The sequence below is a fragment of the Bifidobacterium saimiriisciurei genome (assembly GCF_010667655.1).
GTDB classification, from domain to species: Bacteria; Actinomycetota; Actinomycetes; order Actinomycetales; family Bifidobacteriaceae; genus Galliscardovia; species Galliscardovia saimiriisciurei.
The window spans coordinates 1-57,671 of record NZ_WHZU01000005.1 but is presented as its reverse complement, the minus strand read 5'-3'; the positions used below and the strand labels follow the sequence as shown (position 1 = coordinate 57,671).

The window sequence follows — 57,671 nt, the reverse complement described above, 5'->3', positions numbered from 1 at the left end:
CGCAGCGCGGCGCTCGCCTCGGCAGTCGCCGTGGCGACGCTCGGCGCCGGACTCGTCGTGCCGGCCGCCTCCGCCGCCGACTCGACCGCGAAGACCACCGACGACGCCACCCTGACGTGGGGCCTCAACAAGGAGACGAACTGGCGCGCCTACAATCCCGGCACGTTCAACTTCCTGAGCGCCGGCGTCGTCGACAAGACCTCGGCCGACGACCTTGTCGAAGAGAACGAGTGGAAGCAGTCGGACGGCAACGTCTCCATCGAGAAGAAGCAGGCCGACGGCACGTATGCGGCCGCCACCTGGGCCGGACTCAAGACCACCCCTGACGGCAAGGACCTTCCCGCCGCCTATTCCGCCACCGGCGAGGGCAGCGGCAACCGCGTCAAGCTGACCAAGGGCACCGGCACCATCGACGCCGACAAGGACAACGCCGAGATCTCCTGGACCGGCTCCTTCACCGTCGCCTACTACTCCGGCCAGGTCCAGTGGTACGCCAAGGACCTCAAGCTGAACGTCACCGGCGGCAAGGGCACCGTCACCGCCACGCTCGGTGGTTGGGCCACCGACATGAACGACGCCACCGTGTTCAACAAGGTCGCCGAGGAGAAGAACGTGGAGATCGCCACGCTCTCCAACGTGGACGTGAAGGACGACGGCACGGTCGTCACCCCCGACTTCAACGAGATCGACGTGGACGGCCAGGGCACCAAGGCCAAGAGCTGGCCGAAGCCGTTCCTCGACTTCATCACCAAGACCGGTTCCGGCCCGTACTGGTACGCCTCCGGCGGCGCCGCGGACCAGCGCAAGGCCCCCACCGAGATCGCCGTCTCCTACACCGCCAAGGCGGCCGAGGATCCGACCAAGGTGGGCAACGTCGGCACGCTTTCCGCCGACCCGACCACCATCGACCCGACCAAGGACCAGCAGATCACCGTGACCGGCAAGGGCTACACCGGCTCCGGCGCCGCCTACGGCACCTACGTCGTGATCGCCGACAAGTCCGTGTGGGAGCCGGGCAAGGTCCCGACCGACCAGAACGCCTTCACCATCCAGAAGTGGGTGCGCCCGAACAACGATCCGAAGGACGGCTACGCCAACCTCGACAAGGACGGCAACTGGACCCAGGTGCTCGACATCCCCGCCAACACGCTTGACGCCTCCAAGCAGTACGTGGTCGGCACGTTCGCCGCGCACATGCTCTCCGTGACCAACCGCAACCTCGACCACGCCGTCGACCTGACGCTCAAGACCACCGAGCCGGAGACCACCGCGCCCGCCGCCCCGGCCCAGCCCACCGCGACCCTCGCCGGCACCAACGCCGACCCATACCAGGTGAAGGTTGATTGGAAGGCTCCGGCCAAGGATGGCGGTTCCGCAATCACCGGCTACACCGTCACGCTCACCCCGTCCAAGGGCGACGCCGTCACCCAGGACGTGGACGCGAACACCACCACCGCCACGTTCACCGGCCTCTCCGCCCAGGGCGTTTCCTACACCGCCACCGTCGTGGCCAAGAACGCCAAGGGCTCCTCGGTCGCATCCCCGGCCTCCGACGCCGTGACCCCGAACCCCGATCCGGCGGCCGACCTGGGCATCAAGGTCAGCCCGGCCACGAACATCGACCCGTCCGTCAAGAACACCTTCACCGTCAAGGGCACCGGCTTCACCGGCGGCGCCGCCGCGAACGGCACCTACCTGATCGTCGTCGACTCCTCCGTGTGGAAGCCCGGCCAGGCCTTCAGCATGGCCTACATGGGCAAGCTCGTCGGCACCGCATGGATCCAGCCCGGCCAGATCAAGGACGGCGCCTTCACCGGCACCGTCGACGTGGACGCCAACAAGCTCGAATACGGCAAGACCTACATCGTCGGTACCATCGCCGCGCACCAGCTGGCCATCACCGACCGTCGCCTCGACACCGCCCAGGCCATCACCCTCAAGGCCCAGATTCCGACCGCGCCGAGTGACGTGACCCTTGCCAAGTCCGGCGACGCCGACGCCACGGTGGGCTGGAAGGCCCCGGCCGCCGGCGCCTACGACTCCAAGGTCGCCAAGTACACGGTCGTCGTCTCCGACAAGGACGGCAAGCAGGTCGCCACCAAGACCGTCGAGGCCGTCGACGGCCAGAGCGCGTACACCGCCGACTTCGCCGGCATCGCCAAGCCCGGCACCACGCTCAAGGCCACCGTCGTCGCCATCGACGCCGAGGGCCAGCAGTCCGCGGCAGTCGCGGCCAAGAACCTTGAGATCGCGGCCGTCGCTCCTTCCGCCCCGCAGAACGTGACCGTGAAGCAGTCCGGCGCCCACGAGCTGCTCGTCAGCTGGTCCAAGCCCGCCTCCGACGGCGGCAGCGCCATCACCGGCTACACCGTCACGCTCACTCCGAAGACCAAGGCCCGCGCCGCCGCTCTGACCGCCGACGTGGACGCGAACACCTTCCAGCACGTCTTCACCGAGCTCGACCCGAACACCGAGTACACGGCATCCGTGACGGCCAGGAACGCCGTCGGCACCGCCGGCGCGTCGGCGGCCGAAGCCGCCAAGCCCGCCGCCATCGAGCCGAAGCTCGCCTTCGCCGACGCGGACAAGAAGGCCATCACCTCGCTCACGCTCAACGTGAACGACGAGAAGACCATCTACGCCTTCGCCCAGGGCGAGAACGTCGGCGGCGAAAAGGTGACCTGGGAGTCCTCCGACAAGTCGGTCATCGGCTTCCCGGCCGAATCCGACGACTCCGCGGCCGACACCCCGTCCACCGCCGCCGTCGGCTACGACGAGCAGAAGGTCGTCGCCGGCAAGGCCGGCTCCGCCACCATCACCATCACGGCGACCATCGACGGCAAGGACGTCAAGGCCACCCTGCCCGTCACCGTGAAGGACCCGACCGCCAACAACAACGGCAACCAGAACAACAACGGCAACAGCGGCCAGAACCAGAACAACGGTTCCGCCAACGGCAGCGCTTCCGGCTCCGCGACCGGCACCACGTCGTCCAACAAGACGAACGCCGCCGCCAAGGCCAACGGCACCGCCACGAAGCCCAACGCGCTGAGCAAGACCGGCTCCGCCATTATGGGCATCGTCGCCGCGGCCGCCGTCCTGGCCGCAGGCGCGGGCATCGTGCTCGCCGCCCGTCGTCGCGCCCTGCGCTAAGCCGTAGTCGACGAGACTAAGGCGTCGGTAATCAACTCCCCTCAGTCGGCTGTCGCCGACAGCTCCCCTCAATCATGAGGGGAGCCGAGCGTCACATCATCTGGCTCCCCTCATGAATGAGGGGAGCTGGCCGCCAAAGGCGGTCTGAGGGGAGTTGATTCCCGCCGAATATGTCATCCCCGCTCATCCGTCATCACACCCATTTCAAGGGAAACACCGCTTCATGAACATCGGACATCTGATCGTCGATGCGCGACGCCGCGCGAAAGCCCTGCTGGCGTCCCTCCTCGCGGTCGCGTGCCTGATGGGCATGGCCGGCTGCGCCAACATCGGCACCATCTCCGAGTCCAGCCTCGACTCGTGCGACGTGCCCGACGCATCCACCACCCCCAATCCGCCGAAACTGCCCGACGTCACACAATCAAAACTCCAGAACCCGCGCGAGATCACCGGCCCCACCACCGCCTACACGCGTTCCGACCAGATCATCCCCATCTCCAACGCGCCGTTCGAACAGCAGAAGCTGCCCGTGACCGTCACCAGCTCCGACGGCCCGAAGCAGACCGTCACGGACACCACGCGCATCCTCGCGCTCAACCAGAACGGCGGCCTCGCCGCAGCCGTCTACGCACTCGGATTCGGCTGCAATCTCGTCGGCCGCGACACCGCCACCGGCTCCTCCGGCATGGACAAGCTGCCCAAGGTCACCGTCAACGGCATGGACCTCAACGCCGAAGCCATCCTCGCGCTCGAACCCACGGTCATCATCACCGACACGAGCATCGGCCCCTACGACGTGCAGCTGCAGCTGCGGCAGTCCGGCGTGCCGGTCGTGTTCGTGCCGCTCACCAGCAACGACGGCGTCAGCGGCGTCGGCACGCAGATCCAGGCCGTGGCCGACGCGCTCGGCGTCAGCGACCTCGGCAAGCAGCTCGTCAAACGCACCAACAGCGAGATCAGCCAGACCATCCAGACCATCCAAAAAACCATGGCGCCGGCCGACGTGAACCGCAAGCCACGCATCGTGTTCCTCTACGTGCGTGGCAAATCCATCTACTACTGGTTCGGCGAAGGCTCGGGCGCCGACTCGCTCATCCAGTCCATCGGCGCGAACGACGTGGCCAAGGAGGTCGGATTCAAGGGCATGGCCGCCACCAACGCCGAAGCGCTCATCAAAGCCAAGCCCGACGTCATCTTCGCCATGACGCTGGGCGTGCAGTCGGCCGGCGGGCTCGACGGCATGCTCGAACTGCCCGGCATCAAGGAGACGCCCGCCGGACAGCATCGACGCGTCGTCGACATGAGCGACTACGAGATCATGAGCTTCGGCCCGCAGACGGCGCAGGTCCTCGCCGCGCTCGCCACGGCCGTCTACGTGCCCGAACAGGCCTATCAGCCCAAGACCAAGCCGGAAGTCGTCGAAAACCGGCTGAACGAGATGAAGCAGGAGAACACCAAGTGATGGATAAGACGGGCAACGTCCCCAACGCCTCGGCGTCGGTCTCGGCACCGCGTGCGTCCGACGGCGCCACCACTGCCGCCAACGCCGGGGAGACCAGCGACATCCGCGCGGCGGCGGCCCGCGTCGACCGGGCGCGCAACCGGCACATCGCCGCCAACGCCGCCGATCTCGGTCTCGCCGGCAAGCCGCGCATGGGCAAGACAGCGCTGACCTTCGTCATACTCATTGTCGGATTGCTCGTCATGACCGTCGTCTCCGCGTCGCTCGGCCAGCTCATCATCCCGTTCGACCAGGTCATCGGCTCCGTGCTCAACAAGGTCGGCATCCACTGGCTCGAGGGGCCGACCCGTGCGTTCGGCAACGAGGCATTGTGGAACGTGCGCTTCCCGCGCATCGTCATGGCCATCGTCGTCGGCGCTGCCCTCGGCGTCGCCGGCGCCGTCATGCAGGGTGTGTTCGGCAATCCGCTCGCCGAACCCGGCACCGTCGGCGTCTCCTCCGGCGCGGCCGTCGGCGCCAGCTGCTCCATCCTCATGGGATGGACGTTCCTCGGCGCGTTCACCACGCCGTTCCTCGCGTTCGCCTGCGGCCTGGCCACCACCATGTCGGTGTATCTGCTGGCCCGGCGCGGCGGCCGCACCGAAATCGTCACCTTGATTTTGACCGGCGTGGCCGTCAACGCCATCGCCGGCGCGCTCATCTCGTTCTTCACCTTCGCCGCGCCCACCAACGCGCGCGACCAGATCGTGTTCTGGCAGATGGGCTCGTTCAACGGCAGCCGCTGGCAGCAGGTGGCGCTTGTGGCGCCCATGTGCGTCATCGGCATCATCGCCGTGCAGTTCATGGCCCGCCGGCTCGATCTGCTCTCGCTCGGCGAGAAGCCGGCCCGTCACCTCGGCGTGAACGTGGAACGCCTGCGTTTCCTCTCCATGCTCGCCGTGGCGCTGCTCGTCTCGTCCGCGGTCGCGTTCGCCGGCATCATCTCGTTCGTGGGACTGGTCGTGCCGCATCTGCTGCGCATGATCATCGGCCCCGGCCATCGCACGCTGCTGCCGGCCTCCGCGCTCGGCGGCGCGCTGCTGCTCACCATCGCCGACTTCGCCGCCCGCACGACCATCCAGTTCGCCGACCTGCCCATCGGCATGCTGACCTCGCTCGTCGGCGGTCCGTTCTTCTTCTGGCTGCTTCGCCGCAGCCGATCCAAGTCAGGAGGTTGGGCATGAGCGTGGCTCTCCGCATGCCATGGAACACCGTCCATCGCACGCCGCAGATGCCGAATCCCGGCGACTGCGTGCTCGAGCTCAAGGACGTAAGCGTCGAAATAGGCGAGCGCCGCATTCTCTCCGGCATCGACCTGGACATCCGCGCCGGCGAGGTGCTGTCGCTGGTCGGTCCGAACGGCGCCGGCAAGTCGACGCTGCTGAACGCCATCACCGGCGACGTGCCGCTCGCCGATGGCGAGATCTCGCTGTTCGGATTGCCGGCCGCATCGTGGGATGCGACCGAACTGGCCATGCGCCGTTCGGTGCTGCTGCAGTCGGTCGACGTGACGTTCCCGTTCAGCGTGGACGACATCGTGCGCATGGGCCGTTCCCCGTGGGAGGGCACCGCCGAGGAGATGGACGACGACATGATCGTCGATTCCGCGATGTCGATGACCGAGGTGACGCCGCTCGCCGACCGCGTCTATACGTCGCTGTCGGGCGGCGAGCGCGGCCGTGCCGCCTTCTCTCGTGTGCTCGCGCAGGCTGCGCCGATCCTGCTGCTCGACGAGCCGACCGCCGCCATGGACATCAAGCATCAGGAGATGCTCATGCGCATCGGCCGCGACTATGCGGCGGCCGGCTGCGCGGTCGTCGTCATCGTGCATGCGCTCGACGCGGCGGCCGCATGGTCCGATCGTGTGGCGCTGCTGGAGCGTGGCCGGCTCCGTGCCGTGGGCACGCCCGAGGAGGTCTTCACCTCCGTCATGCTCACCGACGTGTACCAGTGCCCCATCGAGGTGCTGCCGCATCCCGCCGGCGGACTGGTGATCCTGCCGAAACGGCCGGCGGTCCGTCGCAACGTCTATGGCCGTCATCGCGGATTCCCCGGCGCGTCCGCCGCCGAGCTGGGGCAGCTGGCGCGTTCGCGCGGTCAGGAGGCGATGCGATGACGCGACATATGATTGCCGGATTCATGCCGTCGGCCCCTTCTCCGACGCGGAGGCGAACGACGACGGGGACATTGGCGAAGCGGCTGGTCGCGTTTGCGACCGCCGTCGTCATGCTCGCCGCGATGGCCGCCGTCGACGCCGTGCGCGGCGTTCCCGCCGCACAGGCGGCCGGCGCCCAGGTGAGCGCCACCGTCGAGGGCGGCTCGCTCAATCCGAACGGCAAGACGACCGTCGACCTGTCGGGCAGCGGATTCCAGTCCGTGCAGGGCGGCTTCGGCGGCATCTACGTGCTGTTCGGCTGGGTCAGCGACCCGAACGGCGACTCGTGGAAGCCGTCGAAGGGCGGCGTGACCGGCGAGGACTACCGATACGTGCCCGACGACGAGAACAACCCCGCCGGATACGACGTGTTCGTCGCGTTCCCCGGCGATTCGACGGCGTCGGCCGCGAACGGCGGCCAGATCGCCGCGAACGGCACATGGAACGCGAAGATCACCGTGCCCGGTGCGAAATTCACCAGCTACGACAGGTCGAACAATCCCACCGAGGTCGACTGCACGGCCGTGCAATGCGGCATCATCACCATCGGCGCCCACGGCGTCGTCAACTCCAGCAACGAAACGTTCACGCCGTTGAGCTTCGCCGCCCAATCATCGGAGCAGTCGTCCTCGGACTCCGGTTCCGATTCGTCCGATGACACGGCATCCACGGATTCGTCGGATGACGCCGCCGCGGCCAAGGCGGCCGAGGAAGCGAAGAAGAAGCAGGCCGCGGCGCAGGCGGCAGCGAAGAAGAAGGCCGAGGAAGAGGCCGCAAGGAAGGCCGCCGAGGCGGCGGCAGCATCGCAGACGACGGAAGGGAATGATATGAACGCGCAGATTCCGGTGTTGGGAGTCGCGGGATGGCTGATCGTCGCCGCGATCATCATCTTCGGCATCGCCATCATCGTGCTGGCGGCCGGCGTCGGCGGCTATCTCGCCATGAAGTCGGTGCTGCTCGGCGTCTCGCCGGCCGCGCTCGACAAGGAGATCGCCAAGCGCGAGCGCCACGCCGAGGACGTGCGGGCGCGCGAGGCCATGAAATCGGCCAGGCGCCGCCGCAGGCAGTACCAGCGCCTGCTCAAGGAACAGGGGCGCGCCGACCAGGTGCAGTCGCTGGTCGAGGACGCTCCGCTGCCCGCGCCGTTCGGCACGTCGGCGGCCACGCAGGCCATGCCTCCGGTGCCGGCCGGCGATGGCGCCGCCGCTGTCGATGGTGTCGGCATCGACGGTGCGGCCTCGACCGGCCGTGCGGTTCCGAACGCCGGCGACGCCGCGTCCGGCGGTGCATCCGTCGCGGCCGGGGTCCGCGGCTTCTTCGCCCGCCGTGCGGCGAACACCGGTAGCGATGTGACGGCTGATTCGGCAGGGAAGGAAGACGAACGATGAGCATCGGACGAACCATTCTCAAGACCATCTGCGCCGGAGCCTCCATCGTGGCCGTCTGCGCCGGATCGGTCGCCGCGATCGCGCCGGCCTTCGCCGCCGACGCGGCCACGACCAGCACGAACGCCTCGTCGTCCGCCGACGTCGCGAATACGACCGACGTGACCGGCGTCGTCTTCGAATGGGGAATCAACCCCGAAACCGGCGGCGGATCATACTTCGGCGGCTGCAACGCCCTGTCCGCCGGCACGGCCGGCGACGCGGGCGGCAGCGGCGTATGGACGGCGACCAAAACCGGCGCCGACGGCAAGACGCTGTATCGCACGGTCGACGAATCCGCCCACGCCGAAATACTCAAGCCCAAAGCCGACGGCACGATGGAACGCGTCGGCGGATTCGCCGAACGCTGCACCAACCGCAACGGCACATCCATCGCCGGCAAGACCGGCGGCATGACGATGAACGGCGAACCCACGTATTCCGAAAACATCGTCCGGCTCACCGACGGCACCGGCACCGTCGACGCCGCCACGAACTCCGCGCGCATCGAATGGAAGGGCGCCTCGTTCACCATCGTCTACTACGGCGGCATGACCTACTGGTCCATCGCCGACCCCGTGCTCGACATCAGCAACGGCAAGGGGACGCTCACCGGCACCGCATCCGGATACGCCGCCGACATGAACGACGCGAGCAAATGGGAGAAACTGCCGGCCACGACCATCCATCTGGCCGACTTCACCACCGGCTCGGCCAGCGGCGTCGGACAGCAGATAACGTTCGACGCCGACAAGGGCACGCTCACCGCCCAGCCCGACTACCTCGGCGTTACCGCCGACGCCGGAGCGGACGCCCATGCCGGACAGGCCGCGAAAACCGACGACAACGCCGCATGGTGGGGATCGTTCCCTGCCACATGGGTGCAGTTCAACAACGCCACCGGGCAGTCGTCCTACTGGTACACGACCAGCGGCGGCAAGAACACCATCCAGCCTCGCAAGGTCGCCTCGCCGATCACCGTCACATGGAAGTCTCAGCCGAGCGACGCCGAACCCAGCGTGACCGCCGACGTGAAATCGGTCGAACGAGGCAAGGCCATCACCTTCACCGGCAAGAACCTCGCCGAGGGCACGGCATACGCCGGCCGGATCATCAGTCCCGCCAACGAGACCGTGGCGAAGGGCCTGGCCCCGACCGCCGAGGATTCGACGAAATGGACATACACGATCCCCACAGACGCGCTCGCCGGCACCTACACATTCGAACTGTACGATGCGGCCGCCGGCGATGGCGCGGACGCCGTGGCGAGCACCACGTTCGTCGTCGGCAGACTGCCGGGCGCTCCGACGCTGACCAATCACGACGCCGAGGGCAGCGACCGCGTCGAACTGTTCTGGAAGGCGCCGGGCGAGAAGGGCGACCCGAAGTTCTCCGGATTCGTGGCCACCGCGAAACCCCGGTCCGGTGGCGACTCCGTCATCGCGTCCTTCGGCAGGAAGGAACGCAGCGGCATGATCACCGGACTCAAGGCCTCGACCACCTACGACGTGACCATCGCCGCCACCAACGCACTCGGCCCCGGCGCCGCGTCGAATGTCATGACCGTCACCACGGCGGCGGTCGGCTCGGGGTCGGGTTCGGGCTCAGGCGGCAATGGTTCCGGTTCGGGCGACACGACGAACGGCGGCTCCAACGGCGGCGGCTCCGGTGCGGACGGCGCGACGTACAAGAACGTCACCCTGCGCTGGGGCATCAACGACGAGACGAATTCCGCCGCCTACTATGGCGGCTGCAACTTCATCTCGGCGGGCAAGGCCGGCAACGCCGGTTCCTCGAAGACATGGGACGCGTCCTTCTACAAGGCCAAGGACGGCAACGTGACCATCGAGAAGCCGGATTCGTCCGGCAAGTGGGTCACGGCCTCATGGGACAGCAAGTGCCTCGCCCGCGATGGTTCGAGCGTGAAGATGGCCAAACGCGCCGACGGGCGCTCCATCAACACGGAATCGCAGGTGGTGCTCTCCAAGGGGGTCGGCACGGTGCAGGCCGACGGTTCGGTCGAGGTCTCGTGGACGGGTTCGTTCACCGTCGCCTACTACGGCGGCATGACCTACTGGAGCGTCACCGACCCGAAGCTCACGCTCGACGCCTCCGGCAACGGCGCGCTCACCGCCACCGCCTCCGGATACGGCGCCGACATGAGCGACTCCAGCAAATGGGTCACGCTTTCGGCGCGCACGATCCATCTCGCCGACTTCAAGGGCGTGGACGTGAAGAAGGCGGCCGGTGCGCACGGCTTCACCAAGACGCCCGAATATCTGGGCGTCGCCGTGAAGGCCAGCGGCGACCATGGCGCGCAGGCGTCGAAGGACTCCACGAACGCCGCCTACTGGGGCGCGTTCCCGCAGTCGTTCGTGGACTTCCAGGTGGAGACCGGCCAGTCGGCCTACTGGTACACGGCGAACAGCCAGCGTGACTTCGCCAAGCCCACGCTGCCGCTTTCCGTGCAGTACGACTCCTCGTTCAAGGTGAGCGCCGGCTCCGGCAGTCCCGCGGCGGCATCGGCCTCCGGCGGTTCGACGGGCTCGTCGTCGGGCCTTGGCAGCGGGGGAGCGCTGTCCTCCGCCGGTTTGGCGGCCGGCTCGTCCTCGGCGAAGAAGTCCGCCGCCAAGAAGTCGTCCTCGGCGAAATCCGATGCGGCCGCTGCGGATTCGGCATCCGACGCCGCCGATGACGGTTCGGCGGATTCCACGGCCTCCGACGCTTCCGCCGCACCGCTGATCGCTGACAACGCGAAGACCATCGCCATCGGATCCGGTGGCGTGGCGGCTGCGGCGGGCCTGCCCCTGGGCCTCGGCTGGTTCATCCGCCGCCGTCTCGGTCTCGACCCCTCCGCCGCCCTCGACTCCCGCCTCGGCCTGTAGCCGGGATACGACGAACAGGAACCGAACCGCGTCTATGGTTCCTGTTCGTCGCGGTGAAAGCAACAAACAGGAACCAACCCGGTCGCACGGTTCCCGTTCGTCGTTAAGCTCCCAACATATGGGAACCAAACGCCTCGCACGGTTCCCCTGCGTTGTAGGGCATCCAACGAACAGGAGCCGAGCTGAGCGTTCGATTCCTTTTTGTCACGGTAGACGCAACACAAGGGAATCAGCCGCCCCCTCGTGGTTCCCCTCTGTTGCGGTGAAAGCAACGGATGGGAACCGTACGCTGCCGTTCGTTCCTATCGGTTGCATACATCGCAACGTATGGGAATCATCGCACGGTCACGGTTCCCATTCGTTGCGTCACTCACGACGAACGGGACTCTGCGCTGGATCCCGGTTCCCGTCCGTTGCGGCGGCAGGCCGCGGCCGCCCTCATAGGCATCGCCGCATCGGAACCCCGGCCTCAAGCAGCTTCCTCCGCAGTCGTTCCGGATGTTGCGCATCCTCGTAATCCAGACGAACGATGCGGCGTACCTTTCCGTTCCGCAACGCCGTTTCCCGCTCCCGTTCGGCATATACCCGTTCCCGGATCCCCTGCCGCGTCCCATCCTCCAACACATATTTGCCCATGCCGTCGAATTCCGCCACGATGATTGTCCCGTCGGGAAGCTCCCAAGAAAAATCGGCACGGAACGGGGCGTCGGGATTCCGAGGATTATGAAACGGCCGTTGCAGGCGAGGAATCACGAATCCCAGTTGGATGATTACCGCCCTGACCCATGATTCGCCGCCGTTTTCGCTCAACGGATCGGCATATTCGCAAAGACTGACGATTCGGGCCGTGTCCATGCCGAGGCCACGGCAGTATTCAAGCACTTTCGACAACGTGGTTCCCTGCCGTGCCGCGGAGTCGAAGAACGGCAGCGCCTCGATGAAGGAATACGCCATTGCGCAATCCGTCAGCGTCCGGTTGATGTCGGTGACGGTAACCGACGAACGTCGTACGGAATCCATGGTCGTCATATATATCCGTCGTAGTTTTCTGTACTGGTGCTTCGTCGGCGGAAACGTACTGGCGATGGTGACCTTCTGGTCGTCATGCAGCGAATATCCGTGCTCAAGCCCATGTGCGCAAGCTGCGGTCAGCCCGGCGAAGACCCATGAAGGATGCTGCATTGCCAATGCCTTCGCGACGTGCATATGCCGTTCGATGGGGTTCAACGCGTTCCAATATGGAATCCGGGCATACAGATTTCTGTATGGCGAGACGAGAATTCCCGCCTTGCGTCTGCGCATGAGCGCTTTTCTTTGCAGTTCGTCATGCCCTATCGCGCAGCGATTGTCATGTTCCGCCTCGTCGAGGAGGCGCTCCGTCGGTGCATGTGTTCTCATATCACGGACGGTAGTGCGGATGGAGACGCGGTGGCAACGCTTCCCAAAAATGTTGACGGATGGACCACCCTTCGTGCGTTTTGTGGATAACCGAGCCCAATGTGGGTTCCCGTTTGTTGAGGAAGAGGCAACGGATGGGAACCGGAGTGGCTGTATGGTTCCTGTCGGTTGGTGCGATTCAACGGATGGGAACCGAAAACGTGCTTAGATTCCGGTTGGTTGTGGGTGCTGCGACAAATGGGAATAGGGAGCGCGACATGGTTCCTGTTGGTTGTGTTGTGATAACGAACGGGAACCATGCCACCTTTGTTCGTTCCCATCCGTTGCACTTGAACCAACGGATGGGAGCCAGAGGCAGGATACGGTTCCCATCCGTTGGGTTGAGACGACGGATGGGAACCGAAAACGCGGCTTGGTTCCTGTTTGTCGTACTACATGCGACGGATGGGAACGGGGCGGGCGCGTACAAATACGATGATGCCCGGTCCACGGGGCGCATCCCATGAACCGGGCATCATCCTTGGGTCAGGCGATTGCAACGCCTGGCGGGACTACTCGCTCAGGGCCTTGTCGACGACGACCTCGGCCTCGTCGAGCACCTTGTCGAGCGCCTCGGGGGAGACGAACGACTCGGCGTATACCTTGTAGATGTTCTCGGTGCCGGACGGGCGGGCGGCGAACCAGTTGTCCTTGGTCGTCACCTTCAGGCCGCCGATCTTGGCGCCGTTGCCGGGTGCCTCGGTCAGCTTTGCGGTGATGTCCTCGCCGGCGAGCTGCGTGGCGGTGACGTCCGCGCCGGTGAGCTTCGCGAACTTCTGCTTCTGCTCGAGCGTGGTGGGCGTGTCGACGCGCTTGTACCAGGACTCGCCGAAACGCGCCACCTGCTCCTGATGCAGCTGGGCCGGGTTCTTGCCGGTCTTGGCGGTGATCTCGGCGGCCAGCAGGTCGGGGATGAGGCCGTCCTTGTCGGTGGTCCACACGCGGCCGTCGCGGCGCAGGAAGCTCATGCCGGAGCTCTCCTCGCCGCCGAACGCCACTTCGCCCTTGAACAGCGGGTCGACGAACCACTTGAAGCCGACGGGCACCTCGACGAGCTTGGCGCCGATGGAGGCGGCCACGCGGTCGATGAGGGACGACGACACCAGCGTCTTGCCGATGCCCGCACCCTCCGGCCAGTCGGGACGGTTGCCGCCGAACAGGTACTCCACCACGACGGCGATGTAATGGTTCGGGTTCATCACGCCCCAGTTCGGGCAGACGATGCCGTGGCGGTCGGCGTCCGGATCGGTGCCGCCGACGAGGTCGTACTTCTCCCACGCGCCGGCGTTGAGCTCGTCGACCAGGCCCTGCATCGCGTACGTGGAGGAGGGGTCCATGCGGATCTTGCCGTCGTGGTCGATGGTCATGAAGCGCCAGGTCGGGTCGACCTCGGGGCGTACCACGTCGATCGACAGGCCGTACTTCTCGTTCATCAGCGGCCAGTAGTTCACCGACGCGCCGCCGAGCGGGTCGATGCCGAGGCGCACGCCCGAGGAGCGGATCACATCGAAGTCGATGACGTTCTCCAGGTCGGAGACGTAGTGGTCGCGGTAGTCGAAGCCTTCGACGAGGTCGGACTTGATGGCCTCCTCGTACGGCACGCGCTTGACGGACTTGTAGTCGTCAAGCAGTTCGTTCGCACGCGCGGCGATCGCGTTGGTGGTCTCGGCCGGGGCCGGGCCGCCGGTGACGGGATCGTACTTGAAGCCGCCGTCGGTGGGCGGGTTATGCGAGGGGGTGACCACGATGCCGTCGGCCAGGCCTTCTCCGGTGAAGCGCTGGGAGCCGTCGGCGGCGCGGTTGTGGGTCAGGATCGCCTGGGAGACGACCGGGGTGGGGACGTAGTCGCCGCGCGAATCGACGCGCACGTGCACGCCGTTGGCGACGAGCACCTCGATGGCGGTCTTCTCGGCCGGGCCGGAGAGAGCGTGCGTGTCGCGGCCGATGTACAGCGGGCCGGTGACGCCGGCCTTCTTGCGGTATTCGGCGATGGCCTGCGTGATGGCGACGATATGGGCCTCGTTGAACGAGGTCTTCAGGCTCGATCCGCGGTGGCCGGACGTGCCGAACGACACGCGCTGCTCGGGAATCGAGGAGTCGGGGACAAGGTCATAGTACTTGCCGATGACCTCATCGACGTTGATCAGATCTTCTGGGGTGGCGGGCTTGCCCGCATTGTTAGCAACCATGAATCCATTCTGCCACAGGCCGATTCAAATCCGCCGTGTTCGCTTCCCCGTGTTGCGGTTGTTCGGGCAATCATTAATGTTCGTTATTGTTCCGTTTACGTGGCCGGCATGGCGGCGACGCGGCGAGTTGGGTACAGTGTCAGGCAGACGCGAGGAGGCGGGATATGAGAACGGAAGACAGGCGGGCAGCGTGGGTCATCGTCGCCGCGCTCGGCGGCGCCGGCAATATCCGGGGGCTGACGCATTGCGCCACCCGACTGCGATTCGAACTGCGAGACGCCTCGCTTGTCGATTCCCGTGCGCTTGACGCCGATCCCGCGGTTCTCGGCGCCGTCGCCCAGTACGGCGAGCGCTATCAGGTGGTCATCGGCGGCGCTGTCGAGGATGTATACGACGCGATGATGGCCATGCCGGCCGTGCGCGACGCGATATCGTCGTCCGACGATGATCTCGATGCCGTGAATGACGGCGATGGGGACATCGATGCGTCCGTTCCGCACATGCCCGACGCCGCGCCCGTCGCGTCCTCCGTGCCTGATTCCCCCGGCCCCGCTTCCGACTCCGCCGTCGCGGACTCCGACGCCGACCATGCGTATTCCACCCCCGTCCCGCATGAGATGGACGCCGCCGTGTTCCCCTCGGCCGGCGTCTTCGCCATGTTTCACGGGAAACGGGGCGTCACGCGCCGCCTCGCCCGTTGGCTCAACTGGTTCTTCGAGTATCTGTCCGATTCGTTCCGCCCCATCATCGGCGTGCTGCTCGGCGCGTCCATCATCATCGCGCTGGTGAACATGTGCCTTGCCCTCGGCGTCATGCCCGACGACGAGGCGTCGGCCGGCTGGATGTTCGTCAAGGCGATGTGGAAGGGCGTGTTCGTCTTCCTGCCGATCATCGTGGCCTACAACGCCTCGAACAAGCTGCGTGTGGACCCCTGGCTCGGCGCGATGATCATGGGGGCACTTATGACCCCGCAGTTCACCGGCCTGATGAACGCCGCCGACGCGGACTGCGCCACGGACCCCACGCTCGGCGTGCGCTCCTGCACGGTGCATGTGTTCGGTCTGCCCATGCATCTCAACGACTACAGCGGCAACGTGTTCGTGCCGCTCATCATGGTGCTGGCGCTCGCCGCGCTGTATCGCGGCCTCAAACGCGTGCTGCCGCGCAGCATACGCATCGTGTTCCTGCCGTTCGTCAGCATGGCCGTCATCACGCCGCTGACCGCGTTCGTGCTCGGCCCCTTCGGCGCGTGGCTGAGCAACGGCATCGGCGTCTCGCTGGCCTGGCTGAGCATGCACGCGCCGTTCGCGTTCGCCGTGCTGTTGCCGCTCATCTATCCGTTCATCGTGCCCATCGGCCTGCACTGGCCACTCAACGCCCTCATGATCGTCAACGTGCAGACGCTTGGCTACGACTTCATCCAGGGGCCTATGGCCGTATGGAACTTCGCCTGCTTCGGATCGACCGCCGGCGTACTGCTGCTTGCCGTCCGCGAGCGTGACGACGCCATGCGCCGCACCGCCACGGGCGCGCTGTTGGCCGGATTGCTCGGCGGTCTGACCGAGCCGAGCCTGTACGGCATCCATCTGAGGCATCGTCTCGTCTACCGGCGCATGCTCGTCGGCTGCGCGGCCGGCGGCCTGACCGGTGCGCTGCTCGGCTGGTTCTTCCCGTCGGTCACGCCGTCGGGCGGCGTCATGCATGGCGTCATCGCGTGGTCGTTCGCGTTCACGTCACTGCTGACCATTCCGCTGTTCAGCCGCATGTGGGTGTATGTGGCGTCCATCGCCGTCGCGTTCGTCGTGCCGATGGTGCTTATCGCGATATTCGACTATCGTACGAAGGTCCCTGCGGAAAACGGCGATGATCCACAGCCGGCGGGGGAGAAGGGGATAACGCTGGGGATATCCGAAAACACGCCGGATGGCGGGGAGGCTACCGCCGTCCGTGACGTCGACGCCGATACCGCGGAGAACCGTGCCGACGACGCCTCGTCCGCCGACGTCACCTCCGTAATCGCGCCGGTCTCCGGCGCCGTACTGCCGCTCGACGACGTTTCCGACCCCGTCTTCGCCTCGCGTGCGCTCGGCGACGGCGTTGCCATCCGTCCCGACGCCGACATCGACGACGGTCCCCATGCGATAGTCGCCCCCGTCGCCGGCGTGTTGAAAACCGTCGCCGGTACCGGACACGCCTTCGGCATCCGCACCGACGACGGCGTCGAGGTACTTCTGCACGTCGGTGTTGATACAGTAAGACTGGAAGGTGAGGGTTTTACCATGACGGTGTCCAAAGGCGAACGCGTACGGGCCGGCGACGTGCTGGCCACGGTCGATTTCACGAAACTGCGCAGGGCCGGGGTCGACGCCACCACGATGATGACCATCACCAACACCGCAAAGATGACGTCGGTCACCCCCCTCACCGGATTCGACGCCGCCGTCGGAGACCCGGTGATCACGGTCGAGCGGTGAAGCGGCGAAAGGCAGCATCATGGAGATTCTTCGCGTATTCAACAACAACGTCGTCCTCGCGAAGGACGACGATGGCACCGAAATCGTGCTCACCGGCCGCGGCATCGGCTTCCAGGGCAAGCCCGGCAAGGCCGTCGACGAAACGAAGATCGTGCGCAGGTTCGTGCCCTCCGACGGCCGCGACCCCGACCACCTCGCCCAGATGCTCGCCGGCATCGAACCCGAAACCGTGCGGCTCGTCATCGATGCCCTCCACGACGCCGGCCTCGAGGGGCTTTCCGGCAACACCACCGTCATCGCCTCGTTGAGCGACCACGTCGACAACGCCCTGCGGCGCCTCGCCGACGACACCCATGTCACCTATCCGCTGCGCGCCGAGGTCAGCAACCTCTACCCGGACGAATTCGCCCAGGGTCAACGCCTCCTCGCCGCCATCAACACTCGGCTCGCTGCGGCCGGCCGGACGACGCTGCCCGACGGCGAGACCACCGCCCTCGCCATGCATCTCGTCAACGCCGGATTCGCCACCGGCGACCTCTCCTACACCTACACGATGACCGGCGTCATCCAACAGATGATGACCATCATCGAAGCGACCTTCAACATCGTCTTCGACCGGGACTCCGTCAACGTCAGCCGCTTCATCACCCACGTGCGCTACCTCTTCGTCCGCATCCGCCAGAACAACCAGCTCGCCGACGAGCCCGCGCCCATCATCCACGCCATCACCCAGTCCTACCCCCGCGCCATGCAATGCGCCCAACGCATCGCTGCGGTATTGGAGATGCGTCTCGACGCGAATCTGACTCAGGACGAGATTGCGTATTTGGCCCTCCACATCGCCCGCGTCAGCGGGATTTCCGAATAACGGAGCGTCATCGGCACATCAGCAGACTCGACGTACCTTCGTACGCCTTCGCCTGCCGTTGCCCCGATGCCGCACAACGTTATTCGAAAATCCCCTCGGCATATCGGTGTGCGTCCTTGGCTCCCGCCGGCGGGAGCTGGCCGCCGAAGGCGGACTGAGGGTGGTCGATGCGACCCGTCGTTTCCCGGCATCCAGGTGTCCGACCACCCTCAGTCACGCTGGCACGTGACGGCCCCCGCCGGCGGGAGCCGAGAACCCCATGGAGGAAGCACCCCTGCCGATATCAAACGTTCGACACGCCGAGTTGCCGAGATTGACCAATTAACGACGTTAATGTAATCTAAATTTCGCAAACACAAATCTGTAGGCAATGGAGGCTACGAATCATGAGCATTCGCGATCATCTGACCGGAATCGGCCACGTCGGCATTCCCACCAACGATCTCGAAGGCACCATCGCATACTACGAGAAGCTCGGCTTCGAGTGCGAGGGCATCTACCCGAACGGCGACGACCGCTGCACCTTCCTGCATCTGAACAACCTCGTTCTTGAGGTATGGACGATGGCGGAACCGGCCGGCGTCACCGGAGCGATCAACCACTTCGCCATCGACGTCACCGACATCGACGCCGCGTTCGCGGAGGCCGAGAAGCTCGGGCTGAACCTCGTCGAGGGCTCCGTCCAGCACATCCCCACGTTCCACGAGAACGGCATCCGCTATTTCAACGTCCTCGGACCGAACCACGAGACCATCGAATTCTGCCAGATCCTCTAAGGGCGACGTCCCCGAGAGATTCCACGGAATCCCGAGGAATCCCAAAGAATCCCAAAGAATCCGAAATCCCGAAACGTACGGATCCATAACCGACATAACTGAATATCCATAACTGAAAGCCACTTTTCTTTCGTTGGCCTTAGCTTTCTGCGGGTTACGGCGAATCCTCCAGGCTCCCAGTCGATGAGGCCCGGCACGGTATGCGACGAACGCACGCCGACGCCCGGCCGCATCGGGCGGTCGCGGCGAAGCGACCGCGGGCCTGAGTATTGATTACCCAATTCGCGTAACCCGGCGTGTTTGCCAGAGCCAAGGCCAACGACAGATGTTGACGACCATGGTCGGCACACCGATGCACCGACAATCATCGTCTGGTTGCGCGCCTCGTGAGAGAAGACATCATGACCGAAGCAATCGCAACCGATATTCCGGAAACCACGGAACCCGAGGAGCCCGAGACCGCCGCCAAGAAGGCCAAGTGGATCGAGTTCTCCGACGGCTATCTCGACCGCACCCCGGTGCTCCAGTTCGCCATGACGGCGATTCTGTTCGGCATCTGGGCCGTCGCCTCCAGCCTCAACGACGTGCTCATCACCCAGTTCAAGGCCGTGTTCTCGCTGAGCGACCTCGCCACCGCGTTCGTGCAGAGCGCCTTCTACGGCGGCTACTTCCTCATCGCCATCCCCGCGTCGCTGTTCATCAAGAAGACCAGCTACAAGATCGGCATCATCGCCGGCCTGTCGTTCTTCGCCGTCGGCTGCTTCATCTTCTTCCCGGCGAGCCGACTGGTGACGTACGAGGTCTTCCTCTTCGCCATCTTCGTCGAGGCCATCGGCCTGAGCTTCCTTGAGACCTCCGCCGACACCTACGCCACCCTGATGGGTCCGAAGCGCCTCGGCACCGTGCGACTCAACGTGGCCCAGACCATGAACGCCCTCGGCCTGATCACCGGCATCCTGCTCGGCAAGTACCTCGTGTTCCAGGACTCCAACCTGCACGCCGAAATGGCCAAGATGGCCCCCGACGCCGCCAAGGCCTACGGCGCCGAACAGCTCAGCCGCACGCTGGAGCCGTACAAGTACCTGCTCATCGTGCTGGCCGTGCTCATCGTGCTGTTCGCCATCACCAAGTTCCCGAAGTGCCGCCCCGCCACCAAGGAGGGCACCGTCGCCAAGGCCACCCTCGGCGAGACCATGACCTACCTGTTCCACAACGGCCGCTTCTGGAAGGGCATCGCCACCCAGTTCATCTACGCGGGCACCCAGACCGGCATCTGGTCCTTCACCATCCGACTCGCCCTCAACCAGGGCGGCGCCTCCATGACCGACCGTGACGCCGCGAACTTCATGATCATCAGCTACATCGTGTTCTTCGTCGGACGACTCGGCGCCAGCTACCTGCTCTCCAAGTTCCGCGAGACCCGCGTCCTCGCCATCTTCATGATCGGCGGCGCCATCGTGCTGCTCGGCACCGCGTTCCTGCCCGGCATGACCGCCGTGTGGTTCGCCGTCGCCGTGAGCTTCTTCCTCGGACCGGGCTGGCCGACCATCTACTCCCGCACGCTGAAGACCGTCGAGGACCGTCGCCACACCGAGACCGCCGGCGCGATCATCGTGATGGCCCTGGTCGGCGGCGCCTTCCTGCCCACCCTGCAGGGCGCCCTCTCCGACGCCTCCACCATGCAGTTCTCCTTCATCCTGCCGGCCATCGAGCTCGCCATCGTGGGCCTGTACTTCATCACCGAGTTCAAGCGCGACAAGTACACCCCCGCCCAGCTCAAGGCCATGGCCGAGAAGGAGGAGTCCGACAAGTAAAACCCCTGTCGGAATGCCGTCGCTGCGGCATGCATCGCCGCGGCGGCCGCGCCTATCGCTATCGCAAAGGCTCCGCATAGGCGTCGCATGGATATCGTATGGGCGCCGCATGGGGCATGAATGACGACCCGGCTCACGTCATGTGAACCGGGTCCTGTCATATGGCCTGTCGTATGGGCCTATGGGCCGTCCGTCCCGCAGGACGGTACGCCAGGTCCGCGTGACGCAATAGTATCTTCGTCATTCGGCAACGCAACGTCGACAATGGAGCAGTGGAAAGGACTCGGTATGATCACGCGCACGGTCACCATCGGAACCCCGCTCGGGCTTCATGCGCGGCCGGCCGCACGGTTCGTGCAGGCCGTCATCGACTCGGGGCTTCATGTGACCATGGCCCACGACGGTCGTGAGGTCGACGCCGGCAGTATTCTCTCCGTCATGTCGCTGAACGTCGTCGGCGGCGACGTCGTCATGCTGACGACGAACGCCGACGAGACATCCGGCGATGGCGCCGGCGTCGACGCCGTCAACATGACGATGGACTCGCTCACCGCCATGCTCGCGTCGAATCTCGACGAATAAATAACAATTTGGCGGATAGCAAACGGCCGGCGAAACCATCGCCGGCCGAAAACATATTCGATGCGCTAACGCGTCACTTCGCGGCGGACGCCGTCGCCGTGGCGGACGCGGCGGGCGCCGCCGGCTCGGGGACGCGCACGCACAGCGCGCGATGCTCCACGGTGAACTCGATATGCGAGGTCTTGCCGAGGATATCGCCGTCCACCTGCGCCAGCGCCGGCTTCTCCAAGCGGATCTCCGCTCGCGACCCCTGGATCTGATCGACCGACGAATTCGTCGACAGCGGATTCTGCTCCGCCTTCCTCGTGATCGTCTGATGCAGCACGTCGCCGAACAGATTCGCCCAGCCGATGATGCCGCCCGTCGTGTCGATAAGCTCGAAATCAAGGATGCCGTCGTCATACGAGGCCTCGGGCATCAGCGCGAAACCGGGGATCTGGCCGCAGTTGCCGGCCATGAACGTGCGGAACGCCGTCGTCCGCGACTTCTGCTCCTTGCCGTCCGGCCCGCAGATGGTGAACGTGCCGCGATACTTCGGCGTGAACAGGTTCTTCACGCCGCCCACGAAATACGCCAGCCAGCTGATGTTCTTCTTCAACGCCGGATCGGTGTCGTCGATCATCGCGGCATCGAAGCCGATGCCCGCGATGATGAGGAACGCGTGGCGACGCTTCGGCTCGTCGGAATCCAACAGCGTCATACGGCCCATGTCGACCTTGCGCGAACCATGGGAGATGGCCACCTGCAGCGCGGCGTCGATGTCGCCGAGCGGAATGCCCATGTTGCGGGCGAACAGGTTGCCGGTGCCGATGGGGATGATGCCGAACGGGCGGTCCGTGCCGGCCACGGCGCTCGCCGCCGTGCGTACCGTGCCGTCGCCGCCGACCGCCACGATGGCGTCGGCGCCGCGTTCCATCGCCTCGAGCGCGCACGCCTTGCCGTCCTTGTCGAGCTGCGTGTCGACGAACATGGGGGAGCCGAGGTCGCGGGCCTTGAAGAACGCGACGATCTGGGCGCGGATGTCCTCCGCGCCCGGCTTGGAGGGATTGAGGATGAACGCGTACGTGGCGGTCGCCTTGTCGCGCTGCTCGATGGTGGTGATCAGCCGCCTGCGCCGATACGTGGCGACTGCGGCGGCGACGATTGCCGCCAGGGCTGCTACGGCGACGATAGCGATGACGATGATCCATCCAACAGACATGTAGCCCATTGTCATACGAATCGATTCGCGGTCGCCTCGCAAACGCTCCGATTTCTTCGTTTTCTGCACGAATTCGGGCATCATGGCGCTCTGGGCGTGTCTTATGCGGGCATTATCGTAAGGCCTATGCTTGATATTCAATTCATTCGTGAACATGCAGATATCGTCAAGGAATCCCAGCGCAAGCGCGGCGAGTCTGTTGAGCTCGTCGATGAAGTCCTGCGATCCGACGAGGCGCGTCGCACCGCGCTGAAGGAATTCGAGACCGCCCGCGCCGAACAGAAGGCCATGGGCAAGAAGGTCGCCTCCGCCCCGGCCGACGAGAAGGCCGCCATCATCGCCCAGACCAAGGAACTCGCCAACAAGGTCACCGAGTTCAAGGCCGAGGCCGACAAGGCCTCCGAGGAATACACCACCGCCATGTGGAAGCTGTCCAACATCGTGGAGCCCGAGGCCCCCGAAGGCGGCGAAGACGACTACGTGGTCGTCAAGAAGGTCGGCCAGATCCGCGACTTCGCGGCCGAAGGCTTCGAGCCCAAGGACCACCTGACCCTCGGCACCGGCGTGGCCGGCATCGACATGCGCCGCGGCGTCAAGGTCGGCGGCTCCCGCTTCTACTTCCTGCGCGGCGCCGTGGCCCGCATGCAGATCGCCATGCTCACCATGGCCGTCGACCAGGCCGAGAAGAACGGCTTCATCCTCGCCATCACCCCGACGCTCGTGCGCCCCGAGGTCATGGCCGGCACCGGCTTCCTCAACTCCCACGCCGATGAGATCTACCGTCTGCGCGAACCCGACGACCAGTACCTCGTCGGCACCTCCGAGGTGGCGCTCGCCGGCATGCACGAGAACGAGATCCTCGATCTGTCCAACGGCCCGCTGCGCTACACCGGCTGGAGCTCCTGCTACCGCCGCGAGGCCGGCGCCGCCGGCAAGGACACCTCCGGCATCATCCGCGTGCACCAGTTCGACAAGGTCGAGATGTTCGTCTACTGCAAGCAGGAGGACTCCCGCGCGCAGCACCAGGCGCTGTTGGCCATGGAGCAGGAGATGCTCGGCAAGGTCGAGGTGCCGTACCGCATCATCGACACCGCCGCCGGCGACCTCGGCTCCTCCGCCGCCCGCAAGTTCGACTGCGAGGCCTGGGTGCCGACGCAGGGCCGCTACCGCGAGCTGACCTCCACCTCGAACTGCACCGAGTACCAGGCCCGCCGTCTCAACATTCGCGAGCGCACCGAGGACGGCGGCACCCGCGCCGTCTCCACGCTCAACGGCACGCTGGCCACCACCCGCTGGCTCGTCGCCATCCTCGAGAACCACCAGCAGAAGGACGGCTCCATCGTGATTCCGCAGGCCATGCGCCCCTACATGGGCGGCCGCGAGGTCATCGAGCCGACGAAGTGGGAGGCCTGATTCAATCAGGCTGCAGTATTCCACGACGGCGCTCCTTGGTGTCGCGCCTGTTCTGAACAGTCCACTGGACTGTTCAGAGTGGGAGGCCTGACGGCCTACAGTATTTCGCGACGGAGGCTGTTTCCCGTAGGCTCCCCTCATGATTGAGGGGAGCTGTCGGCGTGAGCCGACTGAGGGGAGCTGACTCTTGGAGATTCCGTCAGCGAATACTCGATTTATGCATGATGCGGTTCCGTGCCATATTTTCATGGCACGGAACCGCATTTTCATATGCATCGACGTTCCGTGGCGGATTCCTTACGCGGCTGTGCCTTGGAATCGTTGGAATCCCAACGATTCATAAATACTGGCTGCGAAGAATCCTGTCACGGAACGAAACCTCGTAACGAGTTTGTATTCCGTGCCATGAGCATATGTCAGGGAATGATTGGGCTGGCGGGATTCTTTATTCCGTGGCACGAGAGGCATCACTGCCGCGGTGCCGGTCCGGTGGTGTTGCGCAGCACCAGCGAGGTCTCCTGAATCCGATGTGGCGATTCCACCGCTTCATGCTGAATCAGTTTCAGCACGAGTTCCGCAGCCCGACGCCCGAGCGTCATCGGATCCTGATGGATGGTAGTGAGTTCCACGGCCGCCGCGACGGTGTCGTCATCGAATCCGATTACCGAGCAATCCTCGGGAATGCGCAGCTGCTGCCGTCTGAGCTCCTGCATCAGCGTGACCGCGAAGCCATCGGTCTCCACGCAGATGCCGGTGGGGCGCTTCGGTGCGGAGAGCAGCCGTGCCACGATCTGCGAGATGGCGTCTTGCGGCGAATGATAGCCTTCGGTCTGCTCGCCTCGAATCACCGTGAGGTCATCGTCGGCATAGCCGAGTTGTCTGGCCGCGTCGAGGAACCCTCGGGAACGCAGCGACGAACTGAACGAGAACGGTTCGAAATCGGGTTCTTCGACGAAGGCGAGATGCCGGTGGCCCTGCGAGTGCAGGAACCGGACGGCATTGCCCATCGCGGCGATGTTGTCGATGCATACCGAGGCGTCGAATCCTTCGGTGGTCGGGGTGTTCAGGCCGATTGTGGGGATGTCGAGCGTTTTGAGCAGACGTTTGAAATCGTCGTTCAAGTCGAACGATGAAACGATGGCGCCGTCCGCGTTCTTGCCGCCGCGAAGCGTGGCGAAGAACTCCGACAGCTCCGCGTCATTGCTCACCGCGTAGGGGATGAGATCGTAGCCGTGTCGATGCAGTGCCTTGTAGGCTCCCTGCATGATCGCTCCGTTGAACCAGGTGTTCAGCGCGGGGGAGACGAGCATGAAAATGCGCATGGTGCGTCCGGAGGCCAGCGACGAAGCGCTTCTCGACAGGGTGAAGTGCAGTTCCTCGGCGGCCTGGAGCACGCGTTCCCTCGTGGCGGGTCTGACCCGATTGCTGCCGCGCAGCGCCAATGAGGCCGTGGACTGCGATACCCCGGCGCGTGCCGCCACATCCATGATCGTCGGTCGTCCCATGCTTCCCCTCCTCCAGGTCGCGTCCATGCCTTCCTGATAAATGATGCATTTTTTCGCAGCGGTTCGATGATGACTCGCTATGTGCATGCACTCACTTTACACGGATATATTCGGCGTGTTGGAAATTCGACAAATAAAAATCGAAGCGCTACGATAAAGCCATCCTTCAAACGGAAGGATGATTGTTGCGGTGGTTGATAAATATTTCCTGCTGCCGCGACGACATGCGATATAAACGGCACAATGATGGTGCGACTCATAATCGAAGCGCTTCGAAAGTGTCTGTGGTTTCAAGGAGGAAAACGATGACGGACAAGCAGGCGAACGACCCGGCGCTGTGGTGGAAGCAGGCCGTGGTCTATCAGGTGTATCCCCGCTCGTTCAAGGACAGCACCGGCACGGGCCTCGGCGATCTCAACGGCGTGACCGAGAAGATCCCATACCTCAAGCGTCTGGGCGTGGACGCAATCTGGCTCAACCCCTTCTACCCCTCGCATATGGCCGACGCCGGCTACGACGTCGACGACTATCGCGACGTCGACCCGCTGTTCGGCACCATGGATGACTTCTCCCGCCTGACCAAGACCGCTCACGAGGCGGGCATCAAGGTCGTCATCGACATCGTGCCCAACCATACCTCCAACCAGCACGAATGGTTCAAGGCCGCGCTCGCAGCCGGCCCCGGCTCCCCGGAGCGCGACCGCTACATCTTCCGCGACGGCAAGGGCCCCAACGGCGATATTCCGCCCACGAACTGGGAAAGCCACTTCGGTGACCCCGCCTGGAAGCGCGTCCCCGACGGCCAGTGGTACCTGCACATGTTCGCCGAGGAACAGCCCGACCTCAACTGGAAGAACCCCGAAGTGCACGAGGACTTCAAGAAGACCTTCCGATTCTGGCTCGACCATGGTGTCGACGGCTTCCGCATCGACGTGGCGCAGGGACTCGGCAAGGACCTCGACCGCGACGATCTCGACAATTACCACGTGTGGTGCGACAACACCCTGCCCGACGACGGCAGCCATCCGGTCATCGACCGCAACGAATCCCATGAGATCTACAAGGAATGGCGCCGCGAGGTGTTCAACCAGTACGACCCGCCGACCTTCGCCGTGGCCGAGGCCATGGTCAATCCCAAGCGACTCCACCTCTACGCCAGCACCGACGAACTCGGCCAGACGTTCAACTTCGAATTCGCCAAGAAGAACTGGCTTCGCGACGAATTCCACACGGCCATCGAAGAAGGCCTCGCCGCCGCCCGCGAGGCGAAGTCATCCGCAACCTGGGTGATGAGCAACCACGACATGATCCGGCAGACCACGCGATACGGACTGCCGCAGGTCAAATCCGCCGAACACCATCAGCTGCCGCTCGACTGGCTGCTGCGAAACGGTGAGACCTACGCCGAGGACCGCGAGCTGGGCACCAAGCGCGCCCGCGCCGCGATCCTGATGGAGCTGGCGCTTCCCGGCAGCGCCTACGTATACCAGGGCGAAGAGCTCGGCCTGTTCGAGGTCGCCGACATCCCGTGGGAGAAGCTGGAGGACCCGTGGGCGTTCAACTCCACCCGAGCCACCGCCAAGAAGGGGCGCGACGGCTGCCGTGTGCCGCTGCCCTGGGATTCCACAGACGCGCCCAAGCTCGCCGATGAATCCGACGAATTCGGCGCCGGCGGCTCGTTCGGATTCTCCCCGGCCGCCAAGGCCGACGGCTCCGCCGCCGACGAGCCGCACCTTCCCCAGCCCAGGTGGTTCAAGGACCTCGCCGTCGACGTGCAGGACGCCGACCCCGACTCCACGCTGAACCTGTACCGGGCCGCTCTCGCCCTGCGTCACGAATACCGCAACGAGGACACCGATGTGGAGTGGCTGCCCGAAGACCGTGCATCCGACGTCCCTGACGGCGCCAACGGGTACCCGGGCGGCGTGATCGCCTACCGCCGCTCCAACGGCTGGGCCAGCCTGACCAACTTCGGCGCCGAACCCATCGACCTGCCCGCGGGCGAGGTGCTGCTCGCATCCGCGCCGCTCACCGAAGACGGCCGCCTGCCGCAGGACGTTGGCGTGTGGATGAAGCTCGACTGAGCGTGAACCGGACAAGAGAACCCATCGAGAGAGAAAACGAGGCATCATGACATCAGACATCACGCCCGTGGCAGCGGGCAAGGCCGTGAACAAGGCCGTCGAGAAAGCCCGGTACATCGCCGGCTTCATCGCCTACCAGATGCTCAACAACATCGCCTTCTACATCATCGTCTCCATCCTGATACCGCAGCGGCTCAAGGACCTCGGCGTGGCCAACCCCACCGCCGTGCTTGGCGCCATCAACGGCATCGGCGCCATACTGTCGCTGTTCTTCAACGTGTTCTTCGGCGCCATGAGCGACCGTACGCGCTCGCGGTTCGGCCGGCGCAGCCCCTGGATCCTTTCCGGCATGGTGCTCTACGGCGTCTGCTTCTGGATAATCAGCCTGCCGACGACCGGCCTGACCATCGGCATCGCCTACTGCTGCGCGATGTTCGGGCTCAACATGGCGCTCGCCCCGCTGACCGCCATCCTCTCCGACCGCGTGGATGAAGGCAGCCGTGCCACGGTGTCCGCGGCGTTCGGCGGCGGCGCCGTCATCGGCCAGGGCATCGGCGGTCTCATCGGCTCCTTCTTCATCACCCGCACTCAGCTCGGCTTCGTCGTCGCGGCCCTGTTCGCCGCCTCTGCGGGCATCCTCTCCGTGCTGCTCATGCCGAAGGACCCCTCCACCAAGGAGATGCCACGCGCCGACATCCCCGCGTGGCGGGTGATTCTCGAGGCGTTCCGTCCTCCGCTGAAGAACGCCGGCGACTTCTACAAGGCATTCGTCTGCCGCACCTGTCTGATCGTCGCCTACCAGATGGTCACCTCGTTCCAGCTGTACATTCTGCAGGATCATATCGGCCAGTCGAAGGTGGAATCCGCCGCCACGATTCAGATCATCTCCCTGATCACCATGATCGTATCCATCGTCGCGCCGTTCCTCTCCGGCCCGATCTCCGACATCATCAAGCGTCGCAAGCCGCTGATCCTGTTCTCCTGTGGCCTGTATGCAGTGGGCCTCGCCATGCCATGGATCTTCCCGTCCCGCATGGGCATGCTGCTGTTCGCCGGCATCGCCGGCTTCGGCTACGGCATCTACATGGCCGTCGACCAGGCGCTGAACGTCGACGTGCTGCCCGACAAGGAGAACGCCGGCAAGGACCTCGGCTTCCTCAACGTGGCCACCTGCGCCGGCCAGGCCATGGGCTCGGCCATCACGTCCACGCTGATCACCATGACCGGCTCATACAACACCGTGTTCCCGGTGGCCATCGCCATCAGCCTCATCGCCGGAATCTCGGTGCTCACCATCAAGCGGGTGAAGTAGCCGACCATTGCGGGACGCCGCCGTCCGCGACCCAGGTCCGGTCCAGGCGCCCCGCTGAACAATCGCCGCGGTGCGGGATATGCTCCCGCGCCGCAGCGTTTTTTCCGAGAACAAAGTTCATGCCGTCCTGTCCGAAAACAGATGTGCGCAAACGCTGTCTCCGTTGCGGTTATTAGCGTGTCGTAGGCGTTGGGAATTGTCGGAAGACAGCGTTACTTTTTTCTCGTTCCAGTAATCACCAACCCTGTCCAATATCGTTCGGCAACAGCAATAGCAACGGCATCGCAATCGCGATAAAGTCGGTGCAGCCGGTGCGGCGGCCGGTTCAGGCGGCCGACGTCGCCGATACGATCATGGCGGGCTTCGTATGGAAGAGACCAAACGATGACGCAGGAGCATAACAGCGCCAGCCAGAAGAACGTCAAGAGCGAATCGTCCAAGGCCGCGGCGAAGTCCGCCGCATCCGCCGGCCGGCCCGCCCTGCGCGACGACCGGTTCTTCACGCTGCCGGTCATCTCACTGGTCTCGATGAGCTTCCTGCTCGGCATGAGCGAGTTCATCATCGTCGGCATCCTGCCCGACATCGCCGAAGGGCTCAACGTGTCGCTGACCACCGTCGGCGGCCTCGTGTCGCTGTTCGCGTTCGTCTACGCACCGGCGACCCCGATCGGAGCCTCCATCAGCTCGCGGTTCGAACGCTTCCGCACGCTGCTCTTCCTCGCCGTGGTCTTCCTCATCGGCAACCTCATGTGCGCATTCGCCGTCGGCTACGGCATGCTCGTGGCCGCGCGAATCGTCATCGCGCTGATCTCCGGCACCACTGTCGCCATTTCCATGACCTTCGCCGACGACGTGGCCACGCAGAAGAACCGCACGAAATTCGTGGCCTGGGTGTTCTCCGGCTTCTCCATCGCCTCCGTGTTCGGCGTGCCGATCGGCACGTCCATCGCGAACACGTTCGGCTGGCGCTGGTCGTTCCACGTCATCAACATCCTCACCGTCGTGCTCATCGTCGTCATGTGCATCGTGCTGCCGAAGAACCACTACGGTCCGAAGTCGCGTTTCCTCGCGCAGTTCTTCATCTTCACCGAGAAGCGCATCTGGGGCGGCATCCTCGCCGTTGTGTTCGCCGCCGCCTCCACGTACGTGTTCTACACGTATCTCACGCCGATCCTCGAACAGGAGATCGGCATTCCCGCGCAGTACATCTCGCTCGCGCTGGCCGCGTACGGCGTGGCCTGCCTCGCCAGCAACCTGTACGGCGGCAAGCTCGGCGACCGCGGCCGCGGCGTGGTGCCGCTGGTCAAGGGCCGTCCGAGCTATCTGATCCAGGCGGTGTTCATGGTGGCGCTGCCGTTCGCCGTGATGAACATCATCGCCGGCTGCGTGGTGCTGCTTGTCCTCGGATTCCTCATGTATCTGCAGAACACCGCCTCGCAGGTGCTGTACATGGACGTGGCCGCCCAGACCCATCCCGGCTCGTTGAACCTCGCCTCGTCGTTCAACTCGATGTCGTTCAACATCGGCATCGCGCTTGGCTCGGCCGTCGGCGGCCTCGTGACCGACCACATCGGCCTGCGCTGGCTTGGCCCGTTCGGCGCCGTCTTCGCCGTATGCGCGTGGCTGACCGCCGTGTGGCTGAACGCCGACCTCAAACGTCGCGAGGCCGCGAAGGCCGCTGAGGCGTGACGTTTCCGTACGGTTTGTCGAAACCCGCGTTATGGATTATGATGTAACGCGTGCTTTCACGCGGACGTCGCCTGCGGCGTCCGCGCATCACATGGACAGGTGTCTGAGCGGTCTAAAGAGACGGTCTTGAAAACCGTTGAAGCGCAAGCTTCCGCGAGTTCGAATCTCGCCCTGTCCGCCAACGGCTCCCGGGTTGTCGCCCGGGAGCCTTTTTCGTTCGCTCGTTACGGACCGATGAAAAGAGCGAACGCCGGCAGGGAGTACAGTGGCCTAGTAGCAACCGATATCAGGGGGATTCCATGCCGTATACGCCGAAAAGCCGCAAATCCGACGAGATCAACGTCATCTTCGATTTCTGCGACGTGCTGCTGCAATGGGACCCCAAGGGCGGCACCTACGACCTGTTCGCCGAGCAGTCGTCCATCGACGTATGGAAGCGCTTCTACGACGAGGACGCCGACTATGGGTTCTGGCATTACGACGGCCTGCTCGACGCCGGTATGGACGCCGCCGAGGCGGCCGCCGACTATCGCGCCCATCATGGGGGAGAGGCTGACGAGAACGCGTTCGATCTATATCTCGCCCATCGCGAGCTCGCCTTCCGCGGCATGATCCCCGGCATGGACACGCTGCTCGAACTGCTGCATACGCGCGGCATGCCCACATGGGGCCTGACGAACTTCACCGCCGACGCCGTCGAGTACGCGCAGTCGCAGTATCCGGCGATGAGACTGCTGAACGATGTGGTCGTTTCATCCGTGGAACGGCTCAAGAAGCCGGACCGGCGCATCTACGAGCTGGCCGCCGAACGATTCGACGTCGACCCGGCGCGGTCGGTGTTCATCGACGACAAGCCGTGGAACGTTGAGGCGGCCCGCGACGCCGGATTCCAATCGTTCGTATTCGTCAACGCGATGGACGCCCGCACGCAGCTGGCGCAGGCGGGGGTGCGGCTCTAGCGTCGGACTAGTGCCGCCGCCGAATCAACCCGTGCCATATGACATGGGCGAGCGCGGCGCCGGAGAACGCGACCGTCGCCGCGACCTTCGGCTTGCGCAGTTCGTTGCGCAGCGAGGCGCCGTCGGTCACCAGATGGTCGCCGACGAACACACGCACCTCGTTGCCGCTATGACGGCCGATAAGCTCGCCGTACGTGAGCATGCGGGTGTCGTAGGCGGCCGGATCGTCCTCATGGAACGTGAACAGGCGGATGCCGCGCAATGCCGACTTCGGCCCGTATGACGTGAAGCCGCAGGTCGGCGCATAGCCGAGGTCGAAGCCGTCCACGCGGCCGACGAACGCGTTCTTGTGGTCGTGGCCGGCGAACAGGGCGAAATAGCCGCCGGCCTCGCGCATGGCCTCCACCTCGCCGCAGTTCGTGTCGGCGCAGCCGATGGCCTCGCCGAGCATGGAGCCGGGACGGCATTTCGAATCGTCAAGCAGGTAGCATTTTCCGGCGAAGGCACGGGCGCCCTCCACCGCATACGGGGTCCATGCGGGAACCTCGCGCAGGCACTGGTAGAACTCCTGCGGGGGAATGTGCTGGAACGCGATGGACGGCACCGGCCTGCCGTCGCCGTTGCGCTCGCCCAGGTGCCGCTGCACGTCGCCGATCCACCGGATGGCCTTGGGGCTGGGGGAGCCGTAGCCGGCGCTGTCGGCGAGGTCGATGGCGCGCGAATGGTTCGCATACAGGCTGAAGGTGATCGGATGCTGCTCCCTGGCCGTCTCGTCGTTCTCCATGTATGGTCCGGGCTCGCCGTCCTCGTCGCCCGCCTCGCCGGCGTAGTCGCCGGAGTTCACCATCATCACGCTCATGGCGATGCGGCCGCTGTCGTCGGAAGCTTCGACCGGCAGTGCGAACGTGCCCGGTTCGCAGGCCAGCGGGTCCGCATGGTCGGCGGCCAGCGCGCTCGGGGTGTCCGGCGTGCTGCGCGGGTTCAGGCAGCCGGGGAATTCGCGGTACATGTCGTCCTGCTCGTCGGCGAGCACGCCGCATTGGAAGTCGTGGTTGCCGTAGGTGGCGGCGAACGGCACGCCGGCGGTCGTGGCCGGCTCGAGGAACGAGGCGAACGCCTCGCGCACCTTCTCGCGCGTATGGTTCATGGCCGTCACGGCGTCGACGTCTTCGGGATGTACGCCCTGCACGGCCGCCTCGAACTTCGTGACCGAACGCACGTGGGCGCCCGGCCTGTCGCCGCGCCGTCGCAGGAACGTGTCGATGAAGGCGGGATCGTATCCGCGAATCTGGTCGCCGGTGAGTACGATGAGGTCCGGGTCGGCGACCGCGATGGCCTCGCGAATCAGGCGGATCGTGTCCTCGTTGACGTTCGGGCCGTCCTGGATGTCGGCCATCTGCAGCACGCGGAACGTGCCGTTATCGCGAAATCGAAGGGTCATAGACACCACTCTATTACGAAGGAATGCGCGCGGCGGGCTCTCATGGCGATTGGCAAGGTCCCGTTCGTCTTCCGGTTACGGAAAGGTTCGATTTTGTATGGATTGACGGTAATGACGGCAGGCGATCATGATATGACGATGCCCATCATCGCATACGGCGGATGATGGGCATCGGATCCGTAATCGTCGGAAATCACCGGGTCGTCTTACGAGGACGGCTTGACGATCACCGAACGATGATGGATGCGTTGATCACAGCACGGCAGTGCCGATTACAGAACGCCCTGGGCGACCATGGCGTTGGCGACCTTGACGAAGCCGGCGGCGTTGGCGCCGAGCATGAGGTCGCCCTCGTGGCCGTATTCCTTGGCGGCGGCCAGGGACTCGGCGACGATGGTCTCCATGATGTTCTTCAGCTTGGCGTCGACCTCATCGAAGGTCCAGCTCAGACGGTAGCTGTTCTGGCTCATCTCGAGGCCGGAGACGGCGACGCCGCCGGCGTTCGCGGCCTTGGCCGGGCCGTACAGCAGGCCGGCGTCCTGGTAGACGGCGATGGCCTCCGGGGTCGACGGCATGTTGGCGCCTTCGACCACGGCCTGCACGCCGTTGGCGACGAGGGCCTTGGCGGACTCCTCATCGATCTCGTTCTGGGTGGCGCACGGCAGGGCGATGTCGCACTTCACGGTCCACACGCCGGAGCAGCCCTCGTGGTATTCGGCGCCCGGCACACGCTCGGCGTACTCCTTGATGCGGCCGCGCTCGACCTCCTTGATCTGCTTGACCACGTCGACGTTGATGCCGTTCGGATCGTACACGTAGCCGTTGGAGTCGGAGACGGTCACGACCTTGGCGCCCAGCTGTTCGGCCTTCTGCGCGGCGTAGATGGCCACGTTGCCGGAGCCGGAGATCACGACGGTCTTGCCCTCGAACGAATCGTTCTTCAGCACGCGCAGGGCCTCCTGCGTGTAGTAGCACACGCCGTAGCCGGTGGCCTCGGTGCGGGCGAGCGAGCCGCCGAACTCCAGGCCCTTGCCGGTGAGCACGCCGGAGTATTCGTCGCGGATGCGCTTGTACTGGCCGAACAGGTAGCCGATCTCGCGGCCGCCCACGTTGATGTCGCCGGCCGGAACGTCGGTGAACTGGCCGATGTGACGGCACAGCTCGGTCATGAAGGCCTGGCAGAAGCGCATGACCTCGCCGTCGGACTTGCCCTTCGGGTTGAAGTCGGAGCCGCCCTTGCCGCCGCCCATCGGCAGCGTGGTCAGGCTGTTCTTCAGGATCTGCTCGAAGCCGAGGAACTTGATGACGCCCTCGTTCACGGTCGGGTGGAAGCGCAGGCCGCCCTTGTACGGTCCGATGGCGGAGTTGAACTGAACACGGTAGCCGCGGTTCACCTGCACCTTGCCCTCGTCGTCGACCCAGGCGACACGGAACTTGACGATGCGCTCGGGCTCGACGATGCGCTCGAGAACGCCGTTCTTCTCGTATTCGGGGTGCTTCTCGACGACCGGCTCGAGGGATTCGAAGACCTCGCGAACGGCCTGCAGGAACTCCGGCTGGTCACCATCGCGCTGCTCCACCTGATCGTAGACGCGCTTGAGATATTCGTTGTTCAGCATCATGCTCCTTAGCATGTCGGGAGCCTCGCCGTCGCACCCGCTCGTGCACGTACACCTGTGCCATGGTCTTCATGGTCGTGACGTAATCGCGGGGAAGGGCGGCAACGCTCTGATTGGTGAGAACAGTCTCATCATAGGTCAGATTGCCTCCCAAGTGAATACCTATTCCACATATAGGAAAACCCTATCGGCCGGGACGATTCTGCCGTTTCGCACCCATAGTCCGTCGGACGCATCGGGCCGGGACCGTATGATACCGGTCCCGGCCCGTATGGATTCGGTTCGTGCTGTGTCCGTCGTGTCCGTTAGTCCGGATGCAAACAGACGCGTGGCGACTGCCGCGTGACTACTGCGCGGCCTCGGCCTCGTCAAGACCGTCGAAGCCGCCGAGGATCACCGTCGTGGCGATGGTCTGCTCGGTGATGTTCACGCCAGCGTTGCGCAGGTCGATGATCATCAGCGCGTACTTGTGGAACGTGCGGTCGGAATACGTGCCGAGCTCGCCGCGCAGATACGTCTCGAACGACGTCGTGCCGATTTCGTCCTGATCGGTGGTCAGCACGCGCATCGCCTCGCCGAGCTTGGGGTAGCGCTCGCGGAACTCGCGCGCCCATTCGACCTGTTGTTTGATGACGGCCTCCTGCGCCTCCACGCGCTCATGGTCGAGCTTCGGCAGCGAGGGTTCGAGCTCCTTGTGGTAGCGTTCCGGCTCGGTGGATTCCATCATGCGCGCGTACTTCTCGGTCAGCAGGTTGCGGCCTTCCTTGTCGGCGTCGTCGAGGTCCTGCGCGTAGCTGTCGAGCAGGTCGATGCGCCAGGTGAGGAACTGGCTGATGCGCATCTGATGGAACGTCGGCCAGTTGCCCTGGCAGTTGGCGCGGCCTCCCTGGTTGTTGACCTCCTGGAACTGGTTCCATTCGTGGCGGACGATGAGCTCGGCCTTATGCGCCTGCTCGTTGATGTCGCTCTGCTCGTCGTACCACAGCGTGCTGGTGAGCGTATGGTCGGCGCTTTCGTGGGTTGCGTTGGTCTCGGACATGTCTTTCCTTGTCTGGATGTTACGGATGGTTCGTTCTACAGGCTCTTGAGCCAGGGGTTGGCGATGTGCTCCTCCACGTACGGGCGCTGCCATTCGAGGAACGTCTCGTCGCTGCGGGTCAGTCCGTCGCGGCGCAGCTCCGTAAGTACCTCGGCGCACAGATGGTCGATGACCTCCGTCACCTGCCTGACGACCGGGCCCGCGCCCTTGCCGCCCTCGCCGAATCCGGCGCCGCCGAAGCAGGCCGCCGAGGAGAGCCGCAGCAGCGTCTCCAGCTGCCCGGCTGCATCGTCCATGCGCGTGACCGGTCCGCGGCACAGCTTGCGCAGCGCGGCGAACTGCCACTTGTAATACGGTAGGTATCCCACGGTGATCGGCTCATTGATGAGATATACGAACGACGAGACCGCCTTGACGAACTCCTCGATGGACAGCCATGCGGCCGCGCCGTCGCCGCGCTTGATCATGCGCGGGAAGTTGTACTGCCCGGCCTGCGAGATCATGCCGATGCGCCGCGAGAGCAACGCGATGCGCACGTCGTCGGGCATGTCCTTGAAACCCTGCCGGGTCTTGGAGAACGCGCCCAGAGGATCGGCGAAGATCTGACCGTTGGTGGCGGCGGCCAGCGTCGCCTCGTCGAGCATCAGCCACTCGTGCGCCTTGGCGGGGTCGTCGCCGGGCGCCTCGCGATAGCCGGTGATGCCCTCGAAGAAGTCGCCGATGGAGAACGCGCCCTCGCGGCGTGACGCCCCCTGCGCGCGCGGCGTCGCCGAATCGGCGCCCTTCACCGTAAAGCCCATGAACTCCTTCGGCAGCAGCGTCTCGTAGTCGTGCTGCAGCTGCTCGCCGATCTTCGCGTAGTCCTCGTCGGTCAGCCACATGCAGAAGCGTGGGCCGAAGTCGTGGTCCTGCGAGATCTCGTCGTCGAATCCGTAGCATTCCGAACCGTGGCCGACCAGACCGGCGGCGATGCGGCCCTTGTACTCCGGATAGCGGTCGGCGATCATCGGCTTGCCGCAGTTCTTCCAGTATTCCTTCGCCAGCTTCAGTCCGGTGATGGCCGGACGGGCCGTGGCGACGGGTTTGGCGGCCGGTGCGGCCGGAGCCGCGGCCGACGACGTTGGCGTGCCGGACGCGGTCGCGCCGGCGCCGGCCTGCGCGGCCGACGACGTCATCGCCTGACGCTCCTGGTCCACATGCCAGTCGAACGACTGCGCCGCGCCCGCCAGCTTCGTCGCGGTCGCCGAATCGTCGGCGAACCGCGAGCTCTCGTCATCCCAGAAATCGGAGCCGTCGTCGTCCGGCACGGCGGCGCCGGCCTTGGCGGCGGCGGCCTCGACGCTGTCGAGATTCTCCTTCGTGATTGTGTAGTAGTCGTTGTGGCCGTAGCATTCCTCGATCACGGACAGCGACTTGCGGTAGGCGCGCACCGCGTTCGCCAGGTCGCCGGCGTGGAAGCAGGCCTGCGCGTAGCCGGCCAGCGCCGACGCGAAGTGCGCGCTGTTCTCCAGATGGCCGCGCTTGTAGATGCGCAGCGCCTCGGCCGCGTGCTTGAGGGCCTCGTCGTCACGTCCCTCGTTCATGAGGATCAGGGCGAGATTCGTGTGCGTGGACGCCACGTCCACATCCTCGGTCACGTTCACGCTCGACGATTCAAGGATCGACAATGCCTTGCGCAGTTCCTGCTCTGCAGGCTCCAGACGGTTCGTCTCGCTGTAGAGAATCGACAGGTTGTTGTGCAGCGCCGCCAGACGACGGTCGGTCGGCGGCAGCGTCTTCTCGCTGGACTCCAACGCCTCGCGGTAGAGTTTCTCGGCCTCGTCGTACTTGCCGGCCGCGCGCGTGGCCGTGGCCGCGTTGATGAGCGTCGTCGCCCACGCATCGCTGCCCTCGAGCCCCATGCGCTTCGCCAGTTCCAGCGACTCCTTCACCAGCGGCAGGTTGTCGTCGTGGCGGCCCTGCGAACGGTAGAATCCCAGCAGCTCGTTGATGACGGTCAGCTGGCCGGCGTCGTCGGCGAGCCGACGCGCCTCGGCCAGCGAATCCAGCAGATACGGCTCGGCCTTCGTGGCCGCGTCATGCGCGGAGAAGATCGCGTCGAGACCCTGAATGAAACCGTTGACGTCAAACGCTTCGTTGCCCATGCATCCCCCTTGATTTCGGTGATCGATAGCGGGTAATCATATCCACGTCAAGTCTAGATGGCGGCAGACGCGGGAAACAGGGGAGGGGCACGAAAACCGTGTGATATTACCCACAGCGATATCGTCGCGGGCAATATCCTCCGTCACACCTCGATGCGGCGCATGCGTTCGTAGGCGCCGGTGTCGGTCTCGTGGCGCATCGAATACACGGCGAGGCAGACGACGGCCAGCAGGGCCAGCGGCGCACCGGCCAGCGCGGGATAGTGGTAGTCCATGCCGGTGGCGTTCAGCGCGGCGCCGCCGATGATGGAGCCGACGGCGTTGCCGAAATTGAACGCGACCTGTACCGCGGCGCCGCCGATGAGCTCGCCGCCGCCCTTGCCGGCGTTGGCCATGAGCAGCTGCTGCGGCGAGGAGACGAAGAACAGGCCGAACGCCACGACGAACGTCATGACGGCGGTGCCGAGGTGGCCTCCGGAAACGAAGAAGATGATGACCAGGCCGATCATGGAGAAGGCCTGACCGAGCGCGGCGGTGCCGGCGTAGCGCCATGCATCGCAGATCCTGCCGCCGACGAGTCCGCCGACGACCATGCCGAAGCCGGCGAGCATCATGAGCATCGGCACGGAGCCCGGCGCATAATCGCCGACGTTGGTCAGCCAGGGGGAGACGTAGCTCCACCAGCAGAACACGCCGGAATTGCCGAGGAACACCGCGGCGAGGATGAGCCAGGGGCCGCGCTTGCGCAGGAACTCGAACTGGCCTCCCAGGCCGACGTCCTTCACGGCGGGCAGCGCCGGAATCCAGGCGAGCGCGAGTGCGATGGTGACGGCCGCCCATGCGGCGAGCGCGCCGAATGCAAGCCTCCAGGAGAGGAATTCGCCGAGCATGGTGCCGGCGGGCACGCCGAGCATGTTGGCGATGGTCTGGCCGGCCACCATCACGGAGACGGACTGCGCCTCCTTGCCTTTGTCGGAGACGGTCTTGGCGATGAGCGTGGCCGTGCCGAAGAATGCGCCGTGCGGCAGGCCGGAGATGAATCGGGCGACGACGAGCATTCCGGCGTTGACGGAGAACGCGGACATGGCGTTGCCGACGACGACCAGCACCATGAACAGCAGGATGAGCCGCTTCGGCGGGATGCGTCGTCCGAACACGAGGATGAGCGTGCCGACGCATACGCCGATGGCGTATGCGGAGATGAAATGACCGGCCTGGGGAATGGTGACGTGCATGTCGCGGGCCGCCTGCGAGAGGATGCCCATCATCACGAACTCCGCGGCGCCGAGGGCGAATGCGCCGAACGCCAGTGCGATAAGACTCTTCTTCATGATGCCTCTTCCGGGATTGTATATGGTGTCTTTTCCGTCTTTTCCCTGACATCGGATTTCCGGTATCCGAATGGCGTGATGCCTGTTGCGAAGATAATGAAAAACCCCGCTCGCAATGAGCGGGGTTTTTGTCTGGTCGGGCTGGCGGGATTTGAACCCGCGGCCTCTTCGTCCCGAACGAAGCGCGCTACCAAGCTGCGCTACAGCCCGTAAGACCTCGATAGATATTACACGAGTCGTCATTTATGGCAAAACATCGGCGTGTTGCGCATGATTTCAAGGATTCGCGCTCGCGAGTGGTCGAGTTTTGCGGTTTTCTCATTGGCCATGTGGGGCTTTTCGGGTCGAATGGGGTCCGATTCGGGTGTAGCGGATCGGGAGAAATCACGGAACTCAGGTGTTCGCAGACGGAAGGACGGTGTATCGCCGCATCGCTACACTGTGATGATATGACTGAGTCGAATGAGAACACTCCCATCGCTGATTCCGCCGAGAACGAGCAGGAATCCGCTCCCCGTATGACCACCGTCGAACGCGCCGAGATGCTCCTCAGGCAGGATGCCGCCATCACCGAGCGCGTGAGGAACGGCGCCTCCCTCGATGACGCCGTCGACCCCTCCAACAAGGAGTTCGGCCCGCTCGCCCACTCCGAGCAGGTGCAGATGCGCGTCGCCAAGCGCGCCATGATGCTCAACAACGGCATGGAGCCCTACCCGGTCCATCTTGATGTGACCGACACCATCGAAGCCGTGCGTGCCAAGTACGACGGCAAGCTCGAGCCGGGCGACGAGACCGAGGACGTGGTCGGCATCGCCGGCCGCGTGCTGTTCCTGCGCAACGCGGGCGGCCTGTGCTTCGTGCAGCTCTCCGCCGGCGACGGCACCAAGATCCAGGGCATGGTCTCCAAGCGCGAGATCGGCGCCGATTCGCTCAAGCAGTTCAAGCAGCTTGTCGATCTCGGCGACCACCTGTACATCCGCGGCCGTGTGATCGCATCCAAGACGGGCGAGCTCTCCGTGTTCGCCACCGAATGGGCCATCGCGTCCAAGGCGCTGCAGCCGCTGCCCGCCCTGCACAAGGACCTCAACGAGGACACCCGCACGCGCAAGCCGTACATCGGCATGATCGCCGACGAGAACATCCGCAACATGGTGCGCAACCGCTCCAAGGCCGTCGCCTCGCTGCGCCACACCTTCGCCGGCCACGACTTCATCGAGGTGGAGACCCCGATGCTGCAGACCGTGCACGGCGGCGCCGCGGCCCGCCCGTTCACCACGCACATGAACGCGTTCGACCTCGACCTCTACCTGCGCATCGCGCCGGAGCTGTTCCTCAAGCGCTGCCTCGTCGGCGGCATCGACCGCGTGTTCGAAATCAACCGCGACTTCCGCAACGAGGGCGTCGACGCCACGCACGCCCCCGAGTTCACCATGGTCGAGGCCTACCAGGCGTACGGCACGTACGACACCATCGGCGACCTCGTCAAGGAGCTCGTGCAGAAGACCGCCATGGACGTCTACGGCTCGCACAAGGTCACGCTGCTCGACGGCACCGAATACGACTTCGGCGGCGAATGGAGGACCATCAGCATGTACGACTCCCTCTCCGAGGCCCTCGGCGAGGAGATCGTGCCCAACGGCGGCCCCGAGCACCCCGGCACCTCCGTGGAGCACCTCGGCGCCATCGCCGACAAGCTCGGCGTCGAACGCGACGACGTGGAGAACCACGGCAAGCTCGTCGAGCACCTGTGGGAGCACTTCTACGAGGACAAGCTCTACGAGCCCACCTTCGTGCGCGACTTCCCGGTCGAGACCTCGCCGCTGGTCAAGGGCCACCGCTCCAAGCCCGGCGTCGTGGAGAAGTGGGACCTCTACGTGCGCGGCTTCGAGCTGGCCACCGGCTACTCCGAGCTCAACGACCCCGTCGTGCAGCGCGAGCGCTTCGTGGCCCAGGCCAAGGACGCACTGGCTGGCGACGAGGAGGCCTGCGACATCGACGAGGACTTCCTCGAGGCCCTCGGCGTGGGCATGCCCCCGGCCGGCGGCATGGGCATGGGCATCGACCGCCTGCTCATCGCCCTGACCGGCGCCACGATCCGCGAGACCATCACCTTCCCGCTGGTCAAGCCGTTGGCGCTGTAATTTCGCGGATTCGTGCGGCGGGTCTTTGGGATCGTGCCGCAACGACCTGATTCGATTCAATGCGAGGCTCCCCGTCATGGGGAGCCTCGTTTGCGTTTCCGAAGATGTCTCGTCTCTCGCATGACGTGGCCGAGGTGCGGCCGTGATGCGACCCGATGGGCGGTCCGGCGCATCCATGCTTCGGCGTCAGCGTGTCACGATTTGCGGTTTGAACGTTCAATAAATAAACTCCGTTAATCGATTAAGGGCGTTACTTCATATATATGCCGCAGTTGCTCCTGCGGGCCGGCTCATGAAGGCGCTACCGGCATCGCAGACCCGTCGTGGCCCCAACGCCGCGCAACGCTAGAAAAGAGTAACCGATGAGCACCTCCCAGACCGTTCCCGAGGAAGTCCTGCCTCAGAACGCCGCGGGCGAGGCCGACAAGCTCGGCAACGCCCCCTTCGCCGTACTGGTCCCCGTCATGATGTCGTTCTTCGTGATGGGCTTCGTCGACCTGGTCGGCACCGCGTCCAACTACGTGCAGTCCGACTTCGGGCTCTCCGATTCGGTGAGCAACATCTTCACCACCATGGTGTTCTTCTGGTTCCTGGTGCTCTCCGTGCCGGCCGGCATGCTCATGAACCGCATCGGGCGCCGTCGCACCGTGCTCGTGAGCATCGCCATCACCGCGCTCGGCTGCCTGCTGCCCATCATCGGCTACATCATCCCCGCCAAGGCCGCGCAGCTCGCGTTCATCGTCGTCTCGTTCTGCCTGCTCGGCATCGGCAACACGTTCATGCAGGTCTCGCTCAACCCGCTCGTCGGCAACCTCGCCCATGACGAGAAGCTCGCCGGCATGCTCACCTTCGGGCAGTTCGTCAAGGCCATCGCCTCGTTCATCGCGCCGCTCATCGCCGGCTGGGCCGCCGTCACGTTCGGCAAGTGGTGGCTGCTGTACCCCATCTACCTGGTCGTCGCCGTGCTCGCCTACGTGATGCTGAGTTTCGACGACATCAAGGAGAACGCGCCCGACACCGGCCACACCAGCATCACCGGCTGCTTCGCGCTGCTGAAGAACCCGGTCATCCTGCTGTGTTTCCTCGGCATCGTCTGCCACGTCGGCGTCGACGTCGGCATCAACGCCACCGCCCCGAAGATCCTCATGGAGCATTCCACGCTCGGCCTCGAGGCCGCAGGCGGCGCCACCAGCGTGTACTTCGCGTTCCGTACGCTCGGCTGCCTCTCCGGCTCGGTGCTGCTGCAGCGCTTCAGCCGCAAGGCCATGCTGCGCGTGTGCGGCGGACTCATGGCCGCTGCCGCCGTGTGCTTCCTGCTGTTCTCCGGCGTCGCCGGCATGCCTGTGTTGCTGGCGTATGCGGGCCTCGCCTTCGTGGGACTCGGCAACGCGAACGTGTTCTCCATCATGCTCACCACCGGCCTGCTGCACCTGCCCGAACGCCAGAACGAGGTCTCCGGCCTCATGATGATCGGCCTCATCGGCGGTGCCATCTTCCCGCCGCTCATGGGTCTGGCCTCCGACGCCATGGGCATGCAGCTCGGCGCGATTCTCGTCATGTCGGTCGGCGTGGCCTACATCGGCCTCATGGCGCTGTTCTTCCGCTCCTACGGCGCCACGCGGTAGAGGAATCCGCTGAGAAGAAGGCCGACCATTCTCGGTGGTCCGGCTATGCGGTTCGGCTCCCCCCTGTCAGGGGGAGCTTTTTGCATCTCCCGCAGCCATCGGAGGTAACATGCCACGCATGACCATATCGAACATACGACTCTGGCTGCGCGGCACGCGCCCGAAGACGCTGCCCGCATCCATCGCGCCGGTCGTCGTCGGCGCCGCCGCGGCATGGAGCGTCCTGTCCCGATACGACGGATGGGGGTTGCGCTGCATCGCCGCCGACGAAGGCGTGTGGATGGACATGGAATCCGGCTATGGCCCCTGCGCCACGCCCTGGTATGCCATTGGCGGCGCATTGCCGCGATTCCTCGGCGTGACGCTGCTGTGCGCCGGCGTCGCGCTGTTCCTCCAGATCGCCGTCAACTTCGCCAACGACTACTCCGACGGCATCCGCGGCACCGACGCCCACCGCGCCGGTGACGAATCCGGCACCGGCAAGCCGCAGCGTCTCGTCGCCTCCGGCCGCGTAAAGCCGAAGGCCGTACTCGCCGCAGCCGGCGCATTCGCATTGCTCGCCTGCGTCTGCGGCCTCGCCGTCGCCGTCATCTCCCACCAATACTGGTTCATCGCCGTCGGCGTCGCATGTCTGCTCGCCGGCTGGTTCTACACCGGCGGCAGGCATCCCTATGGCTACGCCGGTCTCGGCGAGCTCTTCGTATTTGTGTTCTTCGGACTCGTGGCCACGCTCGGCACCCAATACGCCATCTGCCAGTCACTCGACGGCCTCGGCATCCCGAACGCCGCCGTCATCGACTTCGCCGCGCCCGGCGACGGCTCCGAATGGAGCTGGGTCTGGTTCGGTCAGGGCCAGTTCGGCATCAGCGGCACCGGCATCCACGCCGCCGTATGCGTCGGCCTCAACGCGGTCATGCTGCTGATGGTCAACAACATGCGCGACATCGACGACGACCGGCTGCACGGCAAACGCACACTGGCCGTACGGCTGGGGGAGCGGGGCTCGCGTGCGGCGCTCGCCGTGTGCTGCGCCGTCGACTGGATGGCCTCCATACTCGTCATGATGATGACGTGGCTGCCGTGGGGGCTGGTCCCCTGGCTTGCCTTCGCGGTGACGACGGTGGCCATGCTGCGCGCCGTCGCCCGCCGTGACTTCGGTCGTGCGCTGGGGGCCGCCGGCATGCAGACGCTTGTTTTCGCCGTCGTCGTCGCGCTCAACGTCGTCGCGGCCGGCGACGGCTGGTGACGTGCCGTCGCGGCCGGCAGGACGGTCGGTGGAAAAGTTCACCGGCCGGTCATGCTCAGGCGTGGATGATTGTGGAATTTCGTCGCAAGAATGGCTTAGACTGCTAACTATGACTTACAAACTAGTACTGCTCCGTCACGGACAGAGCGCATGGAACAAGACCAATCAGTTCACCGGCTGGGTGGACGTCCCGCTGACCGAGCAGGGCGAAGCCGAAGCCAAGCGCGGCGGCGAGCTGCTCAAGGAGAAGAACGTCCTTCCGGACATCGTCTTCACCTCCCTGCTGCGTCGTGCTATCAACACCGCCAACATCGCCCTTGACGCCGCCGATCGTCTGTGGATTCCCGTCAAGCGCAGCTGGCACCTCAACGAGCGCCACTACGGCGCCCTGCAGGGCAAGAACAAGTCCGAGATCCGTCAGGAGTTCGGCGACGAGAAGTTCATGCTGTGGCGCCGTTCCTACGCCACCCCGCCGCCCGAGATCGACCCGAACGACCAGTACTCCCAGAACAACGACCCGCGTTACGCCGGCGACCCGGTCCCCGAGACCGAGGCTCTGGCCAACGTCGTGGCCCGCGTGACCCCGTACTGGGAGTCCGAGATCATCCCCGAGCTCAAGTCCGGCAAGACCGTCCTGATCGCCGCCCACGGCAACAGCCTTCGCGCCATCGTCAAGATGCTCGACGGCCTGACCGAAGAGGAGATCGCCAAGGTCAACATCCCGACCGCCATCCCGCTGGTCTACGAGCTTGACGAGAACTTCAAGCCCATCAAGCCGCGTGGCGAGTACCTCGACCCGGAGGCCGCCGCCGCCGGCGCCGCCGCCGTCGCCAACCAGGGCAAGTGATTGCCGGCCATGAAGGCCTGATTAAACTCTGACGAAGAGCCCCGCCGATTCCATTTCGGCGGGGCTCTTTTCATTCGTTGCCGTGCCGGTACGGCGAATGATATGGAAAATCCCCGCAGGGCCCATGCCCGACGGGGATTTTCCATATCGCGGTTGTTGCGGTTCGGCGAACCGGATGCCGCAGTCCGGGAAATCAGTTCTCCGGAGCGGCGAGGTACGGGTCGTTGGCGGAGGAATCGGCCTTGGTCTTCGGGGCCTTCGAGGGGTCGAACCCGGAGACGATGTAGACCAGACGACGGGCGACGGAGACCGCGTGGTCACCGAAACGCTCGTAGAAGCGGCCCAGCAGCACCACGTCGATGGTCTGCTGCGTGTTGCCGGTCCAGTTCTCGCCGTTGACGATGTCGAAGACCTCGTGATGCAGGTCGTCGAGCTTGTCGTCGTCGATGATCAGCTGCTCGGCGAGCTTCTCGTCGCGGCTGTCTAGCGCGGTGATCAGCTTCTTGGTGGTCTCGTCGAGGAAGGCCTGCATCTGGGAGAAGACCTCGCGGGTCTCCGGCGTCAGAGCGGACTCCGGGTAGGTGCGGCGTGCGATCTCCGCGACGTGACGGGCCAGATCGCCCATACGCTCGAAGGTGGAGGCCAGACGCAGCGTGGAGACGACGACGCGGAGGTCGGTCGCCACGGGGCTCTGCTTGGCCAGCAGTTGCACGCACTGGTTGATGACGCTGGTTTCCAGGGCGTCGATCTCCAAATCGCCATCGATGACGCTCTGGGCTGCCTCGACATCAGACTCGAGCAGTGCTTTGCCGGCGCCGAGGATCGCCGTACGCACTTCCTGTGCCATGCGGTCGAGGTCGTCGGCTACCTGCTTCAGCTCCTCGTTGAAAATAACGCGCATTGTTCTCATTGCCTTTCCATATATGGTCTGAGTGCAACCTCTCCCATTTTAGGGGAGGGAGGGAGATTGCCCAGAACCGACCCGGAGAGTAAACCCTGAATTGGCTGAGTGTTTACCCCCGTGTTCACTCGATATTCATTTATGCCAACGGATTAGCGTACCGTGGTTTTCCCGCCATTGCGAAGACCCTGCGTTTCCGCATCGAAACTCGTGTCACAATGGAGGAGTGACCAACAGCAGCCCTGATGTCTTCTCGACGATCGTACTCATCGTATTCGGTGTGATGATCCTTATCGCGTTCATCGCGATCATCGCCAAAATATACAACTGGGCGTATCCGTTTATTTCACGGTACATCAACGCCGATACGATTGCGCATTGGCGCGCCCGAATCGGATTCAGGCCGTCCGGTCGCGATGACGATGACGACGATGACGACGACGATCTCGATTATGAGATCATCCGCCTGCTTGCCGTGCTGCCGTCGACGTCCATCGTGGTCAATGACGACGACGAGGTGCTCATCGCCGGTCCGGCGGCATACCGCCTCGGCATCGTGGACGACGAGTCCATCGTGAACGACCGTGTGCTTTCGGCGATTCACAATGTGCGCGAGTCCGGCGGCAAGCGGTCGTGCGAGCTTGTCACCGAGACCGCCAGACGCTTCGCCGACCCGTTCGTGATTAACGCCGACGAGGATTCCGAGGCCCGCGGCGAGGGCAATGCGGTGTCGCGGCCGAACTGGCTGAAGGTCACCGTCGGCCAGATCGCCGACGACAAGACGGTCGTGCTTATCGACGACGTGAGTGAGGAGCGGCGTTTCGCCCAGGTGCGTGAGGACTTCGTCGCCAATGTCACCGAGCAGCTGCTCAAGCCCACGAAGGCATTGGAGACGCTGGGCGAGGACCTCGAACAGGACGACGTCGACATCGACCGCATCATGGTGGAGGCGTCTCAGGTGCGTGAGTACGCCGCTCACATGGGGCATCTCGTCGCCGACCTGCTGCTGCTCATCAAGGCGCAGCAGAAGGTCGTGCCCGGCAAGGACAACGAGGTCGGGCTGCTCGCCGAGGTGCGTCAGGCGGCGGACGGCATGCGTGCCGCCGCCGAGGCGAAGAACGTCCGCCTGGTGGTCAACGGCGATGATTCGCTCATGGTGCATGCCGAATCCGAGCAGTTGCAGGGGGCGGTGGTCAAGCTCATCGAGAACGCCGTCGAATATTCGCCGAACAAGTCGGCGGTCGGCGTGGCCGTTTCGAAATCCAAGGACGGCAAGCACGCCGTCATCCGCGTGGTCGACCAGGGCTGCGGCATCGCCCGCGAGGATCAGCCCCGCATCTTCGAACGCTTCTACCGCGGCGGCAACCAGTCGTCGGCCACCAAGGACGGCGTCGGCCTCGGTCTGGCGATCGTCAAGCATGTGGCGCTTACGCACCATGGCTCCGTGTCGGTGTGGAGCGCGCCGCGCAAGGGCAGCACCTTCACCTTCACGCTGCCGTTGGCGCAATAGACGGATGCAGGGGGTGGCGACGCCGGACGTCGGCAACGGCGTCGCCGCGCCGCGTCACTTGCCGAGGCGGCGGTAGTACCAGCGGTTGAAATGCTCCCATGTGAGCAGCAGCACCCCGATGATCATGCCGGCGACGCAGACAATCAGCGACTTCACGGCGTTGACGCCGCACAATACGAGAACCAGACAGACGATCGCGGCCACGAGCCACAGCGCCGTGCCGAGGAAAAACACCCGATGAAGGTCCACCTGAGCCGGTTTCGGACCGGGCTTTCGGGCGCCTGGATCGATGATGGGTGCCAATTTCATAGAGAATACCTTACAACTCGGGGTAACCTTATGGGGTCATGACGTCGCCGGAACCGGCGGCGCACCTGCCAGGGAAGGAACGCCCATGATGCCGATGCGACCGGTGCCGAAACGGTACGCATGGGGGTCGTCGCATCGCCTGCAGGCCATATTCCCCGATTTCGCGGGCGTCGACGGTCCTCTGGCGGAGCTGTGGTTCAGCGGGCACCGGCAGTCGTCGTCCATGGTCCTTCCCGAAGGCGAGGGAGGGGGGATTCCTCTTGACGGGCTTGTTCGCCGCGAGCCGCTGGCGATGCTGGGGGAGCGGGTCTCATCCGTATGGGGGCCGGTGCTGCCGTACCTCATGAAGGTCATCGCCGTGCACATGCCGCTTTCGTTGCAGGTGCATCCGGTCGCCTTCGAGGCGCGTGCGGGGTTCCACCGCGAGCAGATGCGCGGCGTGCCCGTGGACTCGCCGCGCCGCTCGTTCAAGGACACCGTCGACAAATACGAGATGGTGGTGGCGTTGGAGCCGTTCGTCGCCTCGGTGGGATTCGCTCCGTTGCCCCGTCAGATCCGCCTGTTGCGGGCGGTCGACCATCCGCTGGCCGGCCGTATGGCCGATGCGTTGTCGGGCAGGCTCGATGCCGAGGACGCCGGTCTTGATGTCTTCATGCCCATCGCCGCGCGTGCGTGGTCGCTCACGCAGCGGCGGGTCTTCCGCGCCTTCGCCACGGCCGTTACGTACGGCGAATCCGAAGGTGCTTCGGCCGGCTCCGTCAACTGGACCTCGCTGCTTCGGTCCGCGCGTGCGTCGCTGTCCGCATCGGGTTCCGATCAACGCCGGGCACCCGACCGTCATGCCCTCGCCGCATTGGACAATGCCATAGCCGCGGCCCGTGCGTTTCCGGGCGATCCCTGCGTCGTCTGCCTGCTGATGATGAACGCCGTACGGCTGGCCCCCGGCGAGGCCGTGGCCATCGCGCCGGGGACCGTGCATGCGTACATCCATGGTCTGGCGGCCGAGATCATGACGAACTCGGACAATGTCCTGCGTGCCGGCCTGACCGTCAAGCATCGCGACGTGCCAAGCGTGCTGCGCAACGTCGACGTCATGCCGGCGCCGCCGTATCGGGCGGAGCGCCGGCGTCTGGGCGCGGATGCGGTGGCGTACCGGCCCGAGGCCCTGCGCGAGTTCTCGCTCACGCTGGCCTCCGCCGGCGGTTTCTCGACGCCGGCGCGGCCGCGCGTGGCGATATGCCTTGGCGGCGAGGCGTATCTGCGGTCAGAGGCTGGACGGACGGTCGTGCTGCACGGTGGCGAGGCCGTCTTCGTTCCCGCCGCAGACGGCCAGATGCGTGTCGCGGTCGAGGCGGGCCCGCCCGTCGCGGGCGGCGGTGGCACGGTTCCGGAAACGCAATATGCCGGCGGCGGCCTGCTGTTGGCCTCCACCGGCATATGAGCGTTTCGGCATTAATCGGCGTTTCTGCATCGACCGCCTGTATATTGCCTATATATATGGAATGCACGGCCGCGCATGCGGGCCGCCGGCATCCGTCACTTCATGTGGTCGACGACGTAGTCGATGCAGTACGTCAGCGCTTCGACGTCGCCGGGCTTGACCGACGGGAACACGCCGATGCGCAGCTGGTTGCGGCCCAGCTTGCGGTATCCGTTCGTATCGACGATGCCGTTCGCATGCAGCGCGGCGACGACGTTCGACGCGCTGATCGAATCATCGAGGTCGATGGTGACCACCACGTTCGAGCGAATCGACTTGTCCGCGACGAACGGATGGGCGTAGTCGGAACGTTCCGCCCACGAATACAGGATGTTCGCGGACTTCGCGCAGCGCTTCGTCGCCCACTTGAGGCCGCCGTGCTCGTTGAGCCACGTCACCTGCTCGTTCATCAGCACCAGCGTGGCGATGGCCGGGGTGTTGAGCGTCTGGTTCTTGCGGGAGTTCTCGAGCGCCTTGGTGAGCGAGAGGAACGGCGGCACCCAGCGCCGGGCGCCCTCGAGCGTCGCGCTGTGCTCCACCTGTTCGGCGCGTTCGACGGCGTCGGGGGAGAGGATGGCGAACCACAGACCGCCGTCGGAGCCGAACACCTTCTGCGGGGAGAAGTAGTAGGCGTCGGTCTGCGAGATGTCGACCGGAAGGCCGCCGGCGCCGCTGGTCGCATCGATGAGCGTGAGCGCATGCTGCCCCACGCTGCCCTCGACGCGTTCGACGGGCGCCATCACGCCGGTGGAGGTCTCGTTGTGGGCCCAGCAGTAGACGTCCACGTCCTCGGTGTACTTCGGCAGGGCGCATGAGCCGAAGTCGGCCTTGTAGATCACCGGGTCCTCAAGGAAGGGGGCGTTGGCGGCGCTGGCCGCGAACTTGCCGCTGAACGAACCGTAGGTGCCGAACGCGCCGCGTCGGGCGATGAGCGATGCGCAGGCCATCTCCCAGAACGCGCTGGCGCCGCCGTTGCCGAGGGCGACCTGGTATCCGTCGGGGATGGAGAAGTACTGTGCCAGGCCCTCGCGGATGGAGGCGACGACATGCTTCACCGGCTGCTGTCGGTGCGACGTGCCGAGCAGCGTGGCGCCGGCCTCGGTGAGCGCGGCGATCTGCTTGCGACGAATCTTGCTGGGCCCGCAGCCGAAACGGCCGTCTTCGGGCAGGAGGGAGGAAGGGATTTTCACGGTGTCGATCATGGGCCCCAGCGTAGTGAGACCGGTGTATTTTCTCATAATGTGAGAATTTGGACAATATGGTGAACGTGGTGTTTCCTTTGGAAATACAGGCGGGGAACGGCTATCGTCCGCAAGGATGATATTCGGGGGCGATTTGGAGAAATCCCTGCAATCTCTTAACCTTTTGGAAGGTTCATCTGCAAGGGGCAATGCTGTTAGCACCTAATATTCAGAATGTCAAGTTCATGAAACGTTTGACGGCGTAATGTTTCGTCGACGGCTTGTGGCCGTCATCTGCGCTGGTTATCATCGTTTTTTGGTATTGAACAACCAAGGAGTGATTCGTAATGAAACATGCCGCTCATAAGGCACGCGGCGCCCAGCGCGTCAACAGCGCTGTGACCGCTCGTGTACGTGAGATGCGCGCGGCGCATACCGCCGCCGTGGTGTATGCGAATACCCCGATGGCCCTCGTGCCCGAGGTGGCCAAGGCGATGAACGCCTCCGTGCCGCGCACCCGCAGGGCCATTCGCCAGGCCGCCAGGCAGCAGGCCCACAAGAAGCAGTTCGTCACCGCTTCGGCTTTCGCATTGCTGGCCGCCACGGCGGGAAGCCTCACCTACGCTTCCACCGCGAACTCAGCCAATCTTCCCACCGCCGACAAGGGCGGCACCACGCTGGTCGCCGATTCCATGGCGGCCTCCGATGCCGGCGCCGCATCGGCCACCACCCAGGTCTCCCGTTCCGAGGAGCGCTCCGCCACGACGCAGTCCGCGGCCAGCGACTCCGCCCAGTGGAGCCTTTCCTCCACCACCGATTCGCTTGACGCCTCGCAGATGTCGAAGTCCAAGGCGAACAACGCCAAGGTCGCCGCGTTCATGGATCGCGACGGCGACGCCGTTCCCGCCGGCTTCAACCCCAACCACGACACCGGCGACACCGGCAACGCCTATGCGTTCTCCCAGTGCACCTGGTGGGCGTACACCCGCCGTCATCAGCTCAACCTGCCGGTCGGCTCCTACTTCGGAGACGGCGCCATGTGGGCGGATTCCGCCCGCGCCCATGGCTACTGGGTGGACAACACCCCCCGCGTCGGCGATGTGATGGTCTTCCAGCGTGGTCAGGAGGGCGCCAGCGCCCAGTATGGCCATGTGGCCATCGTCGAGAAGGTCAACGCCGACGGCAGCGTGACCACCAGCGAATGCGGCGCCACCTACAACGGCAAGCCGTTCAGCCGTACGTTCAAGAACGTTCACGACTTCCAGTACATCCATTACTGACCGTCATCGACGACCCCGCGCCCATGGCGCGAGGGTCGTTTTCATTTCCGTCCCCTTTATGGTCGTCGGCCGAGTAGGGGGCGGGGTTATCAGGTTTTTTCCAGATATATGAGTAGGATTTCGAAATGATGATGAAAGCACGTAAATCCATTGCCATTCTTGCCGCTGCGATCGCGGCCACGACCATGTCCGCGGCGCTTGTCGCCCCGGCCGCCGGCGCTTCCGAAAGCGAGCCGGTCACGTCGTCCCGTTCGTTCAAGGGACAGCAGTCCCGCAGCGCCGATCTGCTGAAGGAATCCACGTCGGTCGAGGTCAAGGACAACGCCAATTACGGCGGCATCGAGTCCCTGAACGTCCCGAAGACCGAGTCCAAGGCCGAAAAGGAGGCCAAGGCGAAGGCCGAGGCCGAGAAGAAGGCCCAGGAGGAGGCCGCCAAGCAGGCCGCCGCCGAGGAGGCCGCCGCCCAGTCGGCGTCCCGCTCGAGCGAGCGCACCTCGACCTCCGAATCCACGTCGACCTCCACCTCCTCGTCGACCGCCGACGCCGGCAGCGTGACCGTTCCGGCCGGCTCCGACTTCGTCAAGCGCGCCCTCGCCGTCATCGGCTCCGGATACCAGCCCTCCGGCTACGTGTGGACCGGAAGCACGAGCACTTCCTCGTTCACCTGCTCCGGCCTCGTCGACTTCGCGCTCGGCTACCCGTCCAACTCCAACTGGCCCGAGAAGTACTACGCCATGGTCTCCAACAAGACCACCGACATCTCCCAGCTGAAGTACGGCGATCTGGTCTTCTTCCACTACGCCGGCCGTTCGCCGGGCCATGTGGGCATCTACCTCGGCAACGGCATGATGGTCGACTCTGCCCCCGGCGGCGGCGTTCAGGTCCGCGGCATCGGTTCGTCCTTCATGGGCGGCGGCACGCTCTGAGCGAAACCCGTGCTTTCGCAGAAACCCCAGTCGTTTACGGCTGGGGTTTCTCATGTTTTCGCATATATGGGTCTTTGTTCGGACGTGTCTGCTAGGGTCGAAGACGATGATTACACCACATAAATCCATTGCATTGCTTTCCGCAGCCATTGCGACGACCATGCTTTCCGCGGCCATTGTGGTTCCGGCCGCAAGCGCCTCCGAGGCCGATGAGCCCGTCACGTCGTCCCGTTCGTTCAAGGGGCAGGAGTCCCGCAGCAGCGAACTGCTGAAGGAAGCCACATCCATTGACGTCGACTCCGAGGCCGACTACGGCGGCATCGAGTCGCTGAACGTTCCGAAGACCGAATCGAAGGCCGAAAAGGAGGCCAAGGCGAAGGCCGAGGCCGAGAAGAAGGCCCAGCAGGAGGCCGAAAAGGCCGCAGCCGAGGCGGTGTCCCGTGCGGCGGAGCGTTCGTCGTCCTCGTCGTCCTCTTCTTCTTCAAGTTCCTCGTCCGCGGCGGTCTCCACGCCGGCAAGCGCCGACGCCAGCGCACTGCTGAGCTATGCGGTCACGTTCATGGGCCCGCATCCGTATGTCGTCGGCGGCGTCGACCCGAACACCGGCTGGGACTGCTCCGGCTTCGTGCAGGTCGTCTTCGCCAAGGCCGGCATCTCCGTGCCGCATTCCTCGCACGCGCTGACGACGTTCGGCACCACGGTCTCCGAATCCGAGGCCCGTCCCGGCGACATCGTCGCCCGACCCGGCCATGCCGCCATCTACATGGGCAACGGCAAGATCATCCACATGACGTTCACCGAGGTGACCATCTCCGACCTGACCCCCGGCTGGATGGGTGGCGGCGGCTACACCTTCCACCGCGTGATGTGACGTTGACGAGCCTCCGGCGTTCCATACGAATGTCGGTCGCATCGACTGTCGCAGAAGGATTCGAAAGCGTTCCCCGACCATGGTCGAGGGAACGCTTTCTCGTATTCGCGGCGTTACGCGTTTCGCGAATGTTGGTTCCCCGTTTTGCCGATTTCGACGCTATCCTAGTCAAGTAGGAGCCATGCACAGGCGCATGGATTCCCCGACCTACTAGGGAGGAACATCATGACTGTCAATGAAAAGGCCATTCTTGTAGGTGTAGACGGTTCGGATGCCAGCTACAAGGCCACGTGGTGGGCGGCAAACTACGCCAAGCACGCCGGCCTGACTCTGCAGATTGTCTGCGCATACTCGCTGCCCAGCTATGCGGCGGTATCATTCGACGCCACATACACCGCCATGGGGGATGACAATGTGGCGCACACCGATGCGCAGGAGATTCTTTCCAAGGCGAAGGCCATCGCGGACGAGCAGGGCGTCGAGGCCGCCACGCTGATCGTCACCGGCGACCCGAGCTCCGTGTTCGTCGAGCTTTCGCGCAACTACAACCTCATCGTCATCGGCAACCGCGGCAAGGGCGGCCTGGCCGAACGTCTGCTCGGCACCACGAGCTCCAGCCTGCCGGCCTACGCGTACTGCCCGATCGTGGTGGTGCCGTACACCGACGACGACGGCAACCTCATGCACCTCAACAACACCATCACCAAGGTGGTCGTCGGCTCCGACGAATCCAAGTGGGGTCTCAAGGCCCTGGACATCGCCGCCAACTTCGCCCACCAGTGGGGCGCCAAGCTTACGGTGATGTCGGCGGTGCCGAGCTTCGGCGGCATGGGCATGTTCGCGTCCGGCGGCTCCGGCGGCACCGAGGCCAACAGCATCATGGAATCCTATCTGGAGGATCTCGACGTGCGCATCGCGCCGATCCAGGAGAAGTACCCCGACCTGGTCATCGCCAAGTCCGTGGTGCCCGGCTCGGCCGTCACCGCGCTGACCGAGGCCAGCCACGCCAGCGACGTGGTCGTCGTGGGCTCCCGCGGCCGCGGCGGCTTCACCGGTCTGATTCTCGGCTCCACCAGCCAGGGTCTGCTGCAGCATTCGGTCAGCCCCGTGTACGTGGTGCCGCGCAAGTACGTGGAGGCCGCGGAATCGCGTCTCGACACCGTGCCGGCATCGCCCGCCGAGGTGCCGACCAAGCCGCTCGACGACATCGAGGGCGTGCAGAAGGTCACCGTGCCGACGGCCGACGACGCCACCGTGCACGACATCGAGGCCACCATCGACCCCGAGCACAAGGCTTAGTATTCTGGCATGGGATCCTGCGGGACCATATGAAAAACCTCCCTCGGCCGAGGGAGGTTTTTCATATGCGCATGGGAGCGGGCATCACTCCTTGATGTCGATGGTGAGGCTCACCGGGGTCTCGCGCTCATAGGTGTGCTGCACGGTGCAGCCCTTCTCGATGTGGCGGCGCACGCGCTCCTTGAGGTCGTCGACCTGCGCCTTGCGCAGACCGGCCTCGGAGGCGTCGATCTCCACCGTCTCGCTGAAGTCGCTGTAGGCGTTGTGTTTCGCGTCGGCGGTGCCGTCCACGGTGATCGTCGCACCGGCGCCCTCGCCCAGCGCGCGTTCCACGGCGAACTGGCTGCTCAGCGCGGCGCAGCCCGCCAGAGCCACCTTCATCAGATCACCGGGGGTGAACAGGCCCTTGCCCTTGCCGAACTTGATGTGGGCGCCGTCCTCCGAACGGGCGTCCCAGGAGCCGTCCTTGTTGCGCTCGACCCAAATACGCTTGCCCATGGTTTTTCCTCCTTGTGGTGGACATCATTGCCGATACCAATGTAACCCGTACCGCAGGGCATTGCCGGTAAGCGCTCAGAGGAATCACGGTCGCGGGACCCCCGTCGGGCGCCATCACGGGCGACGTCGCGCCACGGCCTGCCGCTAGACTGGTGGGCATGGCTTTGACTCAAGAACAGCTCGACGACCTCCGCGCGGCGATTCCCGCCCGGCCCGAGACCGACATCCCCATGCCGTACGAGGACCTGGTGCGCAGGATCCTCACCGAAGGCACGCTCAAATCCGACCGCACCGGCACCGGCACCATCTCCCTTTTCGGCCAGCAGATGCGGTTCGACCTCAAGGACGCGTTCCCGCTGCTCACCACCAAGACCGTGTACTTCAAGGGTGTGGCCTACGAACTGCTGTGGTTCCTCAAGGGCTCCAGCAACGTGCGCTGGCTGCAGGAGCACAATGTGCACATCTGGGACGAATGGGCCGACGCCGACGGCAACCTCGGCCCGGTCTACGGCGTGCAGTGGCGCAGCTGGCCGGCGCCAACGCCCGACGACCCGAACCGCACCATCGACCAGATCGCCAACGTGATGGACCTCATCAAGCACCATCCCGACTCGCGTCGCATGATCGTCTCGGCATGGAACCCCGCCGAGGTGGAGAACATGGCGCTGCCGCCATGCCACGCGCTCTTCCAGTTCTACGTGGCCGACGGCAGGCTGAGCTGCCAGCTCTACCAGCGCAGCTGCGACATGTTCCTCGGCGTGCCGTTCAACATCGCCTCGTATTCGCTGCTTACGCTCATGATGGCGCAGCAGGCCGGCCTCGAGCCCGGCGAATTCGTCTGGACGGGCGGCGACTGCCACGTCTATGACAACCACATCGACCAGGTGCTCGAACAGCTCGGCCGTGAGCCGTATCCGTATCCGAGGATCGACATCCGCAAGGCCGATTCGATCTTCGATTATGATTACGACGATTTCACCATCGTCGACTATCGCCATCATCCGGCCATCAAGGCGCCGGTCGCCGTCTGACGCGGCGCCGGCGTCGATGGCCGGCGAATGGTCTATGACCTTGGTCTACAATGCGTAAGACCGCAAATGAAGGGGCCGCGGCCCGGCCGGCATGCATTGCCGGCCGCCGTCGGCCGCGAACACACGATAAACATGGTATCGAAGGAGCTTCGAAATGGAGCATGACAGTAGCCGCAGCGGCTATCACGAACCCAAGCCCGGTTCTGCCGGGCGTTACGAGGAGGAGCTGGCGAACGAGGACCTGCATGACGACGGTCTGCGTCCGATTCGCGTGAACCTCATCTGGGCACAGGCCCGTTCCAAGGACGGTCGCGAGGGCGCGATTGGCTTCGAGGGCGGCATGCCCTGGCATCTTTCCGAGGATCTCAAGCGATTCAAGGACCTGACGATCTCCCATCCGGTCATCATGGGCCGCAGGACGTGGGAGTCGCTGGGGGAGAAGTACCGTCCGCTGCCGAACCGCGACAACATCGTCATCTCGCACGACGACCGCTATCGCGCCGTCGGCGCCACGGTCATGGACAATCTCGAGGACGCGCTCGATCTGGCCCGTCAGGAATCCATCCCCGACGACGGCATCGAACGCAACGAGCTGTGGGTGATCGGCGGCGCGCAGATCTTCAAGGAGGCGTTGCCGTTCGCCTCGAAGGCGTACGTCACCGAGATCGACGCCGAATTCGACGCCGACACGTTCGCCCCGCCGCTGAAGGACTACGTCGAGGCGGGACTGTGGGAGGTCGCCGGCCAGACCGGCTGGATGAAGCCCGCCAAGGCCGAGGGCATCAAGCGTTACCGCTTCGTCAACTACGAAAGGAAGTCATGAGCGATTCCGCGCACAAGTACACCGTGATGACCGTCTGCACCGGCAACATCTGCCGTTCCCCCATGGCGGAGATCATCCTCCGGCACTTTATCGAGGAACGTGGGCTCGACGACCGCGTGAGGGTGCTGTCGAGCGCCGTCAGCGACGAGGAGCACGGCAATCCCATCGACCGTCGTGCGCAGAAGGTGCTTCGTGAACGCGGATACGTCGTGAACCCGAACCATTTCGCGCATCGCATCACGCGCAAGGAAATCGAGGAGACCGACCTGTTCCTGCCCATGACGGCCTCGCACATGCATTCGCTGCTGCGGCAGCTGCCGGCGGGCAAGCGCGCCGAAGTGCACATGTACCGCAGCTTCGACCCAAACCTGCCGACACCCAAGCCCGGCCGTGAGGACGAGATCGACCTTGTGGACCCGTGGTACGGCGGCCCGCGTGAATTCGATGTGGCCATCGACCAGATCGAGGAGGTCGCGCCGTATATCGTCGATTGGATCGAAACGCAGATCTGACGACGCCGGACCGCAGTCTTTGTCGGATTGCGGTCTTTTCTATGGCTCCCCTCATGATTGAGGGGAGCTGTCGGCGTTAGCCGACTGAGGGGAGTTGGCGGGGAGGCATCACGTCGCAGGGCCTATAGGAATTTTTGTGGTGTTTATAACCGGGGTTTGTCCTTGCGGGAGTAGGCGTGTTGTGGTGTTATTTTCC

General features: G+C 64.7%; 42 protein-coding genes and 2 tRNA genes (1 of these 44 running past the window's edge). 30 read left to right on the top strand and 14 right to left on the bottom strand.

Annotated features, from left to right (window positions below; all coding sequences use genetic code 11):
- The 6 genes from GFD18_RS11270 to GFD18_RS04135 form a co-directional block, all read left to right on the top strand.
- On the top strand, positions 1 to 3,153 hold the 3' portion of the coding sequence (locus GFD18_RS11270) for a fibronectin type III domain-containing protein (protein WP_163198231.1). It extends 18 nt beyond the left edge of the window; the window shows 3,153 of its 3,171 coding nt (coding positions 19–3,171); the start codon falls outside the window, past its left edge; its stop codon occupies positions 3,151 to 3,153.
- 223 nt (positions 3,154 to 3,376) lie between these two features.
- Positions 3,377 to 4,615: a heme/hemin ABC transporter substrate-binding protein gene (locus GFD18_RS04155; protein ID WP_204313959.1), complete on the top strand. Its 1,239-nt coding sequence runs from the start codon at positions 3,377 to 3,379 to the stop codon at positions 4,613 to 4,615.
- Entirely contained in the window at positions 4,615 to 5,838 is a 1,224-nt protein-coding gene (locus GFD18_RS04150) for a FecCD family ABC transporter permease (protein WP_225432889.1), read from the top strand. Before GFD18_RS04155 ends, GFD18_RS04150 begins: the two co-directional genes overlap by 1 nt.
- A complete protein-coding gene (locus GFD18_RS04145; protein WP_204313957.1) occupies positions 5,835 to 6,770 on the top strand; it encodes a heme ABC transporter ATP-binding protein in 936 nt (311 codons plus the stop codon). The genes GFD18_RS04150 and GFD18_RS04145 overlap by 4 nt, the downstream gene beginning before the upstream one ends.
- A 71-nt stretch (positions 6,771 to 6,841) precedes the next feature.
- The gene (locus tag GFD18_RS04140) at positions 6,842 to 8,197 is read left to right on the top strand and encodes a hypothetical protein (protein ID WP_163198230.1); all 1,356 of its coding nucleotides are present in this window, start codon (positions 6,842 to 6,844) and stop codon (positions 8,195 to 8,197) included.
- The gene (locus tag GFD18_RS04135; protein WP_163198185.1) at positions 8,194 to 11,118 is read left to right on the top strand and encodes a fibronectin type III domain-containing protein; all 2,925 of its coding nucleotides are present in this window, start codon (positions 8,194 to 8,196) and stop codon (positions 11,116 to 11,118) included. Before GFD18_RS04140 ends, GFD18_RS04135 begins: the two co-directional genes overlap by 4 nt.
- Positions 11,119 to 11,556: 438 nt before the next feature.
- On the opposite strand, the gene GFD18_RS04130 is transcribed toward GFD18_RS04135, so the two are convergent.
- Both GFD18_RS04130 and pgm read right to left on the bottom strand, forming a co-directional pair.
- On the bottom strand, positions 11,557 to 12,420 hold the full coding sequence (locus GFD18_RS04130) for a hypothetical protein (RefSeq protein ID WP_163198228.1): 864 nt from the start codon (positions 12,418 to 12,420) through the stop codon (positions 11,557 to 11,559).
- Positions 12,421 to 13,067: 647 nt separating this feature from the next.
- Entirely contained in the window at positions 13,068 to 14,744 is a 1,677-nt protein-coding gene (gene pgm, locus GFD18_RS04125) for a phosphoglucomutase (alpha-D-glucose-1,6-bisphosphate-dependent) (RefSeq protein WP_163198226.1), read from the bottom strand.
- A 164-nt stretch (positions 14,745 to 14,908) separates the two neighbouring features.
- On the opposite strand from pgm, the gene GFD18_RS04120 reads away from it, so the two are divergent.
- From GFD18_RS04120 to GFD18_RS04100, 5 genes are all read left to right on the top strand, one after another.
- A complete protein-coding gene (locus GFD18_RS04120; RefSeq protein ID WP_225432884.1) occupies positions 14,909 to 17,218 on the top strand; it encodes a glucose PTS transporter subunit IIA in 2,310 nt (769 codons plus the stop codon).
- Between the two features lie 19 nt (positions 17,219 to 17,237).
- Complete coding sequence (locus GFD18_RS04115) at positions 17,238 to 18,086, top strand: PRD domain-containing protein (protein WP_163198224.1); 849 nt, start codon at positions 17,238 to 17,240, stop codon at positions 18,084 to 18,086.
- A 386-nt stretch (positions 18,087 to 18,472) separates the two neighbouring features.
- Positions 18,473 to 18,862: a VOC family protein gene (locus tag GFD18_RS04110; RefSeq protein WP_100510055.1), complete on the top strand. Its 390-nt coding sequence runs from the start codon at positions 18,473 to 18,475 to the stop codon at positions 18,860 to 18,862.
- Positions 18,863 to 19,263: 401 nt separating this feature from the next.
- On the top strand, positions 19,264 to 20,676 hold the full coding sequence (gene fucP, locus GFD18_RS04105) for an L-fucose:H+ symporter permease (protein WP_163198222.1): 1,413 nt from the start codon (positions 19,264 to 19,266) through the stop codon (positions 20,674 to 20,676).
- 288 nt (positions 20,677 to 20,964) lie between these two features.
- Positions 20,965 to 21,258 carry an HPr family phosphocarrier protein gene (locus GFD18_RS04100; protein WP_163198220.1) on the top strand — a complete coding sequence of 98 codons (294 nt, stop codon included), beginning with the start codon at positions 20,965 to 20,967 and terminating at the stop codon, positions 21,256 to 21,258.
- A 73-nt stretch (positions 21,259 to 21,331) separates the two neighbouring features.
- On the opposite strand, the gene GFD18_RS04095 is transcribed toward GFD18_RS04100, so the two are convergent.
- On the bottom strand, positions 21,332 to 22,468 hold the full coding sequence (locus tag GFD18_RS04095) for a diacylglycerol/lipid kinase family protein (protein ID WP_163198912.1): 1,137 nt from the start codon (positions 22,466 to 22,468) through the stop codon (positions 21,332 to 21,334).
- A gap of 117 nt (positions 22,469 to 22,585) precedes the next feature.
- On the opposite strand from GFD18_RS04095, the gene serS reads away from it, so the two are divergent.
- Entirely contained in the window at positions 22,586 to 23,872 is a 1,287-nt protein-coding gene (gene serS / locus GFD18_RS04090; protein ID WP_100510052.1) for a serine--tRNA ligase, read from the top strand.
- Between the two features lie 467 nt (positions 23,873 to 24,339).
- Here serS and GFD18_RS04085 read toward each other — a convergent pair whose 3' ends face one another.
- A complete protein-coding gene (locus tag GFD18_RS04085) occupies positions 24,340 to 25,377 on the bottom strand; it encodes a LacI family DNA-binding transcriptional regulator (RefSeq protein ID WP_163198218.1) in 1,038 nt (345 codons plus the stop codon).
- Positions 25,378 to 25,682: 305 nt separating this feature from the next.
- Here GFD18_RS04085 and GFD18_RS04080 point away from each other — a divergent pair, with 305 nt between their 5' ends.
- The 5 genes from GFD18_RS04080 (at position 25,683) to GFD18_RS04060 (ending at position 31,421) form a co-directional block, all read left to right on the top strand.
- Positions 25,683 to 27,461, top strand: coding sequence for a glycoside hydrolase family 13 protein (locus tag GFD18_RS04080; RefSeq protein WP_163198216.1), 1,779 nt, complete (start codon positions 25,683 to 25,685; stop codon positions 27,459 to 27,461).
- 46 nt (positions 27,462 to 27,507) lie between these two features.
- Positions 27,508 to 28,773, top strand: a complete 1,266-nt coding sequence (locus GFD18_RS04075) for an MFS transporter (protein ID WP_163198214.1) — start codon at positions 27,508 to 27,510, stop codon at positions 28,771 to 28,773.
- Positions 28,774 to 29,301: 528 nt separating this feature from the next.
- Positions 29,302 to 30,462, top strand: a complete 1,161-nt coding sequence (locus GFD18_RS04070) for an MFS transporter (RefSeq protein WP_345770265.1) — start codon at positions 29,302 to 29,304, stop codon at positions 30,460 to 30,462.
- 93 nt (positions 30,463 to 30,555) lie between these two features.
- Positions 30,556 to 30,643: transfer RNA gene (locus GFD18_RS04065), tRNA-Ser, on the top strand.
- A gap of 118 nt (positions 30,644 to 30,761) precedes the next feature.
- Positions 30,762 to 31,421: an HAD family hydrolase gene (locus GFD18_RS04060; protein WP_163198212.1), complete on the top strand. Its 660-nt coding sequence runs from the start codon at positions 30,762 to 30,764 to the stop codon at positions 31,419 to 31,421.
- A gap of 7 nt (positions 31,422 to 31,428) precedes the next feature.
- On the opposite strand, the gene GFD18_RS04055 is transcribed toward GFD18_RS04060, so the two are convergent.
- The 6 genes from GFD18_RS04055 to GFD18_RS04030 form a co-directional block, all read right to left on the bottom strand.
- The gene (locus tag GFD18_RS04055; protein WP_163198211.1) at positions 31,429 to 32,862 is read right to left on the bottom strand and encodes a metallophosphoesterase; all 1,434 of its coding nucleotides are present in this window, start codon (positions 32,860 to 32,862) and stop codon (positions 31,429 to 31,431) included.
- Between the two features lie 272 nt (positions 32,863 to 33,134).
- Complete coding sequence (gene gdhA, locus GFD18_RS04050) at positions 33,135 to 34,481, bottom strand: NADP-specific glutamate dehydrogenase (RefSeq protein WP_163198210.1); 1,347 nt, start codon at positions 34,479 to 34,481, stop codon at positions 33,135 to 33,137.
- Between the two features lie 346 nt (positions 34,482 to 34,827).
- Positions 34,828 to 35,520, bottom strand: coding sequence for a DUF4125 family protein (locus GFD18_RS04045; protein ID WP_163198209.1), 693 nt, complete (start codon positions 35,518 to 35,520; stop codon positions 34,828 to 34,830).
- Between the two features lie 35 nt (positions 35,521 to 35,555).
- On the bottom strand, positions 35,556 to 37,664 hold the full coding sequence (locus tag GFD18_RS04040) for a DUF4037 domain-containing protein (RefSeq protein WP_163198208.1): 2,109 nt from the start codon (positions 37,662 to 37,664) through the stop codon (positions 35,556 to 35,558).
- 143 nt (positions 37,665 to 37,807) lie between these two features.
- Entirely contained in the window at positions 37,808 to 38,995 is a 1,188-nt protein-coding gene (locus tag GFD18_RS04035; RefSeq protein ID WP_163198207.1) for an MFS transporter, read from the bottom strand.
- A gap of 133 nt (positions 38,996 to 39,128) precedes the next feature.
- Positions 39,129 to 39,205: transfer RNA gene (locus GFD18_RS04030), tRNA-Pro, on the bottom strand.
- Positions 39,206 to 39,444: 239 nt separating this feature from the next.
- Here GFD18_RS04030 and lysS point away from each other — a divergent pair.
- The 4 genes from lysS to GFD18_RS04010 all read left to right on the top strand — a co-directional run bounded on the left by lysS (position 39,445) and on the right by GFD18_RS04010 (position 44,854).
- Entirely contained in the window at positions 39,445 to 41,136 is a 1,692-nt protein-coding gene (gene lysS, locus GFD18_RS04025; protein WP_163198206.1) for a lysine--tRNA ligase, read from the top strand.
- A gap of 362 nt (positions 41,137 to 41,498) precedes the next feature.
- Positions 41,499 to 42,761 carry an MFS transporter gene (locus GFD18_RS04020; RefSeq protein WP_163198205.1) on the top strand — a complete coding sequence of 421 codons (1,263 nt, stop codon included), beginning with the start codon at positions 41,499 to 41,501 and terminating at the stop codon, positions 42,759 to 42,761.
- A 118-nt stretch (positions 42,762 to 42,879) separates the two neighbouring features.
- Positions 42,880 to 44,007, top strand: coding sequence for a 1,4-dihydroxy-2-naphthoate octaprenyltransferase (gene menA, locus GFD18_RS04015; protein WP_163198204.1), 1,128 nt, complete (start codon positions 42,880 to 42,882; stop codon positions 44,005 to 44,007).
- Between the two features lie 109 nt (positions 44,008 to 44,116).
- Positions 44,117 to 44,854, top strand: a complete 738-nt coding sequence (locus GFD18_RS04010; RefSeq protein WP_100510039.1) for a phosphoglyceromutase — start codon at positions 44,117 to 44,119, stop codon at positions 44,852 to 44,854.
- Positions 44,855 to 45,047: 193 nt separating this feature from the next.
- Here GFD18_RS04010 and phoU read toward each other — a convergent pair whose 3' ends face one another.
- Positions 45,048 to 45,755 carry a phosphate signaling complex protein PhoU gene (gene phoU / locus GFD18_RS04005; protein ID WP_163198910.1) on the bottom strand — a complete coding sequence of 236 codons (708 nt, stop codon included), beginning with the start codon at positions 45,753 to 45,755 and terminating at the stop codon, positions 45,048 to 45,050.
- A gap of 226 nt (positions 45,756 to 45,981) precedes the next feature.
- Here phoU and GFD18_RS04000 point away from each other — a divergent pair, with 226 nt between their 5' ends.
- The gene (locus GFD18_RS04000) at positions 45,982 to 47,265 is read left to right on the top strand and encodes a sensor histidine kinase (protein ID WP_318644312.1); all 1,284 of its coding nucleotides are present in this window, start codon (positions 45,982 to 45,984) and stop codon (positions 47,263 to 47,265) included.
- A gap of 54 nt (positions 47,266 to 47,319) precedes the next feature.
- On the opposite strand, the gene GFD18_RS03995 is transcribed toward GFD18_RS04000, so the two are convergent.
- Positions 47,320 to 47,574, bottom strand: a complete 255-nt coding sequence (locus GFD18_RS03995; RefSeq protein ID WP_163198203.1) for a DUF2530 domain-containing protein — start codon at positions 47,572 to 47,574, stop codon at positions 47,320 to 47,322.
- 85 nt (positions 47,575 to 47,659) lie between these two features.
- Here GFD18_RS03995 and manA point away from each other — a divergent pair, with 85 nt between their 5' ends.
- The gene (gene manA / locus GFD18_RS03990) at positions 47,660 to 49,015 is read left to right on the top strand and encodes a mannose-6-phosphate isomerase, class I (RefSeq protein ID WP_163198202.1); all 1,356 of its coding nucleotides are present in this window, start codon (positions 47,660 to 47,662) and stop codon (positions 49,013 to 49,015) included.
- A 95-nt stretch (positions 49,016 to 49,110) separates the two neighbouring features.
- On the opposite strand, the gene serC is transcribed toward manA, so the two are convergent.
- Positions 49,111 to 50,256, bottom strand: coding sequence for a phosphoserine transaminase (gene serC / locus GFD18_RS03985; RefSeq protein ID WP_163198201.1), 1,146 nt, complete (start codon positions 50,254 to 50,256; stop codon positions 49,111 to 49,113).
- A gap of 326 nt (positions 50,257 to 50,582) precedes the next feature.
- Here serC and GFD18_RS03980 point away from each other — a divergent pair, with 326 nt between their 5' ends.
- The 4 genes from GFD18_RS03980 to GFD18_RS03965 all read left to right on the top strand — a co-directional run bounded on the left by GFD18_RS03980 (position 50,583) and on the right by GFD18_RS03965 (position 54,611).
- Entirely contained in the window at positions 50,583 to 51,515 is a 933-nt protein-coding gene (locus GFD18_RS03980) for a CHAP domain-containing protein (protein ID WP_163198199.1), read from the top strand.
- 125 nt (positions 51,516 to 51,640) lie between these two features.
- Complete coding sequence (locus GFD18_RS03975; protein ID WP_163198197.1) at positions 51,641 to 52,441, top strand: NlpC/P60 family protein; 801 nt, start codon at positions 51,641 to 51,643, stop codon at positions 52,439 to 52,441.
- Between the two features lie 106 nt (positions 52,442 to 52,547).
- Complete coding sequence (locus tag GFD18_RS03970) at positions 52,548 to 53,312, top strand: C40 family peptidase (protein ID WP_163198195.1); 765 nt, start codon at positions 52,548 to 52,550, stop codon at positions 53,310 to 53,312.
- A gap of 225 nt (positions 53,313 to 53,537) precedes the next feature.
- A complete protein-coding gene (locus tag GFD18_RS03965; protein ID WP_100510031.1) occupies positions 53,538 to 54,611 on the top strand; it encodes a universal stress protein in 1,074 nt (357 codons plus the stop codon).
- 84 nt (positions 54,612 to 54,695) lie between these two features.
- Here the strand turns inward: GFD18_RS03965 and GFD18_RS03960 are convergent, their stop codons facing one another.
- Positions 54,696 to 55,109 (bottom strand): OsmC family protein, encoded by a 414-nt coding sequence (locus GFD18_RS03960; protein WP_163198193.1) that lies wholly within the window; start codon positions 55,107 to 55,109, stop codon positions 54,696 to 54,698.
- Positions 55,110 to 55,339: 230 nt separating this feature from the next.
- Between GFD18_RS03960 and GFD18_RS03955 the strand changes: the two genes are divergently transcribed.
- The 3 genes from GFD18_RS03955 (at position 55,340) to GFD18_RS03945 (ending at position 57,475) form a co-directional block, all read left to right on the top strand.
- Positions 55,340 to 56,140: a thymidylate synthase gene (locus GFD18_RS03955; RefSeq protein WP_225432888.1), complete on the top strand. Its 801-nt coding sequence runs from the start codon at positions 55,340 to 55,342 to the stop codon at positions 56,138 to 56,140.
- Between the two features lie 154 nt (positions 56,141 to 56,294).
- Positions 56,295 to 56,963: a dihydrofolate reductase gene (locus GFD18_RS03950; protein WP_163198189.1), complete on the top strand. Its 669-nt coding sequence runs from the start codon at positions 56,295 to 56,297 to the stop codon at positions 56,961 to 56,963.
- A complete protein-coding gene (locus GFD18_RS03945; protein WP_163198187.1) occupies positions 56,960 to 57,475 on the top strand; it encodes a low molecular weight protein-tyrosine-phosphatase in 516 nt (171 codons plus the stop codon). The genes GFD18_RS03950 and GFD18_RS03945 overlap by 4 nt, the downstream gene beginning before the upstream one ends.
- Positions 57,476 to 57,671: the final 196 nt, after the last annotated feature.

Bases quoted from the DNA above. Each gene is read 5' to 3' on its own strand.
- GFD18_RS04095 (WP_163198912.1), bottom strand. From the start codon at position 22,468: ATGGGCTACATGTCTGTTGGATGGATCATCGTCATCGCTATCGTCGCC.
- GFD18_RS04060 (WP_163198212.1), top strand. From the start codon at position 30,762: ATGCCGTATACGCCGAAAAGCCGCAAATCCGACGAGATCAACGTCATC.
- GFD18_RS04120 (WP_225432884.1), top strand. From the start codon at position 14,909: ATGAGAACGGAAGACAGGCGGGCAGCGTGGGTCATCGTCGCCGCGCTC.
- serS (WP_100510052.1), top strand. From the start codon at position 22,586: ATGCTTGATATTCAATTCATTCGTGAACATGCAGATATCGTCAAGGAA.
- manA (WP_163198202.1), top strand. From the start codon at position 47,660: ATGATGCCGATGCGACCGGTGCCGAAACGGTACGCATGGGGGTCGTCG.
- GFD18_RS04145 (WP_204313957.1), top strand. From the start codon at position 5,835: ATGAGCGTGGCTCTCCGCATGCCATGGAACACCGTCCATCGCACGCCG.
- menA (WP_163198204.1), top strand. From the start codon at position 42,880: ATGACCATATCGAACATACGACTCTGGCTGCGCGGCACGCGCCCGAAG.
- GFD18_RS03975 (WP_163198197.1), top strand. From the start codon at position 51,641: ATGATGATGAAAGCACGTAAATCCATTGCCATTCTTGCCGCTGCGATC.
- pgm (WP_163198226.1), bottom strand. From the start codon at position 14,744: ATGGTTGCTAACAATGCGGGCAAGCCCGCCACCCCAGAAGATCTGATC.
- GFD18_RS03955 (WP_225432888.1), top strand. From the start codon at position 55,340: ATGCCGTACGAGGACCTGGTGCGCAGGATCCTCACCGAAGGCACGCTC.
- GFD18_RS04035 (WP_163198207.1), bottom strand. From the start codon at position 38,995: ATGAAGAAGAGTCTTATCGCACTGGCGTTCGGCGCATTCGCCCTCGGC.
- GFD18_RS04155 (WP_204313959.1), top strand. From the start codon at position 3,377: ATGAACATCGGACATCTGATCGTCGATGCGCGACGCCGCGCGAAAGCC.
- GFD18_RS04055 (WP_163198211.1), bottom strand. From the start codon at position 32,862: ATGACCCTTCGATTTCGCGATAACGGCACGTTCCGCGTGCTGCAGATG.
- GFD18_RS04135 (WP_163198185.1), top strand. From the start codon at position 8,194: ATGAGCATCGGACGAACCATTCTCAAGACCATCTGCGCCGGAGCCTCC.
- GFD18_RS04150 (WP_225432889.1), top strand. From the start codon at position 4,615: ATGGATAAGACGGGCAACGTCCCCAACGCCTCGGCGTCGGTCTCGGCA.
- GFD18_RS03980 (WP_163198199.1), top strand. From the start codon at position 50,583: ATGAAACATGCCGCTCATAAGGCACGCGGCGCCCAGCGCGTCAACAGC.
- GFD18_RS04115 (WP_163198224.1), top strand. From the start codon at position 17,238: ATGGAGATTCTTCGCGTATTCAACAACAACGTCGTCCTCGCGAAGGAC.
- gdhA (WP_163198210.1), bottom strand. From the start codon at position 34,481: ATGCTGAACAACGAATATCTCAAGCGCGTCTACGATCAGGTGGAGCAG.
- GFD18_RS03945 (WP_163198187.1), top strand. From the start codon at position 56,960: ATGAGCGATTCCGCGCACAAGTACACCGTGATGACCGTCTGCACCGGC.
- GFD18_RS04010 (WP_100510039.1), top strand. From the start codon at position 44,117: ATGACTTACAAACTAGTACTGCTCCGTCACGGACAGAGCGCATGGAAC.
- GFD18_RS03950 (WP_163198189.1), top strand. From the start codon at position 56,295: ATGGAGCATGACAGTAGCCGCAGCGGCTATCACGAACCCAAGCCCGGT.
- fucP (WP_163198222.1), top strand. From the start codon at position 19,264: ATGACCGAAGCAATCGCAACCGATATTCCGGAAACCACGGAACCCGAG.
- GFD18_RS04110 (WP_100510055.1), top strand. From the start codon at position 18,473: ATGAGCATTCGCGATCATCTGACCGGAATCGGCCACGTCGGCATTCCC.
- phoU (WP_163198910.1), bottom strand. From the start codon at position 45,755: ATGCGCGTTATTTTCAACGAGGAGCTGAAGCAGGTAGCCGACGACCTC.
- GFD18_RS04040 (WP_163198208.1), bottom strand. From the start codon at position 37,664: ATGGGCAACGAAGCGTTTGACGTCAACGGTTTCATTCAGGGTCTCGAC.
- GFD18_RS04020 (WP_163198205.1), top strand. From the start codon at position 41,499: ATGAGCACCTCCCAGACCGTTCCCGAGGAAGTCCTGCCTCAGAACGCC.
- GFD18_RS03995 (WP_163198203.1), bottom strand. From the start codon at position 47,574: ATGAAATTGGCACCCATCATCGATCCAGGCGCCCGAAAGCCCGGTCCG.
- GFD18_RS04075 (WP_163198214.1), top strand. From the start codon at position 27,508: ATGACATCAGACATCACGCCCGTGGCAGCGGGCAAGGCCGTGAACAAG.
- GFD18_RS03965 (WP_100510031.1), top strand. From the start codon at position 53,538: ATGACTGTCAATGAAAAGGCCATTCTTGTAGGTGTAGACGGTTCGGAT.
- GFD18_RS04100 (WP_163198220.1), top strand. From the start codon at position 20,965: ATGATCACGCGCACGGTCACCATCGGAACCCCGCTCGGGCTTCATGCG.
- GFD18_RS04070 (WP_345770265.1), top strand. From the start codon at position 29,302: ATGAGCTTCCTGCTCGGCATGAGCGAGTTCATCATCGTCGGCATCCTG.
- serC (WP_163198201.1), bottom strand. From the start codon at position 50,256: ATGATCGACACCGTGAAAATCCCTTCCTCCCTCCTGCCCGAAGACGGC.
- GFD18_RS03960 (WP_163198193.1), bottom strand. From the start codon at position 55,109: ATGGGCAAGCGTATTTGGGTCGAGCGCAACAAGGACGGCTCCTGGGAC.
- lysS (WP_163198206.1), top strand. From the start codon at position 39,445: ATGACTGAGTCGAATGAGAACACTCCCATCGCTGATTCCGCCGAGAAC.
- GFD18_RS04085 (WP_163198218.1), bottom strand. From the start codon at position 25,377: ATGGGACGACCGACGATCATGGATGTGGCGGCACGCGCCGGGGTATCG.
- GFD18_RS04130 (WP_163198228.1), bottom strand. From the start codon at position 12,420: ATGCGCAGACGCAAGGCGGGAATTCTCGTCTCGCCATACAGAAATCTG.
- GFD18_RS04080 (WP_163198216.1), top strand. From the start codon at position 25,683: ATGACGGACAAGCAGGCGAACGACCCGGCGCTGTGGTGGAAGCAGGCC.
- GFD18_RS03970 (WP_163198195.1), top strand. From the start codon at position 52,548: ATGATTACACCACATAAATCCATTGCATTGCTTTCCGCAGCCATTGCG.
- GFD18_RS04045 (WP_163198209.1), bottom strand. From the start codon at position 35,520: ATGTCCGAGACCAACGCAACCCACGAAAGCGCCGACCATACGCTCACC.